This is a genomic window from Thiomonas bhubaneswarensis (assembly GCF_001418255.1).
Taxonomy (GTDB): domain Bacteria; phylum Pseudomonadota; class Gammaproteobacteria; order Burkholderiales; family Burkholderiaceae_C; genus Thiomonas; species Thiomonas bhubaneswarensis.
Map to the genome: position 1 here is coordinate 333027 of NZ_LIPV01000001.1, position 56966 is coordinate 389992.

Below are 56966 nucleotides of genomic sequence, written 5' to 3' on the forward strand. Positions count from 1 at the left end.
ACGGACGCATGCTGGCGCATCTGCGCGACACCCGCGGCTGCACTGGCCTCGGGGTGGAGATCGACCCGGAAAAGTTGATTGCCGCTGCCGAGAAAGGTGTGGACGTGTTGCAGTACGACCTCGAACAGGGCCTGTCGATGTTCGGTGACGCCAGCTTCGACGTGGTGCTGCAGATCGACAGCCTGCCCAACATCCGCCACACCGAAAACGCACTGCGCGAGACTGCACGCGTGGGGAGGCTGGGCATTCTGAGCTTCGCCAACTTCGCCCATTGGAGCATCCGGCTGCAGATTCTCACCGGCCGCCTGCCGGTGACGCCCGAACTGCCCTACGAGTGGTACAACACTCCTAACCTGCGCGTGGCCACCTATGCCGACTTCGAACGTCTGGCGGCGCATTGCGGCCTGCGCGTGCGCGAGGCCTTTGGCGTGCGCAACGGCCGCCGCACGTCCTTCGCCCCCGGGCTGCTGGCCACGGAGGCGGTGTTCTGCGTGCAGCGCGGCTGAGGCACCCGCGCCTTAGCCTTGCGTTCAGGCCTTGTAGCTGGGCAGTTCGATGACGTAGGTGTCCACCGCAGCGTTGCCGTCGAGCACGGGGTTGCTCGGGTCGCCGCAGCCCCAGTCGCTCTGGAACAGGATGCGCGTGCCGCTGGTGCTCAGGGTGACGTTGGTCTGCGCCCAGTAGTTGCTCTGCGGCGCGTTGCTGTAGTTGCCGGTGCTGCGGTGGTGGGCGAAACGGTAGCTGATACCGGTGGTCAGGCTGGTGAGCATGATCTCCTGATCCAGCAACGTCTTGGGGTTGGGCGTCGGGCCGCTGTTGCCGGTGCCGTAGATGTTGCCGGTCATGCCGGTGACGATCCACATCGGGTTCATCCAGGCGGTCGAGCCGGTGAGGCTGCCGGTGGCGGGATAGCCGAATACCGGCGAGCTGGATTCGCCCACCAGGTTCTGCACCTGCCCGGTGAGCAGATCGGCGGCGATGACGTTGCCGTTGCCGCCCGTGGCGCGGTTGAACTGCGAGCCCACCAGCACGTCGTGGCCCGCCGCGTTCATCGCCGTGTCGCAATGTTCGTAGGCGTCGAAGTTGACGGTGCGGACATACTTGCCGTTGATGTCGAGGATGAACACCCGACCGTTCTGGGTGTTCTGCGAGGCCGGGTCTGGCGCCACCCAGCCCTGGCCCGACAACAGCGGAAACGGCGTCGTGCCTCGGGCCTGCGCCTGCGCCACATAGCTGGTGTCGTAAAACACCATCTGCTTGGTCGTCTGGTTGAAGCCGAACACATTCAGCCCCAGTTGGCCGTTCACATTCGGAATGCCACCGGCCCCCAGGCCCCAGATGCGCTCGCCCCTGGCGTTGATGCCCAGCGCAAACGGATAGCCGCAGCGCACCGGCCCGTCTTTCGGCCAGCCCGCGGGCAGATTGGGAATGAAGTTGTATTCCACCGTCTTGACCCCGGTCTCGACGTTGAGCGCGGTGAGGTTGGCAACAATCGTGCTGCCCTCCGAATGGTTGTCGATGTAATAGAGCGTGGCCGGATCCTGATGATCCCAGTAGAACTGTTCGACGTCGCCAGGGTTGATGTCAATGAACTTGATGAAGGCGTAGGTGGTGCCGTCATACATGGCCCAGCCCTGCTTACCGCCAGACTGCATGGTCGATCCGGGCACGTACAGCACGAAGCGGGTTTCATTGCTGTTCCAGGCCATGGCCGTGGGATAGGCCGGTGCGGCGCAGACATTGTTGAAATCGGCCACGCAGTCGGTGATGCGGGTGATGCGCGTGCCGAAGTCAGGATCGGTCACCGTCTGCCCCTTGGCCGGCTTGGCCAGCTTGCTGTAGGAGATAAGCTGGGTGCCGTAGTTCTGCAGGCCAGCCGACAAATCCTTGCCTGCGGTCACGGGCACAGGCGACAGTACTCCGTCAGGCACGGCCATTGAGGCTGCACCGCCACCGCCGCCGCAAGCCGACAGTGCGCCGACCGCAGGCAGGGACAGCAGGGACTTCTTGATGAAACGACGTCTGGAAGGAATCATGACTCAGTCTCTACAAAATGAGGTGCGTTCGGGCCTGATTCAGGGGGCTTCGCGCACGGGTTGATCGACGGCGGCGGAGGCGGAGCGTCTGCCCGCCGCCCAGGACAAAAGGGCATTCTTGGCCGGAACTTCCCACAATCGGTAAACGGCCAGGGAAGCCAGAATCATGGCCACAGCCAATAACGGCGCCAGCAGGGCCGAAGCCGCACTGCTCTCCGTCCCGAAGTGCTGCCGCACCATATCGAGAATGGCCACGCCGATGGATTGGTGCAGCAGATAAAGGCTGTAACTGGCCACACCCACCGCAGCAAGGGGGCGATACCCCAGCCACGCCACCCAGCGCGGCCGAAACAGAAAAGCCAGAAAAACGGCGTAGGACAGACCGATGACGATCAGCGGCCATACCGTCCCGGCGCGCAAGCCGAGTTGCAGCGTGGCCAGCGCCACCACGGCCTCGACCAGCAACACCCTACCGATGCGGCTGTCGGCGTCGGCATAAAGGGCATAAAACCCGATGCCCGCCACGAACCACGGCAGGGAGCTGAGCGCAAAAACGAAGTCGATCCCCCAGAGATGCGGAAAGTCCAGCGCGCGCATACCGAGATAGGCCAGCACCAGCGCGCCGAACAGCCAGGCGAAGGCCCGAAAGAACCTCTGTGCGCCAAAAGTGAAATAGATGATGCTCACCCACAGATAAAACTTCACCTCGACGAACAGCGACCAGTACGCACCATCGACGGCCTTGAACGGTGTGCCGAACGCTTTGCTCCACAACAGCGGGTCGGTGAAGGTCAGACTGGGGAGAAAGTCGCGCCACTGCGGCGAAAACGCATTCTGTGGCAACGCATGCAACACGGCAAACGTCAGCAGCGAACAAATCAGCATGGTGGGAAACAGGCGTGAAAACCGCTTCCAGAAAAAATGCCCGATGCTCCGACACCGGAACAGCGTCATGCTGATCACAAAGCCAGAAATGATGAAAAACAGCTCGACACCAAAATCGCCATATTCGAACAGCCAGAAATGCGCACCCAGATCGCCATAGGGGTAGAGATTGGCCTCAGACAGAGGCGGCGTCCAGCGGACGAAATAGTGGTAGCCGATGACCAGCAGGATCGCGACAGCGCGAAGGCCGTCGAGGACTCTGAGGCGATGTTGTTCTTCCATGGTCTGGCGAGGGAGTGGGATCGCATGCCTGCGTTGCCGCTTGACGCGCGGAACTTAGGTCAGGAAACCGATATTGAACACCCCCCGTTCTAGCCACGGGCGACTCGGCCGTGGTGCATCGGGAATCCGCCCCGCTGCTGCGGGGCGGACAAAACGCATCAGTTGGGCTTGTAGGACGGCAGCTCGATGACGTAGGTGTCCACCGAAGCATTCGGGTTGATCACCGGCGCCTTCGGGTTGGCGTTGCCCCAATCGCTCTGCACCAGAATGCGTGTGCCGCTGGGGCTAGGCGTCACGTTGGTCTGCGCCCAATAGTTGTTCACCGGGGCGTTGCTGTAATGACCGGTGGAGCGGTGATGCGCAACACGGAACACGGCGCCAGTATCCACGTTGGCCACGCTGACCTCCTGGTCGATATAGGTCTGCGGGTTTGCCACCGGCGCGTTGTTGCTGCCATTGTCCGCCGTGCTGCCATAGGGGCTGCCGGTCACGCCCATGGTCACCCAGCCCGGTTGCTTCCATGCGCCCGAGCTGATGAGGGTGCTGGTGCGGGGATAGCCGTCGCCCTTGCTCACGCCGATGACGGTGCTGACAGCGCCGGTGGAGAGGTTCGCCACCATGAGGTTGCCGCTGCCCGACGGGCCATCGTATTGCGTGCCCACCAGCAGGTCTTCGCCCTTCGCGTTGATCGAGCTGTCGAGGTGCTCGATAGCGTCGAACTGCACGGTGCGCACGATATTGCCGTTCAGGTCGAACACGACGGTGGTGTGGTTCGCCCAATCGGGCCAGGCCCATCCCTTGCCGGATTTCAGCGGAAACGGCGTGGTGCCCCTCGCCTGCGCCAGGGGGATGCCGTTGTAGCGGGTCATCTTGCCGGTCTTGGCGTTGAAGCCGAAGGCGTTGAGGCCGAGCTGCCCGCTCACGTTCGGGATGCCGCCCGCGCCCAAGCCCCACAATTCCAGATCGCCGCCGCTGTAGAACGGATAACCTGCGCGCACCGGCCCGGTGGTGGGCCAGCCTTGTGCCTTGATGAGCGGGGCGAAGTCGAACACTTGCGTTTGCACGCCGGTTTCGACGTTGATCTCCATCATTTTCATGATGATGGTGCCGCCGGATTCACGGTTGTCGATGTAGACCAGCTTGGTCGGGTCGGAATGGCTCCAGTAAAACTGCTCGATGTCGGGCGGGTTGATGGGCAGGAACTTGATGAAGGCGTAGGTCTTGCCGTCGAACATGGCCCAGCCTTGCTTGCCACCGGTCTTGGCACCAGTGACGTAGAGCACGAAGCGGCTTTCGTCGCAGTTCCAGGCTTGCGTCGTGGGATACGCGGGAATGGTGACGTTGGCGTTGAAGTCGGCCAGGGTATCGGTGATGCGCACGATCTTGGTGCCGGGGAAGTCGGGATCATCCACGCGCTGCAGCTTGGCGGGCTTGGCCAGCGGGGAGAACGGGCGCAGAGCCTTGCCGTAGTCGGTCAAACCACTGGCGATATTGACGGTCGTGGGCGCGCAGGTCGTCGACACTGGAGTGATCGGTGCGGGCGTGGTCGAGACGGGCGTTGTGGGTGCCGTAGCAGTTGTAGGCGTCTGGCTCGTCGTGGGAGCAGCGCCTAGCGTGGGCGATGCCGTGCCGCCGGTGACGGTCGGTTGCGGGCTGGCGATGGCCGCAGTCCCAGTCGACGAGGTGTCAGCAGAGGCGACGCCGGTGGTCCCGCCTCCGCCACAGGCCGTCAGGTAGATGGCCGCGAAAAGTGCGGCGCCTGCGACCTTGATCCTGGAAATATTCATGGCAACTCCCTCAAATGGGCACTACACCGGCATGGCTCGTTTGCTCCACACTGGCGCTTGGCCGTCAAAATGGACGGATCTACAAGCGGGGTCTCCGCCATCGCCGCAAAAAAACGAAATCTAATAGACGTTTTGTTACACATCAACGACACAATGGCGTTGTTTTGAAGCTTCGACTTGTTTATGGGGCCGCCTTGATGCAACCCAAGTTCAAGAGGATGTCAACAAAAAATACCCGGACGCTGGAGCGAATTGTCGATTTTTTCCGACATCATGGCGATCGGCGCACCCTGACAGGGTGCATCGGAAATTGCTGATTCTACTGTCAGAAATTTCTGATAGTCTCTGCGTGTAGCATGCATGAAAGTCGGATGCACAGGCGCCACGCCCACTGCACATCACAAAATGACCCCTTCGAAGCAAAACCATGCTGAAGATTCATCGGCTCGAGTGGCGCCACGGCCGATTGCGGCGGTCGATCCGCGCGATCTGATCGAACAGCTGCCGGGCTTCGTCTTCCGTCTGCGCCATGAGGGGGCACAGCTGCATTTCGATTTCGCCAGTGCGAGCTGCGAGGCCGTGCTGGGCCTTCCTGCGGGCGCCTTGTTGGCTTCGGCGAAAAGCGTTCTGGACCTGATCGACGCTCGGGATCTGCCCGCTTTCCATGCCGGGCTGCAGGCGAGTGTCGGCTCGGGGCAGTGGAACTGGGAGGGTCGAATGCACACTCCGCACGGCCTGAAGTGGGTGAACCTTCGCGCCCGCACCCGCGCGACGGGCGCGCTGGCGGCCGAGTCGGTCGGCATCATGCTCAACGTGACGCAAAGCCACTTGCGTGAATCGCAGTTGCTCGATCAGTCCACCGATTTGCGGCAGACGGCCTCGCATCTGGAGTCGGTACGGGAGGCCGAGCGGGCGCGAATGGCGCGCGATCTGCATGACGATCTCGGGCAGGTGCTCACCGCGCTGCAAATGGACATGGCCTTGCTGCGTCGCAGGTTTGGCGCCCCTGAATCGGCGGTGCTGTTCGACAACGTCGACAAGCTCATCCGCGCCGCTGCCGATGCCGGTCGTCGGGTGGCGGCGGAACTGCGGCCGAGCGTGCTCGATCTGGGGCTGGAGGCCGCATTGCGCTGGATGGCCGAGCAATACGCCAAGCGCTACGACTTGCGCGTGATCACCCAGATGAAGGTCAGCCGTGAGGTGGACGATCTGATCGCCACAGAGCTTTTCCGCGTCGCGCAAGAGGGCCTGACGAACGTGGCGCGACACGCCAAGGCACGGAAGGCGTGGGTGCGCTGCTTCGAGGCCGACGACGGGCGGGTGTGCATTTCGGTCGAGGACGACGGCGTGGGTTACAGCCCCGCGACGGTGGCGGGTGCGCCGCCGTCGCGGGGCCTTCGCGGCATGCGTGAACGTGCGGCGGTTTTCGACGGCAACTTCCAGCTCGATCAGTCGCCCCACGGCGGCGTGCGGGTGAGGGTCTGCCTGCCCGTGGCCGGGGAGACCGCTCGTGGATGAACTGCGCGTGCTCATCATCGACGACCATGCCTTGCTGGGCGAGAGTCTGGCGCGCTTTCTCGACTCCAACGGCATGCAGGCGCAGTGGTGCAGCGATGTCACCCTGGCCATGCAGACCATCCGCGACCAGCCCTGGAGCGCGGTGCTGCTCGATCTGTCGATGCCGCAGGGCAGCGGGCTCGATCTGCTCAAGCGCATCAAGCTCGCGCATCCCGAGTTGCCGGTCCTCATTCTGAGCATGCATCCCGAGCAGCAGTTCGCGCTGCGTGCGCTGCGCGGCGGCGCGGCCGGTTATCTGACCAAGGGCTGCAGCCCCGATGTGCTGGTCGAGGCCATTCACAAAGTCGTTCAGGGCGGGCGCTATCTCACCCCGGGCGTGGCCGAGCAGCTGGCCAATTACATGAACGAAGGCGCCGCCTCCGAGGCGCCTCATGCCCGGCTCTCCGATCGCGAAATGCAGGTGTTCATGCGCCTGGTCGAAGGCAAGTCGGTCAATCAGGTCGCGGATGAACTGCACATCAGTTGCAAGACGGTGAGCACGCACAAGACCCGGCTGATGCACAAACTCGCCCTCGACAACGACGCCGACCTGGTGCGTTACGCCATGCACCAGGGCATCGTGAGCTGAGAGCTTGTGAACATTTCAGCCATGCCCGCCTTGCACGCCAAAGCGCCCCTGCTCTTCGTTGCAAATGCTCGCCATAGCTCGGGCTATGGCTGTGCTTTGCGCCTCGAGCGGGGGCGTTTTGACGCGCCTTTCGGCCACGGCCGAAAAATACACAAGCTCTGACCACTGCCCAGACACGAAGCGCCGCGGTTTTTATACTGCCGCTGATGCAAGCTCCCTTCTCGCCTGACCGCGCGGTGCAACTCGCGCGAGACACCCTGGATATCGAAACCCGCGCCCTGGTGGCCCTGCGCGAGCGCCTGGCCAGCCCGCCTTTGTCGCGTGCCCTGGCGCAGGCGGTGCAGTGCATTCTGCAGAGCAGCGGGCGGGTGGTGGTTTCGGGCATGGGCAAATCGGGCCATGTGGGTCGCAAGATTGCGGCCACCTTCGCCTCCACCGGCACACCGGCCTATTTCGTCCACCCGGCCGAGGCCAGTCACGGCGATCTGGGCATGGTCACACGTCAAGATGTGTTCCTGGCGCTGTCCAACTCGGGCGAGACCGAGGAGCTCACCCGCATCGTGCCGCAGGTCAAGCGCCTGGGCGCCACCCTCATCAGCATGACGGGTCGCACCGACTCGACCCTCGCGCGGCATGCCGACATCCTGCTCGATTGCGCGGTGGAGCAGGAAGCCTGCCCGCTCAATCTGGCCCCCACCGCGAGCACGACCGCCCAGCTCGCGCTGGGTGACGCCCTGGCCGTCGCCCTGCTCGACGCCCGCGGCTTCGGTCCGGATGATTTCGCCCGCACCCACCCCGGCGGCAGCCTGGGGCGCAAGCTGCTCACCCATGTTCGCGACGTGATGCGCAGTGGCGATGCCGTGCCCACGGTGACGGGCGACGCGCCCTTCACCGCTGCGTTGATGGAAATCACCGCCAAGGGTCTGGGCATGACCGCCGTGGTCGATGTCCAGGGCGTGCTGGCGGGCATCATCACCGACGGCGATCTGCGGCGGCTCATCGAAAAGGGTGCCAACCTCAACACGCTGCAGGCGCAGCAGGCCATGCATCCGCAGCCACGCACCATCGGCCCGGACGCGCTGGCGGTCGAGGCGGTGCAGCTCATGGAGCAATATCGCATCAACCAGTTGCTCGTGGCCGACCCGCAGGGCCGCCCCGTCGGCGCGCTCAACATGCACGATCTTTTCGCCGCCAAGGTCATCTGACCCGAACCTCGCCTTGCCATGGACGCCACGCCCCGCCTCGCCTTCGACCCCGAACTCATTCTCGCTGCGCTCGACGTGCGCCTGCTGCTGCTCGATGTCGACGGCGTGCTCACCCCCGGCGATCTGCTCTACGGCGCCCAGGGCGAGGAGCTCAAGCGCTTTTCCACCCTCGACGGCCACGGCCTCAAGCTGCTGATGAGCACGGGCATCGAGCCGGTTGTCATCTCCGGGCGCGACAGTCCGCCGCTGCGCGCGCGCATTGCCGAACTGGGTCTGCGGCACAGCGTGCTGGGAAGCAGCGCCAAGCTGCCCGCCGCGCAGAGCCTGATCGAGCAGCTCCAGTTGAACTGGACACAGGTCGCCATCATCGGTGACGACTGGCCCGACCTGGCCCTCATCGCGCGCGCCGGGTTCAGCGCAGCGCCGCCGCAAAGCCACCCGGAGGTGCTGGCGCGCGTAAGGCATATCACCCGCGCCCCGGCCGGGCTGGGCGCGGTGCGCGAGGTCTGCGACCTGCTGCTGACGGCGCGTGGCGCCTACGCCGCGCTGCTGCAGGACGCCCTCGACGGCGCACCCCATACACCGCCGAGGCCAGCCATCGACCCCGTCACCGGCACCCTGGCCGCGCCCGGTGCGGTATGGCCCAGCGCGCGTTGACAGGCAACCGGCAATGCATATGAACATGCGACAGCTCTGGCTGCGTCTGAGCGCCTGGAGCCCCATTGTGCTGCTGGCCCTGGCGGCTGCGTTCAGCTGGTGGGTGGCGCAAGTGGTGATGCGCGCCGAGCAAGGGCCGAAGATCGGCCCGGCGCACTCCGCCCTGCCCGATTACATGCTGCACGAGTTCTCGGCGGCCAGCTACAACGCCCAGGGCCAGCTTGGTGCGGTGCTGCAAGGCACGCAGATGGATCACCGACCCGACACCGATACCTTCGAGATCACCGCGCCGCAACTGCGGGCTGTCAGCCCGCAGGGCATCGTGACCACGGCCAGCGCCCAGCGCGGCCTGGCCAACAAGGACGGCAGCAATATTCAGTTGTTCGGTCACGCCGTGGTGGAGCGCAGCGGCACAGGGGGGCAGCCGCCACTGATCGTGCGCGGCGATTTTCTCAACATCTTTCCGCAGCAGCAGATCATTCAGTCCAACCAGCCCACGGTGGTGCAACAGGGGCAAACCGTGTTCTCCGCCAACACGGTGGACTTCAACGCCATCGCCGGCACCGCCTCGATGCAGGGGCGGGTGAAGGCCGTCATCGTCCCCGGCGCTTCCACGCAGGCCAACTCACCATGACGATCGCGCCCCATGCCCCGATCGTCCTGCTCACCGGCGCGTCGAGCGGCATCGGCGCGGCGCTGGCCTCGGCCTACGCCTCGCGCGGCTGGCGGCTGGTGTTGATCGCGCGTCGCGCCGAGCGCCTGGAAGAAGTCGTCCGCGCGGCCGGGCTCGACCCGACCGACGCCAAGCGCGTGCGCCTCATCGCCGCCGATGTGCGCGACGCAGGCCGTCTCCGCACCGAAGCCGATACGCTGCTGCGCGAATGGGGCTGCCCGCAGGTGGTCATTGCCAACGCCGGCATCAGCCACGGGGTCGATCTGTCGCAGGCGGACGATCTGGACGTGGCCGCCAACATCATGGAAGTCAACTGGACCGCAGCGCTGGCAACCCTGGCTCCCTTCATCGCGCCGATGCGCGCGCGCGGCAGCGGGGCGCTGGTGGGTATCGCCAGCGTGGCCGGGGTGCGCGGCCTGCCCTGCCACTCGGCCTACTGCGCCAGCAAGGCCGCCCTGATCCGCTCACTCGAAAGCCTGCGGGTGGAACTGCGGCCCAGCGGCGTGAAGGTGGTGACCATCAGCCCCGGCTATGTCGCCACCGCCATGACCGCGGGCAACCGCTTCCGCATGCCCTTTCTCATCAGTCCCGTGGTGTTCGCCCACCGCGCCCTGCGCGCGATCGACGCCGGACGCGCCTACGCCACCATACCCTGGCAGATGGCCGTGCTCAGCAAGTTTTTGCACGTCGTGCCGCGGGCGATTTTCGACCGCTACGCCGGACGCTACGGCCGCAAGCCGCGCAAGGACGAATGCGATCCATGCCATGCCATGACCCGGCGCAACCGCATCCGCCGCAAATAGCCCTGCATCAAACGACCGCGCGGCGACGGCTGTAGACCCAGTTGGCCGCAGCCAGCAGCAGCCCCCCCAGGAAAATTAAGGTGCTGAGTACGAACACCTGCGGCGGGATGCCGATCTTCACCGCCCCATACACCCACAGTGGAAAGGTGAGCTTGGGTCCTGCGACAAAGTTGGTGATGATCACATCGTCGATCGACAGCCCGAAGGCCAGTGCCCCCGCAGCCACGACACCTGGCAGGATCAGCGGGAAAGTGACATGGCGGAAGATCTGCCACGGCGTGGCGCCCAGGTCGGCTGCGGCGCGGTCGATTAGGCGATCCAAACCCGACACCCTCGCACGCACCACCGCCACGACGAAGGCCAACTCAAAGGCCACATGCGCAATCAGGATGGTGAGCAGCCCCTGCGGCACGTTCAGCGCAATGAAAAACGACAGCAGCGACGCCCCCACCACCACCGAGGGTGCGGCGATGTCGATGAAGACCAGTAGGTCGGACATCGCCTTGCCGCGAAAGCGCCATCGGCCCATCGCCAGCGCCATCGGCGTGCCCAGCAGCAGCGCGATGGCGGTGCTGGCGAAGCCGATCTCCAGCGAATGAAGCAGCGCCGAGGTCAGGTCGGCGATGCCAAAAGCGTGCGCATACCAGAACAACGTGAAACCATGCCAGAACAGCGTGACGCGGCCATTGGGCGTATGGTTGAAGCTGTACACCACCATCACCGCAATCGGCACCAGCACCAGGGCGATGAGCAGCCAGGTGTAGGCCTGAAGAAGCGCCTGTCCCCAGGCCCGACTCGGCCGGTGCACGGGCGGCGAGAAGCGCTCAGGAGGCGGCATAGTCCTGGATGCTCTCGGTGCCGAAGGCGCGCGCATACAGCGCGATGATCAACAACATGGCCAGCAGCAGCAGCGTCGACAGCGCCGCAGCCATGGGATAATCCTGATCGACGAAAAAGTTGTTGTTGATGATGTTGCCCACCATCAGCGTGCCCGGACCACCGAGGATTTCGGCATTCACATAGTCACCGGTATTGGTGATGAAGACCAGCAGGAAACCGGCGAAAATGCCCGGCATGGACAGCGGCAGCACCACGCGCAGAAAGCCTTGCAGCGGGCTGGCGTACAGGTCTTCAGCGGCGCGCAGCAGACGGCGATCGATTTTCTCCAGCGCGACGAACAGCGGCATCACGTAATACGGCAGGCGGTTGTAGACCAGGCCCCCGATCACCGCTGGCGCGGTGGACAGCACATGCGCGCTTTGCGGCAGCAGACCCCAGTGTTTGAGCGTGCCCAACACGATGCCCTGATCGGACAGGATGAACTGCCACGCCAGGGTGCGAATGACGAAGGTGACGAAGAACGGTAACAGCAGCAGGAACAGATAACCGGCCTTGTGGCGTCCGCCGTGAAACGCGATCCAGTACGCCGCCGGATACGCCACGGCAAAGGTGATGGCGGTGGACAGACCGCCGTACTCAAAGGCGCGCACGAACTGGCGGTGGTAGCGGTGCAGTGCGTGCCAGAACTCGATGTAATGCCCGCTGTAGGTGTAGCCCGAGATCGGGTCGCCGCTGGCCGCCGAGAGCATGAGCATGGCCCCCAGCGGCACCACGAAGAACAGCAGCAGGTAGGCCCAGGCCGGCAGGCTGAGCAGGTAAGGCGCGGCGGCGCGAGTGAAGCGCCAGCGCCGCTTGGTGCGCCGCTCTCGGCGGCTTGGGCGTTCACCGCCTCACTCCACCACCGGATTAAAGATGCGCAGGTATTCCTGGAACTCGGCGTAGTCCTTGAACACGAAGTAGTTGCGCGCCTTGGCCATCATCGCCTTGTCGGGGAACACCAGCGGGCTGTCGGCCACCGCCGGGTCTTTGATGACGTCGCGGATATAGGCCTGCGCCGCGGGAACGGGGCAGATGTAGTTGACGTAGTCTTCCACCAGACCGGCGATCTCCGGGGTGTAGTAGAAGTTCATCCATTCGAGGGCCGATAGCGGGTTCTTCGCCCCCTGCGGGATGAACATGTTGTCGTGCCAGTACATAGCCCCTTCCTTGGGGATGATGAACTTCAGGTCTTTGTAGCCCTGGGTGTTGGCCTGGTAGATATCGCCCGACCAGGCCATCGAAATCCAGGTGTCGCCGCTTTCCAGCGCCTTGATATAGCTCTGGTCGTAATACTGCCGCACCAGCCCGTCCTTGCGCTGCTGCATCAGTTCCTTGGCGGCTTTCTTCCAGTCGTCCACCGTGGCCTTGGCAGGGTCGATGCCGAGCTTGAGCAGGCCGAAGTCGCCGTACTGCGTGGGGTTCTTGAACATGCCCACATGCCCCTTGAAGGCAGGGTCCCAGAGGTCGGCCACCGAGGTGATCTCGCGCTTGGTCAGCTTGGGGTTGTAGCCTATGCCGGTGAAGCCCGACTGCCACACCGTGGTGTAGGTGTTGTGTGGGTCATAGACCGGGTTGAGGATGCTCGGGTCGGCGTTCTTCCAGACGTTGGGCAGCTTCTCCTTCCACAGCGGAATCGCCCAGCCCTGCTGCAGCAGTTCGGTGAACTGGTAGCTGTCGTTGGTCATCACCGCGATGTCGTAGCCGATGGGCTCGCCGGCCTTGAGCAGCGGGGCGATCTTGGCGAAAAACTCGGGGTTGGACTGGATGGGCTCCAGGTACTTCACCGCGATGCCGGTCTGTTTGCTGAACATCTCCAGCGTGGGGTGCTTGCCCGCCTTGGTCACGTCGATGTAGAGCGGCCAGTTGGCAAACACCAGCTCTTTGGTGGGCTTCTGTGCCTTCCACCAGGCTTCCCACTGCGCCGGGCTGCGCTTGGTCCATGCGGCCTGCGCCACGCCGGGCAGGCCCAGAGCGCCCGCGCCCAGCAGGCCCGCTGCGGCGAGCAGAAAGTTGCGCCGGCTCTGCATCGCCGGGCTCTGCGACAGTCGCGGCTGGGTGAGGCCGCGCAGCAAGGCCGCGGGCAGGCCACGCAGGTCGGGAGGATCGTCGTCAGGATGGTGCGTCATGTTCTGGCTCCAGGAGTGTGAGGCTGGGGGGGTTCGACCATGAACGTGTGGTGTGGCTGCCAGCCCAGCCGCACCGCATCGCCGCATCGCGGGTACAAGCCCGCGCCGAGGTTCTGCGCCACCACGGTGAAGCGCGCGCCGCCTTCCACCGCGATGCTGTATTGATGGCTCACGCCGATATAGGTCACCAGCTCGACTTGACCACGCAGACCGTTCCAGCCGGAGGGCAGCTCGGCGTCGGGCGAGTGCAGCACAATCTTCTCCGGCCTCACCCCGACCTGCACCGCCGCATCGGCCCGATCTTCGCCAGCCGCGCAGGGCCGCGCCAGTAGCTCGGTGCCGTCGTGTAGACGCACCCGCAGCAGGCCGCCTTCGCTGCCCACGAGTCGACCGTCGAGCAGATTGGAGGCGCCAAGGAAGGTGGCGACGAAGGCGTTGTCCGGCTGATCGTACACCGCGTGCGGTTCGCCCACCTGCATCACCCGCCCACCGGACATCACCGCCAACCGGTCGGACATCACCATCGCCTCCTCCTGGTCGTGGGTCACGAACAGAAACGTGATGCCGACCTCGGACTGGATGCGCTTGAGCTCGATCTGCATCTGTTTGCGCAGCTTCATGTCCAGCGCTCCGAGCGGCTCGTCGAGCAGCAACAGGCGCGGGCGGTTGACCAGTGCCCGCGCCAGCGCCACCCGCTGCTGCTGGCCGCCGGAGAGCTGCGCCGGGCGGCGCTTTTCGTGGCCCGTGAGCGCCACGAGTTCGAGCATTTCGGCCACACGGCGGCGTATCTCCGCGGCGTCCGCGCCGCGACGGCGCAGACCGAAGGCCACGTTCTCGAACACGTCCAGATGCGGGAACAGCGCGTACGACTGGAACACCGTGTTGATCGGGCGGCGATGCGCGGGAAGTTGGGTGATGTCGGTGCCGCCCAGCACGATGCGCCCGGCCTCGGGCAGATCGAAGCCGCCCACCATGTTCAGCGTGGTGGTCTTGCCTCCGCCCGAAGGGCCGAGCAGGCTGAAGAACTCACCCGCGCCGATATGCAGCGAGACGTCATCGACCACGCGGTTGCCACCATAGGTCTTGCTCACCCGCTCGATGCGCAGATCGCCTTCGGGCACGCCCACGGCGCCAGGATCCGCCCCAAGGGCACTGCCTTGCGCGGAGATGGATGCGTCGGTCAACAGCACCGAGCGCGGAGCCAGTGTGTGCAACATGCGGTCGATCATAGGGCGGCCCCGGGTCGCCGTGATGTAAGAAAGATGCTGATCCGTAACACTTTGCGGCGCCGCACCACAATGGCCGGAAGCACAAGGCAAAGCCCTGCGATGGTGCAGCGTCAAGCTTCGTGTTGGGGCACGGTTCTGCGGCTTGCCGCGTATTCCGCCAGTTGCAGTGCGGCCAGTTGCTCGGCGGCGGTGTCACCCAACGCCGCGCACAGCACTGGATCGGCCAGCAACGCCTGTGCCGCGGCCCTGAGATCGGAGGGTAATGGGGGCGCGCTGGCCGCGGCCAGCGCGTTCTCGGCAAGATCGGCGGCGCAGGCTGGAGGAGGTTCGAGCGCGCGGTCGATGCCGTCCAGCCCGGCCGCGATCAGCCCAGCCAGCGCCAGATACGGATTGGCCGCGGCATCGGGCAAGCGCCACTCGAAGCGGCCCATCAGGGTGCGCACGAGCGCGGTGCGGTTGTTCGGGCCATGCGCCGCCACGCTGGGTGCCCAGGTGCTGCCCGATTGGCTGTGCGTGGCGCCCAGCCGCACATAGCTGGCGGCAATAGGCGCGGCCAGGGCGCAAAGCCCGGGCGTGTGCGCCAGCACCCCGGCGACGAAGTGCCGACCCAGCGCGGACAGTTCACCCTCACTCGGCACCGCATCGAACACCGGCTGCTCGCCTTGCCACAGTGAAACGTGGAAATGCAGGCCGCTGCCGGGCTGATCAGCGAGAGGCTTGGGATGGGTAGAGAACACCGCGCCATGGCGCTCGGCCGCTGCATGTGCGGCGAGCTTGAACAGCATCAGCCGGTCGGCACTGACCAGCGCCTCGGCGTGAAGAAAATTGATTTCGTATTGGCCGTTGGCGTCTTCGTGGTCGATCTGCAGCACCGTCAGGCCACAGGCTTCGAGCCATTCACGCAGGGTGTGCAGCAGCGGCCACTGGCGCAGCAGGCTGTGCAAGTCATACGAAGGTTTGGCGAGGCGGTCGCGCTCGTCGAATGGAACGAGACCCTCCATACCCGGTTGGAGCAGAAAGAACTCGGGCTCGATGCCGACCTGCAGCGTCCAGCCGCGGTCGGCCAGGCGCGCCGTGGCGCGGCGCAGTATCTGTCGGGGGCAAGCGTCGAAGGGCTCCGCATCGACGAAGCCGTCACCGACGATGCGCGCCACTCCCGCAAGCCAGGGCAACGGTTGCAAGGTCGTGGCGTCGCCGCGGGCGTAGTACTCGCTGCGCGGCCCTGTGCGGGGCAGCCCGGTGCCGACGATGGACGGCCCGGCGAAGCCCGCGCCGTTGCGCAGCACGGTGCCCAACTGGTGCAGCGGCACCAGCTTGCCCTTGGCCTCGCCCATCAGGTCGGTGAACTGCACCAGCAGGGTGTGGATGCCCTGCTCGGCCAGCGACTCGGCGATGGACGAGACGGCGGGTTGACCCTCCATCGCGATACCGTCAGAGCTTGGCCGCAAGCAGCGAGGCGTCGAGGATGTCCAACGCCTCGGCGAACACGGCCTCGGTGATGGTCAGCGGAAACAGGAAGCGCACCACGTTGTAGTCCACGCCGCAGGTCAGCAGGATGAGGTGGCGTTTGAGCGCCTCGGCCTGCACGCGCTTGGTGAAGTCGGCGTCGGGCTTGCCCGTGGCCGGGTCGTTGAACTGCACCGCCACCATGGCGCCCAGACCGCGCACGTCGGCGATCTGCTTGACGTCGCCACGGCGCGCGTTCAGCCGGGCCTTGAGCTTGTCGCCGAGCTTCTGCCCGCGCGCTGGCAACTGCTCGTCTCGCATGACCTCGATTACCGCATGCGCGGCGGCGACGGCCAGCGGGTTGCCGGCATAGGTGCCGCCCAGACCGCCGGGGGCGGGTGCGTCCATGATCTCGGCCCGGCCGGTCACCGCCGACAGCGGCGTGCCCGCGGCCAGCGATTTGGCGATGGTCATGAGGTCGGGCAGCACGCCGGTCTGCTCGAAGAAGTGCTCCATGGCAAAGAGCTTGCCGGTACGGCCGAATCCGGTCTGCACCTCATCGGCGATGAGCACGATGCCGTGCTGGTCGCACAGCTCGCGCAGCCACTTCACCGCCTCCGCGGAAATGACGTTGAAACCGCCTTCGCCCTGGATGGGTTCGAAGATGATGGCGGCCACGCGCGCGGGTTCGATGTCGGCCTTGAAGATGTGCTCCACGGCCTTCTTCACCTCGGCCAGCGGCACGCCTTCTGCGGGGAAGGGCGCATGGTAGATCTCGGGCGGGAAGGGGCCGAAGTCGGCCTTGTACGGCTGCACCTTGCCGGTCAGCGACACGGCGAACAGGCTGCGGCCGTGAAACGCGCCGCCAAAAGCGATCACGCCGCCGCGCTTGGTATGGGCGCGGGCGATCTTCACCGCGTTTTCCACGGCTTCTGCGCCAGTGGAGAACAGCGCGGTCTTCTTGGCATGGGTGCCGGGCGTGAGGGTGTTGAGCTGCTCGGCCAGGGCCACGTAGCTTTCATACGGCACGACCTGATAGCAGGTGTGGGTGAAGCGTTGTAACTGCGTCTCGATGGCGGCGACGATCCTGGGATGGCGATGGCCGACGTTGAGCACGGCGATGCCCCCAGCGAAGTCGATGTAGCGCTGGCCTTCGACATCCCAGAGCTCTGCGCCCTCGGCGCGGTCGGCATAGAAGCCGGCCATCACGCCCACGCCGCGCGGGGTGGCAGCGGCGCGGCGGGCTTGCAGTTGTTCATTGAGTGAGTGGTTCATGGTGGGTTCTCCGTAGGCCGGAATCATTTCGCGTCGATGCGAATCCAGGTGGTCTTGAGTTCGGTGTATTTGTCGAAGGCGTGCAGCGACTTGTCGCGGCCGTTGCCCGACTGCTTCACGCCGCCGAAGGGCACGGTGATGTCGTCCTCGTCATACTGGTTGACGTGCACCGTGCCTGCCTGCAGCGCCCGCGACACGCGCACCGCGCGGTCGATATTGCGCGACCATACGCCCGCGTGCAGGCCATAGGCGCTGTCGTTGGCCAGGGCAATGGCTTCCTCTTCCGTCTTGAAGCGGATGACCGAAAGCACCGGGCCGAAGATCTCCTCACGGGCGATTTTCATGCTGTTCTTCACCCCGTCGAACACGGTGGGCGCCACGTACTGGCCGCCGGTCTCCTGCAGCGCGCGGCAGCCTCCGGCCACGCACTTCGCCCCTTCGTCGATGCCGGCCTGGATGTAGCCCAGCACGGTCTGCGTCTGGGTTTCGTCCACCAGCGCGCCGAGCACGGTCGAAGCATCGAGCGGGTCGGCCGGGTGGTATTGCGGGGTGAGCGCGGCGAGTTTCTCGACAAACGCATCGGCGATGCTCTCTTGCACCAGCAGGCGCGAAGGCGCGTTGCAGCTCTCGCCCTGGTTGTAGAACATGCTGCCGATGGCCGTGCTGGCGGCGCGATCGAGATCGTCGAAATCGGCGAACACGATGTTGGCCGACTTGCCGCCAAGTTCGTTGTACACGCGCTTGAGGTTGCTGCGGCTGGCGTACTCCAGCATGCGCCGCCCGGTTCGGGTGGAGCCGGTGAAGCCGATCGCATCGACATCCATGTGCAGCGCCAGCGCTTCGCCAGCCTCGTGGCCGAAGCCGGGCACCACGTTGAACACGCCTTCGGGCAGACCGGCTTCGAGCGCCAGCTCGGCCAGGCGCAGCGCGGTGAGCGGCGATTTTTCCGAGGGTTTGAGCACCACGCTGTTGCCCGCGGCAAGTGCCGGGCCCAGCTTCCACGAGGCCATGAGCATCGGGTAATTCCAGGGCACGATGGCGCCGACCACGCCCATGGCTTCGCGGGTGACCAGGGCAAGGGCGCTGCTGCCGGTGGGGGCGATCTCGTCGTAGATCTTGTCCACCGCCTCGCCATACCACTGGATGCAACGGGCGGCGGCCACCACATCGGTGGACAGGCTGTTCTTGATGGGCTTGCCCATGTCGAGGGTTTCGAGCAGGGCGAGTTCGTCACGCGCGTCGCGCATGGCCTCGGCAAAGGCCACCAGCACCTTCTTGCGCGCCGCAGGCGGCTGGCCGGCCCAGCGGCGATCGGCGAAGGCGGCGCGGGCGCTGGCCACGGCACGGTTGATGTCGGCCGCCTTGCCTCGGGCGACGCGCGCGATCACCTTGCCGTCGATGGGAGAAATGCAGTCGAACAGACTGCCGTCGGCGGCGTTCCAGCGGCGGCCGTCGATCACCATGCGACCATCGATGCCACGCTGGATCAGGTCGGCCGCGTGTTGATGCCAGATGCGGTTGAAGTTCTCGGTCATGCGAATCTCCTGGGTGAGGGATTTAGGTCTCGTTCTTTTTCTGTAGCGCCATGATGGCGTAGTGCTTGCGCACCCGGGTGTGGTTTTCCCAGACGCCGCTGAATCCACCGGGCACGACGAAGGCGTCTCCGGCGTGAAAAGACTGCGCTGTGCCGTCGTCTGCGGTGAGGGTCATGCGCCCTTCGAGCAGCACGCAGAACTCTTCTTCATGCGGGTCGTAAAGCACCCGCCAGGCGCCGGGTTCGCCCTGCCAGATGCCTGCGGAGAACTGGCCGGTGGGGTCGGTGTAGTGATTCCAGGCCTGTTGCTGCGGGTTGCCGCGAAGGATGCGGCCTTCGGTCGGCGAGAAGGCTTCGGGCGCCACCCCGGTCGTTGTGAAGGCGATGGGGTGGGGCATGATGGGTTCGAGGGGGAAACGAATCGGCGGCAGGCAAGGCGCCCGCCGCCGCAAAACACAGATCAGAAGCTCACGACCACGGAAGCGGCGAGCAGGTTGTTGCTCTTCTTGTATGTGCCGTCAGACACGTTGTAGAAGGTGGCGAGGTTGGCACGGTCGTAGCGGTACTCCATCTTCAGCGTGGTCGATTCGGTGAGCAGGTAATTCCAGCCCAGCGACAGGGCAAAGCGATTGGCGCCCTTGTTCGGGTCGGTGATGGTCCAGGCACCGGCCACCGGGTCGTACGTGTAACCCGGGCCAAAGCCATTGATGCCGTTGAAGGCGCTACCGCCGAGAGCGTCGACAGAGCTTGACGCGTTCATATACCCGCCTGGCAGGCCGCCGCCGTTGCTGCTGTTGTTGAGGTAATCGGCGCGTGCGAAGCCGAGGAAGCGCGGGGTGAAGTTGTAGGTCAGCATGCCCGAGGCGCCCCACCACTTGGCCTTGCCGCCGTTGTAGGCCGCACCGGTCTGCTGGCCGTAGCCCAACTGGCCGTAATAGCCCCAGTCGCCCTGGGTCAGGTAGCCGTCCACCTCGAACATCTGCGCGGTGGAAGTGCCGGTGGGGAACAGCGGGGTGGTGCCGTCGGCAGCCACGTTGCTGTTAGGCAGCTTGCCCACCATGCCCCAGAAGCCGATGTCGGCATTGTCGTAGCCCGGCGGGGTGTAGTCGGCGCGGAACACCACGGCGGGGGCGCGGCCACCGTCTCCGCCGTAGTAGTAGCGGGGCGAGTTCATGTTCGCCACCATGGCCTTCCATTCCCAGTTGCCCACGGACTGATCCAGGCCAACGCCGGTATAAGTCAGCAATTCGGTGAAATCGAACAGCAGGTTGTGGGTGATTGGCTTGGTCTGGTTATCCCAAACGGATTCGTAGCCCTCCCAGTCGGGAATCTGACCGGCGATCAGCTTGGTGTCGTTGTTCAGCGGAATCGCCACCGAGGCCTCGTTCACGATGGAGTTGCCGTTCATGTTCACCCCGTTGCCACGGTCGGGCGCCAGAGTCAGGTTCCACATCACACCGCCAGCGGTCTCTTTCTGGAACTGGATGTAGGCGCCGCCGAAGTAGGAATTGTCGTAGTTGTAGAGCGAATAGGCGCCGGGGTCCCCGTTCGAACGATTCAGAAAGACGAAGGAACTGGCCTGCTGATCCTGGTTGTAGACGTAGGCCGGAGCGATCATGCCGCTGACCTTCAGGCCTTTGAAGCCGGAGGATTCGGTCTCTTGCTTGATGCCCGACACTTGCACATCGGCATGGTTGGCGGTTTGGGTGGCCTCGTCGGTGGCCTTCTGGTTGTCGGTGATCTGCGTCTGCTGCGCCTTGACCTGCGCTTCGAGCTGCTGCACCTTGGCCTTGAGGGCCTGCAGCTCGTTGAGGATGTCGGCGTTGGTGTCGGCATGCGCCAGCGGAGCCAGCCCCATGCTGGCCGCCAGCACGGTGAGTTTGAACTTGTTCATCATGGTGAGCCTCCAGGTTTTGTTGATTTGACAGGTTGAGGGTGTTGCACTTGCTCAGGGAAAAAAGCGTTCATCCGGCGCGGCTCATCGCCCCTCCGCGGTCATGAAGCCGACACCGAATTCCTTGGGCTGTTGCGGCTCGGCATCCAGCCGCAGAGCCTGCGCCGCCTGCTTCGCCCGCAGCCGTTCACGCCGCGCCATCAGCAGACTGCTCACCGCCACGGCGATGATGACCAGATACACGGTGATGGCCCCGACCACATTGATGGTGGGGCTCAGCCCCAGGCGGGCGCGCGAGAAGATGACGACCGGCAGCGTGGTGCTGCCCGGACCGGAGAGAAAGGCCGAAATCACCACCTCGTCGAGCGAGAGCGAGAACGCCAGCAGCCAGGCGGAAATGAGCGCCTGCGAAATGGATGGCAGGGTGACGAGCATGAACACCTGGAAGGGGCGCGCGCCCAGGTCCATCGCCGCCTCCTCGATGGAGCGATCCATTTCCTTGAGGCGCGACTGGATGACCACCGCGGCATAGGAAATGGCCATGACGGTGTGGCCGATGTAGATGGTGAAAAAACCCTTCTGCGGAAAGCCCAGCGCCTTCTGCACGGTGACGAAGAACAGCAGCAGCGCCAGGGCGATGACCACGGTGGGCATGACCAGCGGAATGTTGATCATGAAGTTCAGCAGACCCTTGCCCGCGAAGTGCCGATAGCGCACCAGCGCGAACGCCGCCAGCGTGCCCAGCAGCACCGACGTGGTGGCCGTGGCCAGCGCCACCTTGAGCGACAGGATCAGGCCGCTGATGACCTCCTGATCGTGCACCACGGCGCCATACCACTTCAGCGTCCACCCGCCCCAGATGGTGACCATGCGCGAGTCGTTGAACGAGTACACCACCAGCACCACGATGGGCAGGTAGAGGAACAGGTAGACCAGGATCATCCAGGTCAGTGGCAGCACGGCGTTCTTTTTCATCGCGTGCCCTCCAGGCTCTTGGTCTGGTACTTGTTGAACACCGCGATGGGAAGCAGGATGAGCACGATCATCACGATGGCCACGGCCGAGGCGCGCTGCCAGTCGAGGTTGAGGAAGAACTCGTTCCACATCACCCGGCCGATGTTGAGCTGCGACGGCCCGGCCAGCAGTTCAGGAATGACGTACTCACCCACCGCCGGAATGAACACCAGCAGGCTGCCGGCGATGATGCCCGACTTGGACAGCGGCACGGTGACCAGCCAGAAGGTTTTCAGCGGCGTGGAGCCCAGATCGGCCGCAGCCTCCACCAGCCGGTGATCCATCTTCACCAGCGTGGCATAAAGCGGCAGGATCATGAAGGGGATGTAGCCGTACACCATGCCGATCATGAAGGAGAACTCGGTGAACATCATGCGCAGCGGGGTGTGGATGATGCCGACCCACATCAGCGCCTGGTTGACCAGGCCGTTGACGTCGAGCAGGTTCTTCCAGGCGTAGATGCGGATGAGGAAGGATGTCCAGAACGGCAGCATCACCAGCATCAGCAGCGCCGGGCGCACCGTGGGCTTGGCTCGGGCAATGAAGTAGGAAAACGGATAGCCGATCACCAGACACAGCACGGTGGTGAGCAGTGCGTACCACAGCGACGACAGGTAGGTGACGATGTAGAGGCTGTCTCGCACCAGCGCCAGATACGGCGCGAAGCGGATGTGCACCTGCAGCGCGTCGTTCACATAGCTGACCAGCGGATCGAAGCCGATGCCCAGCGCGTCGGTCTCCGACACACTGATCTTGAGCAGAATGAAGAACGGCGCCAGCAGGAAGGCCAGCAGCCAGATCTGCGGAATGCCGATGACCGCCTTGCGGCCCCAGTTGATCGGTTTGCGCGGTTTGGGCCTTGCGGCGGTGTCGAGGCTGTTGGGCATGATCGGGCGCTTTTCTCAGTCGACGATGACCACGGGCGCGTTGGGAGCCCAGTGCGCCGTGACCTCGGCGCCGATGTCGAACGGGTCGGCATGGCGATCGGCGTTGGACACCGTCACGCGGATGCGCCGCTGGCTAGGCAGCAGCAGTTCGTAGGCGGTGTAACTGCCCATGTAGGAGCGCCCCGACACCTTGGCCCAGAGCGCGTTGTGCGGCAGGCTCTGACGACCCTCGGAGAGAATGATTTTTTCCGGACGCAAAGCCACGCCCAGCGGCATGTTGAGGGTGCCGCTGATGCCGTGGCCGATGTGAAACAGCGCGTCGTCGGTCTGCACCTCGCAGTGGTCCGGCTCGTCGGTGACGAGCTTGCCGTCGAACAGGTTGACGTTGCCGATGAAGTCGGCGATGAATCGGGTCTGCGGATGTTCGTAGATTTCGATGGGCGTGCCCAGTTGCAGGAACTGACCGTCTTTCATCACGGCGATGCGGTCGGCCATGGTCATGGCTTCTTCCTGGTCGTGGGTGACCATCACGCAAGTCACGCCGACCTTGCGCAGAATGTTGACGAGTTCGAGCTGGGTGCGCTCGCGCAGCTTTTTGTCGAGCGCGGCCAGCGGCTCGTCGAGCAGCAGCAGCTTGGGGCGCTTGGCCAGGCTGCGCGCCAGGGCCACGCGCTGCTGCTGACCGCCGGAGAGCTGGTGCGGTTTGCGCTTGCCGTAGGGCTTGAGCTGCACGAGTTCGAGCATCTGCTCCACGCGCGTGGCAATGTCGGCCTTGGGCATGCCGTCGCGCTTGAGGCCGAAGGCGATGTTGTCGAACACGGTGAGGTGCGGAAACAGCGCGTAGGACTGGAACATCATGTTGATCGGCCGCTCGTAGGGGGGCAGGTCGGTGATGTCCTGACCTTCGAGCAGGATGCGGCCGGCGGTGGGCGTCTCGAAGCCGCCGAGCATGCGCAGCAGCGTGGATTTGCCGCAGCCCGATGAGCCGAGCAGGGCGAAGATTTCACCCTTGTGGATGTCGAGATGGATGTCGTTGACCGCGACGACTTCGTCGAAGCGGCGGGTGATGCCGTCGATGCGCAGGAACGGCTGGTCATTCGGGGAAGGGGGCGTCACGACGCAGACTCCATCGGCGGGAAAACGGGTGTTGGGTCATAGAACCGCCGCGGCACCCCATGCCATAAGGGCCGCGGCGGAGGCTTACATCACAGTCCGGTCTTGAACTTGGTGTACAGACGCGTCACCAGACGGCGCTGTTCCGGGGTGTAGACCTTGGGCGGAATCAGCTTGGCCACCATGTCGGGCTTGAGGAACACGAAGTCGTTGTCCTTGATCTTGGCATCGACATAAGGCAGCGACGACGGCACCGGGTTGGCGTAGGTCACGGTGTTGGTGTCGGCCGCGGCCACCTTGGGTTCGAGCACGTAGTTCATCCACTTGTAGGCGTTGTCCACGTTCTTGGCGTCCGCCGGGATGGCCATGGTGTCGATGAACACCACGGCGCCGTGGGTGGGCGGGAACACTTCGATGTTCACCCCGTTCTTCGCCGCCTTGGCGCGCGCCGCGGCGATGCCCATGTCACCCGACCAGCCCAGCGACATGCAGATGGAGCCGCCGGCCAGGTCGTTGATGTAGCCCGAAGAGGAAAAGATGCTCACGTCCTTGCGCACCTTCTGCACCATGGCGTAGGCCTTCTCGAAGTCGGACGGTTTTTGCGTGTCCTGCGGAATGCCCAGGTAGTTGAAGGCAGCTTCCATGATGTCGCCGCCCGAATCGAGCATGGAGATGCCGCAGGACTTGATCTTGTCGGCGTAGGCCGGATCGAAGATGAGTTGCCAGGGGTTGGCCGGCAGCGGCGTGGAGCCCAGCGCCTTTTTCACCTTGTCGACATTGATGCCCACCGTGGTGTAGCCCCACATCCAGGGAATGAGATATTTGTTGCCCGGATCGACCGCAGCGAGCTGTTTCATCAGCCCGGGATCGAGGTTCTTGTAGTTGGGAATCTTGGACTTGTCGATCGGGTGCAGCAGCCCGCCCTTGATGTCGATGGCCGCCCAGTTCGACGACGGCACGACGATGTCATAGCCGGTGTCGCCCGCCACCATTTTGGCGAAGAGGGTTTCGTTGGAATCGAAGGTGTCGTAGCGCACCTTGATGCCCGTGGCCTTCTCGAAGCCGGGCACCGTGGTGGGCGCGATGTAGTCGGACCAGTTGTAGATGTTGAGCACCTCGGCCGCCTGCGCCGGGGCGGTGGCCGCACCGAAGGTCAGCGCGGCAGCGCCGGCCAGGACGGCCGACAGCAGTTTGCGGCGCGTGGAAGTTTTCTGCATAGGTTGTGACATAGATGACCTCTCAAGTGTGTGTAAAACCGTTAGGGATGACAACAGGTGAAGCGAGGTGCTGCTTTGCAATTCCCGTACCAATCGGCGTAGACGATTGAAACAAGAATGACGATTTATACCAATCCCTTCAGCCGCAGATCGGAAAGCGTGTCATCCAGGCTACGGCGGATGCGGCGGATCATCTCGTCGATCTCCGCATGCGTGATGACCAGCGGCGGGGCGATGATCATGCGCTCTTCCACTGCGCGCATCACCACGCCATTCTTGAAGCAGTGGTCGCGGCACGTGTAGCCCACGCCCAGATCGGCCGGAAACAGCGTCCGGCTGGCCTTGTCCTTGTAGAGCACCAGCCCCGCGACCATGCCCAGGGCGTCAACGTCGCCCACCAGGGGATGATCGGACAAGGTTGCGAATTGTTGTTGCAGGTAAGGCGCCGTGTCGGCAGCCACGCGCTCGACCACCCCTTCCGCGCGCAGCGCGCTGACGTTGGCGATGGCCACGGCGCAGCAGGTCGGATGGCCCGAGTAGGTGAAGCCATGGTTGAAGTCGCCGCCCTGCTCGATCAGCACCTTGGCCACGCGGTCGCCCACCAGCACCCCGCCCAGCGGTAAGTAGCCCGAGGTGACGCCCTTGGCGAAGGTGATGAGGTCAGGCCGGAAATTGATGTGCGGATGCTGGCAGCCGAACCAGGTGCCCAGCCGACCGAAACCGCAGATGACTTCATCGGAGATCAGCAAGATGCCGTACTTGTCGCAGATGCGCTGGATTTCGGGCCAGTAGCTCGCCGGGGGAATGATGACGCCGCCCGCGCCCTGCACCGGCTCGCCGATGAAGGCGGCCACCTTATCGGCGCCCAGCTCGAGAATCTTGGCTTCGAGCCAGCCCGCGGCGCGCAGGCCGAAGTCGTGCGCGCTCTCGCCCGGCTTGCCATGCTGCAGTTGATAGGGCTGGTCGATGTGGGTGATGCCCGGCAGCGGCAGGTCGCCCTGTTCGTGCATGCCGCTCATGCCGCCGAGCGAGGCACCGCCCAGGGTGCTGCCGTGGTAGGCGTTGTGGCGGCTGATGAGGGTTTTGCGCTGCGGCTGGCCCATCAAGTCCCAGTAGCGACGCACCAGACGGATGATGGTGTCGTTGCCCTCGGAGCCCGAGTTGGTGAAGAACACGTGGTTGAAGCCGGGCGGCGCCACCTGCGGCAGCAGCGCCGCCAGTTCGGCGGCAGGAGCCGTGGTGGTCTTGAAGAAGGCGTTGTAGAACGGCAGGGTCTGCATCTGCCGAGTGGCGGCATCGACCAGGTCTTGCCGTCCGTAGCCGAGGTTGACGCACCACAGCCCGGACATGCCGTCAATGATCTCGTTGCCTTCCGAGTCCCAGATGCGCACGCCCTCGCCGCGCACGATGACGCGGCTGCCCGCGGCGTTCAGGCTCTTGGTATCGGTGAAGGGATGCAGATGGTGCGCGGCGTCCTTGGCGCGCAGCGCGGCGGTGTCGAAGTGGGGAAGGTCGTTGGGTTTCATGCGAATCTCCGTTATGGGGGTGTGTCTGGTTTTGACGGTGCGCTGCGTTCAGACATGCAGCAGCAGGTGCTCGCGCTCCCAGGGGCTGATGACTTTCATGAACTCGGCGTACTCGCTCATCTTCACCGCCTTGTAGATGCCGCAGAAGCGCTTGCCCAGAATGGCTTCGAGCTCGGGCACATCGTCGAGCGCGCGCACCGATTCCGACAGGCTCTGCGGCAGCGGAATGGCATTGGGTGCGGCGTAGGCGTTGCTCTTCATCTCGGGCAGCGGGCTGATCTTGTTGACCATGCCCAGATAGCCGCAGGCCAGACTGGCCGCCAGCGCGACGTAAGGGTTGGCGTCGGCGCCGATGACGCGGTTTTCCATCCGGCGGTTTTCTGCATTGGAGAACGGCACGCGGATGCCCACGGTGCGGTTGTCCGCGCCCCATTCCACATTGGTCGGCGCCGCGGTATTGGCCACCAGACGGCGATACGAGTTCACATACGGCGCGAACAGCGCCATGACGTGGGGGATGTATTTCTGCAGCCCGCCGATGTAGTTGTAGAACAGCTCGGAGGCGCTGCCGTCGGGGTTGCTGAACACATTCATGCCGGTCTTGCGATCGACGATGCTCTGGTGCACATGCATGGCGCTGCCGGGCTCGCCGGCCATGGGCTTGGCCATGAAGGTGGCGAACATGTTGTGGCGCAGCGCCGCTTCGCGCAGGGTGCGCTTGAAGAAGAACACCTTGTCGGCCAGATCGAGCGGGTCGCCGTGCAGGAAGTTGATTTCCATCTGCCCGGCGCCGATTTCGTGAATCAGGGTGTCGACATCGAGGTCCATGGCCTCGCAATAGTCGTAGATGTCCTCGAACAACGGATCGAACTCGTTGACCGCGTCGATGCTGTAGTGCTGGCGCGAGGTCTCGGAGCGGCCCGAACGCCCTACAGGCGGGCGCAGCGGCTGGTCGGGGTCGGTGTTCTTGTCCACCAGATAGAACTCCAGCTCGGGCGCCATCACCGGCGCCCACCCCTTGTCGGCGTAGAGCTTGAGCACGTTCTTCAGCACGGTGCGCGGGGCGTAATCGACCGGCTCGCCATCCTTGAAATAGCAGTCGTGAATGACCTGCGCCGTCGGGTCGGTGGCCCAGGGCACGACGCGCGCGGTGCTCGGGTCGGGCACCAGATTCATGTCGCGGTCGGTATCGGCGATCAGGGTGTCGATACGTTCGTCCTCGGGCCAGTTGCCGGTCACGGTCAGGCCGATGATGCTTTCCGGCAGGCGCATGCCGCGGTCTTCGGTGAACTTGCTGCGGGGCAGGATCTTGCCGCGGGCCACCCCGGTCAGGTCGGGCACGAGGCACTCGATTTCGGTGATGCGTTGGGCGTTGAGCCAGCCTTCAAGGTCGTTGAAGGTCCATTGTTTGCGGTTGTCGCTGCTACTCATGATGGGATTCCAGTTTGCGTTTCTTGGATGATTCCAATGGACACGTCCACTTTGAACGCCAAAGGCGGACGCGGGGTTTGCTCAGGCAGCGTGCGCCAGCTCGTCCTCGCGCTTGCGCGCGGCGAACTGCCGACAGGCGTTGCCGAAAGCGGCATAGAGCGCGCGCGACACGGGGTTTTGCGCGGCCTGCCATTCGGGATGCCACTGCACCGCCAGCAGAAACCCCGGCTCGGGGCTGTTGGCGGCACGGTGGGCGGGTTGGTAGATGTAGGCCTCGACCAGACCGTCGGGCGCATGCGCCTGCGCCAGCAGATCGGGCGCGAGGGTCTGGATGCCCTGGCCATGCAGGCTGTTGACCTCCCAGGAGTCGACGCCGACGATGGCCGCAAGCGGGCCGCCGGGCACGGCGTGCACGCGATGCGCCGGGCCGTATTGCCCGGCCGCGTCGAGCGCTTCGTCTTCGCGGTGGTCATCGAAGCCCGGCGTGTTGTGCACCTCCTGCAGCAGGCTGCCACCCAGCGCCACATTGATCTCCTGAAAGCCGCGGCAGATGCCGAACACCGGAATGCCGCGGGCGATGGCGGCGCGGATCAGCGGCAGGGTGGTGGCGTCGCGCGCCGGGTCGGCCGGCGACTCGGGGTTGCTCAGCGTCTGGCCGTAATGATGCGGCTCGATGTTCGACGGCGAGCCGGTAAACACCAGGCCATCGACAGCATCGAGCACCGCGTCGATCGGCAGATCGGCCCCCATCGACGGCAACAGCAGCGGCAACACGCCAGCCAGTGGCAGCAGGGGATCGACATACTTCTGCGCCACGGCGTAGGTCGGGTGCCCGCCCAGCGGCTTCAGATCGGTGGTGACGGCAACGCGGGGATACGAAACGGGGGAAGGCGGCATGATGAACAACGAAGAATTCAAGGGTCAGGCCAGTGGAACGCGATCGCCGCTGCGGTCAACACCCGATGCAGCGGCATTACAAAGATGGTGCATTGTCGCGCTCTTTTTTGGTGCGCCGCAATAAACCTGCGCACCACTTCAGAAACGAAAAATACTAGGGTTTTCCTTAGGTTAGCGGGATTCGATAGCCTCAATTTACCTGCCAACTGGTACTCTCGGAAGTGCCACTCGCCGCTTTTATCATGGAGCCAGTTGCAGCCTCTTCCTGGCAACTCATGCCGCATCATGCGCCCCCTTGCACTCTCCGAACTCCTGCTCACCGAACTCCAGCGCGTCGAGACCGATGGCGCGGCGCTGCCGCCGCTAAACCGCAGACTCTACCTCTCGCTGCGCGGCGCCATTCTGGCCGGGCGCATCACCGCCGGAGTGCAGTTGCCGTCCACCCGCGACCTGGCGCGCGACCTCGAACTTTCGCGCAACACGGTGATGTCGGCCATCAACCAGCTCACCGCCGAAGGCTATCTCACCGCACGCCAGGGCAGCGGCACCTTCGTTTCCGAGACTCTGCCCGAACTCGGCCCGCTGAGCCCGGCGCGCGGGCGCAAGGCGGCGCAGACCGCCGCCCAGGACGGCTCGCCGCGTGAACTCTCGCAGCGCGGCCATCTGCTGACGGCGCAGTCGGGCTCGGCGGATTACGAGGTGCAGCCGTTCGCACCCGGCGAGATCGATTTTGCCGAGTTCCCCATTCAGCTCTGGCAAAAGCTGCAGGCCAAGTATTGGCGCAGCCTAGACCGCGATCTGCTCGACTATGGCCAGGAAGGCGGCTACATGCCGCTGCGCGCGGCCATCGCCGCTTACCTCAGCCTGTCGCGGTCGGTGCGCGTCACCCTCGAGCAGGTGCTCATCACCTCGGGCACGCAGCAGTCGCTCGACCTGGCCGCGCGCCTGCTCACCGATCACGGCGACGAGGCCTGGGTGGAAAACCCCTGCTACTGGGGCGCGCGCAAGGCGCTGCAAGCCGCAGGTCTCAAGCTCAAACCCATCGACGTGGATGGGGAGGGCATGGCGCCCTCGGCCACGGACTGGCAGCAAGGCAGGCCGCGGCTGATCTATGTCACGCCCTCCCATCAATACCCGCTCGGGCATGTGATGAGCCTGCAGCGCCGCCGCGCCCTGCTGCAGTTCGCCGCGCAGCAGCGCTGCTGGATTTTCGAGGACGACTACGACAGCGAGTTCCGCTTCGGCGGCCGCCCCTTCGCCAGCCTGCAGGGGCTGGACGACCATGCCCAGGTGCTTTACTCGGGCACGTTTTCCAAGGTGATGTACCCCGGCATCCGTCTGGGCTATCTGGTGGTGCCGACCGATCTGCTGCCCGCCTTCAACACCGGGCTCTACGACCTGTACCGCCCGGGTCAGCTTATGCTGCAGGCCGCCTTGACCGACTTCATCACCGAGGGCCACCTCAACACCCTCATCCGCCGCCTGCGAGTGGCCTATCAGGCCCGGCGCGACGAACTGGCGCGGCGCATCCAGCGCTGCCTGGGCGAGCGGGTGCAGATTTCGGGACAGGAATCGGGGCTGCACCTGTGCCTGCTGTTTCGCGACGAAGACCGGGTCGATGACGAAGCCATCGCCCGAGCCGCCGACGCGCAAGGCATGACCGTGCGGCCGCTGTCGCGCTATTACCTCGGCACACCCCAGCAGCGCGGGCTGATTCTCGGCTATGCCTATGTGCCCACCGAGCGGGTACCGCCCTGGGCGCAGAAGCTGTGTCAGCTCATTCGCGGGCAGTTGCCTGATTGAACCCGGCTCAGGCCGCGTGCGCCACCCCGGCGAGCTGCTCCATGCGGGCGGTATCCTCGCGCAGCGCGGCAGCGTCTCCAGCGAAAACGATTTCGCCTTCCGACAGCACATAGGCGCGATCGGCCAGTTGCAGCGCGAGGAAGGCGTTCTGCTCGACCAACAGCACCGAAATGCCCTCCTCCTTCATGCGGCCCACGGTGCGCATGACCTCCTGCACGATGACGGGCGCCAGTCCCTGCGAAGGCTCGTCGAGGATCAGCAGCTTGGGGTTGAGCAGCAGGGCGCGGGCGATGGCCAGCATCTCCTGCTCGCCTCCAGACAGCCGCCCGCCTTTGCTGGTGCGGCGCTCGTGCAGCCGCGGAAAGAGCTTGTACACCGCATCGATGTTCCAGCGGCCGGGCGTTTCGTGCACCACCAGCAGGTTTTCGTGCACCGTGAGGTGGCCGAAAATCTTGCGACCCTCGGGCACATAGCCCACGCCCAGCGCGGCGATGCGATGCGGCGAGGCGCCGGTCATGTCCTTGCCGAAGAATTTGATCTTGCCCTGGCGCGGCGGGGTCAGCCCCATGACCGAGCGCATGGTGGTGGTCTTGCCGGCGCCGTTGCGGCCGAGCAGGGCGACCAGCTCCCCCTCGCCCACGGTCATCGAGACGCCTTTGAGGATGTGGCTTTTGTCGTAATAGGTGTGAATCGCGTCGAGTTCGAGAACGGCAGTCATGGCTGGGCTCCGGTCAGGCCGCCTGGCCGAGGTAGGCGGCCTGGACCTTGGGATTGCTGGAGATCTGTTCGGCGGTGCCTTCGGCCAGCATGGTGCCGTTGTCGAGCACGGTGATGCGGTCGGCGATGCCGAACACGATCTCCATGTCGTGCTCGACGAACAGGGTGGTGATGCCGCGGTTCTTGTTGAGGTCGCGGATCAGGGAGGTCATGTGGTGGGTTTCCTCTTCGCCCATGCCGGCCGTGGGCTCGTCGAGCAGCAGCAGCTTGGGACTGCGCGACAGCGCGATGCCCACTTCGACCACGCGCTGGTCGCCGTGCGACATCTCGCCGGTGATGCGCCCGGCTTTGCCATCGAGCCGCACCATGTGCATCAGTTCCTCCACGCGGTCGTCGATGCGCTGGCGCAGCGTCCGCCCCATCCACGGCCGCAGGTTCACGCCCTGCGCCACCTCCACGGCAATGCGCAGGTTTTCATAGACGGTGAGCGAGCGGAAGATTTCAGTGATCTGGAAGGTGCGGATGATGCCGCGCTTGACCAGCTCGCCCGGGTTGACGGTCTGGATCTCGCGGCCGTCGAACACGATACGGCCGTCGCTTGGTGGAAAGAAGCCGCTGATCAGATTGAACAACGTGGTCTTGCCCGCGCCATTGGGGCCGATGACCGCGCGCAGCTCGCCCGGCTGCACATCGAGCGAAATATCGGTCAGCGCCTTGAGCGCGCCGAAGCGGCGTGACACGCCATGCAGTTGCAGCAGGCTCATCGCGCATCCCTCCGGCGTTGCAGGAAGCCCATGATGCCCAACGGGAAGAACAGCACCGACAGCACGAAGATCAGGCCGATGACGCTCATCCAGTTGTCGGTGACAGTGCTGGCATAGTCGCGCACCAGCACGAAGATCGCCGCGCCCACCAGCGGTCCCCAGAAGTTGCGCATGCCGCCCAGCACCGCGATCACCACCAGGTCGCCCGAGAAGGTGTAGTTCAGCGTGTTGGGCGAGGTGAAGTTGTCGAGCAAGGCGTTGAGCCCCCCGGCCAGTGCCACGATGAAGCCCGACAGCGCGAACGAGATGGCCGCATAGCGCTGCACCGGCAGACCGAGAAAGGTGAGGCGCTTCTGGTTCTCGCGGATGGCCACGAAGGTGTGGCCCAGCGGCGAGTTCAGCACGATCCACAGCACCAGCGCGCCCAACGCGAAACAGGCCACCACCAGGTAATAAAAACCCAGCGAGCCCAGCGTCCAGTCGAAGCCGGGGAAGTGCAGGGTGTGGCGCGAAAAACCGGTCAGGCCGTCGTAGCCGCCCGTCACAGCCTGCCAGCGAATGGCGATGAAATAGAACATCTGACCGATGGCGATGGTGATCATGGCGAAGTAGATGCCGCGCCGCCGTACCGCAATGGGTGCCAGCACCGCAGCCACCAAGCCGCCCAGCAGCGTGCCGCCCAGCAGCGCCAGCAGCACGTTATGCGTCAGGTACTTGAGAATCAGCCCGACGCCGTAGGCGCCGAGGCCGAAATAGGCCGCATGGCCGAAGGACAGACCGCCGGTGTGGCCGAGCAGCAGGTTCAGGCCCATCGCGGCCAGGCCATAGATCAACACACGCGAGGCGATGTCGTTGTAGCTACCGACGTAGTGCAGCCAGGCCGGGGCGCTGAGCAGCACCAGCGCGAGCACGATCGTGCCCAGGTGGCGTTTGATGGAAGAAGGTCGCATGGCGGAACCGTATGAGGCTGCGGATTTGGGGGCAGTGGGAGCAGGCGCGTTCATTCGAACAATCCTTCCTGTCCCATCAGACCGCGCGGGCGCACCACCAGCATCAGCCCCATGATGAGGTAGATCACCGCCTCGCTCGCGGCAGGAAAGTAGGCGGTGGTGATACCCGAGGCCACGCCGATCAGCAGGCCGCCGAGCAGCGAGCCCAGCAGCGAGCCCACGCCGCCCACCACGATGGCGACGAAGGCCGGCATCAGCAGGCCGTCGCCCATGGTCGGGTCGAGGCCGAGCTGACCCGCGGCAAGGATGCCCGCGACCCCGGCGAAGACGATGCCGATGACAAAGTTGGCGCTGCGCAGCAGGTAGATGTTCACCCCCAGCGCCGATACCGTTTCCAGATCGGCATTGCCGGCGCGGATGCGAATGCCCAGCCGCGTGTAGCGCAGCACCGCGAACAGCACCGCCGTACCCACCAGCGCCACCGCCACGACGAACAGGCGGTAGCCGGTGAGGAAGAAGTAGGTGTTGCTCAGGGGATGCCCGAGCGATTCGGGAATGGCCAGCGGCACGCCGGTGGCTCCCCAGATGGTGCGGATCACGTCCTGCATGATGAGTGCCAGGCCGAAGGTCAGCAGCAGCGAATACAACGGGTCACGCTTGTACAGACGCCGCACCAGAAACACTTCGACCAGCAGGCCCAGCATGCCGGCCAGCAACGGCGCCACCGCCAGCGCTCCCCAGAATCCCAGATGCGGCTCCAGGGTGTAGGCGAAGTAGGCCGAAAGCGCCATGAACGCGCCTTGTGCGAAATTGATGGTGTTGTTGAGCCCGAGGATCAGCGCCAGGCCCAGCGCCAGCAGGGCATAGAACGCGCCGGTGATCAGGCCATTGAAAGTGTTGAAGACGAGAACGAGGTTCAAGGCTAGGCCTCCGCAGCAGCAGAATGACAGGCTGCGGACTCGCCGTCGGGCGAATCCGCGCGGGCGCTCGCGGCAGTATCAGGCGCGCGGCAGCACGCAGCCGGTTTGCGAGGGCGGCAGCGCGATCGTCTCGCCGGGCACGATGGCAGAGACGTCGAACAGGTTGGGGTACTTGCCCGTCTGGATGACGTGTCCGGGGAACATGCCGAGCATCAACTGGTGATCCTGCGGCCGGTAGAACACATTGCCCGGCTGCAAAGCGATTTCCGGCGGCAGCACCAGCCCCTCCATCGCCTTCACCACCTTGGCGGTGTCGGTGGACTTGGCCTTTTCCACGGCCAGCTTGATGGCGTGCGTCGTGGCATAGCCGAACCACACCCGCGCCGTCGGGTATTCGCCTTTGTTGGCGGCCTTGAAACGATTGACGAAATCGGCCACATGCGGCGTCTTGGGCTGATTCCAGTACCACTCCATGGTCCACCAGCCATAGCGCGCCGCTTCGGGCAACGCCTGCGCCTGCTCCAGTTCGAACAGCGCACCGCCCACGGCGATGTCCTTGTTGATGCCGAACTGGGCGATCTGCTTCATGGCATTGACCTGGTCATTGCCCGCCAGCAACAGGCACAGCACGTCAGGCGACTTGGCCTTCACATCGATCAGGTAGGACGAGAAGTCGGTCGTGCCCACCGGGGCCAGCGCCCCGCCCACCACGGTGCCGCCGACCTTCTTCAATTGGGTGGTGTAGTCGGCCTGCTCGGACTGACCGAAGGCATAGTCGGTAGTCAGGAAATACCACTTCTTGCCGAATTTCTTGTAGAGCGTCTCGAAGTCACCGGCGGTCAGCATCCAGGTGGTCGAGCAGGTGCGGAAGGTGGTGGTCTTGCATTCCTTGCCGGTCAGGCTGTCGACGTGGCCCCCGGTGCAGACGAACAGCTTGTCGTGGCGGTTGGCGAACTGCGACACCGCCAGCGACGCCGCCGAGTTCACCGTACCCATGAGAAAGTCCACCTTGTTCTGGCTGAGCAGGCGCGAAGCCTTGTCCACCGCGGTGCCTGGGTTGCCCGCGCTGTCTTCGACGAAGATCTGCAGGGGCCGCCCCATCACGCCACCGGCCTTGTTGATCTCGGCTTCGGCAAACTGCGCGCCCTTGATTTCGCTCTGCCCCAGCGCGGCGAAGGTGCTGGTGATCGGATCGATCATGCCGATCTTCACCGGGTTCTCGCCCGCGCCCCAGCTCTGCGGCTGCGTGCCCAACAGGGCTGCCAGACCTGCCGCGCCGCCAGCCTTGATCAGGGTGCGACGGTCCATGCTGACGTGGTCGAGATCGCGCTTGTCTTCCTTGTTCATGCCTGTCTCCTTGGTTGTCGTCAAAATGACGCTTTTTGTGAACCGGGACGACTATAGGCAGCGGCACTGTAAAGCGGTAGAGGGCAAAGCAGACGAAGTTGCAACCTCGTGTAACCAACGTGTCGGCATGTCATGACCCGCTTCAAATCGGGGCCAAACGCTGCGGGTCTACCCGTAGAAGCCGCCTGGCGGTTGTGACTGTTTTGACCTGCGGTGCTGGAATGATGAGCCGGGATGGGGACGATCTCGCCAGCTCACAGCAGATCGCGCAGCCGGTACCAGAGCATGCCCAGCACCAGCGCGGGGGTGCGCAGCAGGTCGCCGCCCGGGAAGGGCTGATGGTGCAGTCGGGTGAACAGATCGAAACGCTCGGCCTGGCCGGCGATGGCCTCGGCGGCCAGCTGGCCGGCCATGCCGGTCAAGGCCAGGCCGTGTCCTGAAAAGCCTTGCAGGTAGAGCACATCGGGCGCGATGCGGCCGAAGTCTGGCGCGCGGTTCATGGTGATGTCGACGAAGCCGCCCCAGGCATGGGTGATCTTCACATCGCTGAGTTGCGGATAGACCGCCAGCATGCTGCGGCGCATGGTGCCGGCCAGATCGCGCGGCGTGGCGGTGGAGTAGCTCACCCGGCCGCCGAACAGCAGCCTGTCGTCACCCGTGAGGCGGTAGTAGTCGAGCACGAACTGGGTGTCGCAAACGCAGGCGCGATTGCGCACCAGCGAATTCGCCCGCTGCTTGCCCAACGATTCGGTGGCGATGATGTAGGTGCCCACGGGCATGATGCGCCGGGCCAGCCGAGGCGACACGGCACCGAGCTGCACGTTGCCCGCGAGCAGCACATGGCGGGCGCGCACGCTGCCCCGGGCGGTCTGCACCAGCGCCTTGCCGCCCCCCGCCTGCGCGGCGGGTTTGACGCTCAGCACCGGCGATTGCTCGTGCATCACCGCCCCGGCTGCCGCGGCAGCGCGACCGAGCCCAAGGGTGTAGTTGAGCGGGTGCAAATGCCCGCCGAAATCGTCGAGCACCCCGGCGCAGTAACGTTTGCTGGCGATGAGGCTGCGGGTCTGTTCGGTGTCGAAGCTCTGCAGATGGGTGTAGCCGTATTCGCGCTGCATGTGCTCGGCCCAGGCGTGCAGCGCGCGGGCCTTCTTCGGGGTAACGGCCACGCTCATCGCGCCGGGCGTCCAGTCGCAGTCGATGGCGTATTCCTCGATGCGGCTGCGCATCAGGCGGATGGCGTCGAGCGACATCTCCCAGGCGAAGTGCGCGCTCTTGGCCCCGAGCTGGCGCTCGAACGGCTCCATCTCGCTCGCATAGCCTGCCAGCGCCTGCCCGCCGTTGCGACCCGAAGCGCCCCAGCCGATGTGCCGCCCTTCGAGCAGCACGACCTGCATGCCGCGCTTGCGCAGCTCCAGCGCGGCCGACAGCCCGGCCAGGCCGCCGCCGACGATGCACACATCCGCCTGCACCTCGCCTTCGAGCGGCGCGTGGCGCGGCGCGGCATGCGCCGAATCGACGTAATACGAGTTTTCGATCAGGCGCTGGGCCTGCTCTTCCAGCCGCATCATGCGCGGGGTCCTCCGGGATCAGTTTGAAACGATAGCGTCGGCCGAGAGCCGCGCACACAGATAGGTCCAGACGCAGACCGCGGCGATGTTGGCGGTGAGTTCGGCGTGGTCGTAGGGCGGTGACACCTCCACGCAATCCATGCCGACAAAGGGAAGCTGCATGGCGCAAAGCTCCTCGAGCAGCGACAGCACCTGGGCGCTCCTCAGCCCCCCGGGTTCGGGCGTGCCCGTGCCCGGAGCGAACGCCGGGTCGAGGCAGTCGATGTCGAGCGTGACGTACACCGGCGCCTGTGCCGCCGCCAGCCGAGCGCGGATATCGGCCGTCACCGGGGCCAGCTGCGACGGGCTCTCCAGGCCGCGCAGCTCGCGCGCGGTGATCACACGTCCGCCAATGGCGTTGACATACTCGCGCGCGGCGCGCTCCGCTGCCGAACGTATGCCCACCTGCACCACGCCCTGCGGCGCTACCAGCCCTTCCTGCACCGCCTCGTAAACCCAGGTGCCATGCCCCGAAGGCTCGCCGAAATGGTCGGTCCAGGTGTCGCAATGCGCGTCGAAATGCAGCACCGCCAGCGGCTGCCCGTGCACCGCGCGCAACGCCCGCAGCAGAGACAGGGTGATGGAATGATCGCCGCCCAGCCACACCATGTGCTGACGCGCGAGGAGCGTTCGCGCCTGAGCTTCCAGCGCGGCGCGCATCGTCTCCAGGCTGGTGTTGGGTAGATAGAGGTCGCCGTAATCGCAGACTTCGGCCGTCGGCGACAGGTCGAACAGCGGATGCGTGGCATCGCACAGCATCTGGCTGGCCTGGCGGATGGCGTTGGGCCCGAATCGGGCACCGGGGCGGTTGGTCACCGCCCCATCCCAGGCCACGCCCGCCACCCCGAAACGGGCGGAGGGCGCTTCCCCGGCGCAGACCGCCGCGCCGAGGAACCTTTGCTGCGACAGATAGGCAAAAGCGTGCTGAACCATGATGTGTTGACTATGTGAACGGACTGCGAAGTTCAGCGAGCAGCGGACGAACCGCCGCCCCAACGCCAATGAAGCCTTGCAAGCGGTCTGAACCATATCGCCAATTTTTCACGAACGATAGAACCACTTTGCCCACCGCGCGCGGGGCCATTTCAGCGCTTGCCATGCCCCCGCAGGCTTCGCGATACTGCGCGTCAGCCGTTTTCCACAGCGTCTTCCGACGCCCATCGTCATGCGTTCCACAACCCTCCCCGCCGAGCGCGTCGCCCGCTTTCACGCGATCGAGACCGCCCGCTTCCTGGCCGATCATCCGCGCTGCGTCGCGCTGCACCAGCAGGCCCAGCGCCACTTTCTGTTCGGCGTGCCCTTGCACTGGATGGCCGATGCGCCTTCGCCCGTGCCGCTCTATGTGGACAAGGCGCAGGGTGCGCGCCTGTTCGATGTGGACGGTCACGCCATCATCGACTTCTGCCTGGGCGACACCGGCGCCATGTTCGGCCACAGCCCCGCGGCCATCGCCCGCACGCTCGCCGAACACGGCGCCGACGGCGCCACCACCATGCTGCCCTCGACCGTGGCCCTCGACGTGGCCAACCTGCTGGAGCAGCGCTTCGGCCTGCCGATGTGGCAGTTCACCGCCACGGCCAGCGATGCCAACCGCTTCGTGCTGCGCTGGGCGCGCGCGATCACCGGGCGCAAACACATCGTGGTGTTCAACGGCTGCTATCACGGCACGGTCGACGATGTGTTCGTCGACCTCGACACGCAGGGCCGCACCCACACCCGCCCCAGCCTGCTGGGCCAGGTCGTCGATCTCACCACCTACACCCGGGTGGTCGAGTTCAACGACCTCGACGGCCTGCGCGCCGCGCTGGCCGCGGGCGACGTCGCCTGCGTGCTGACCGAGCCGGTGCTCACCAATATCGGCATGGTCCTGCCCGAGCCCGGCTTTCTCGACGCCGTGCGCCAGCTCACCCAAGAGCACGGCGCACTCCTGGTGATGGACGAGACCCACACCCTCTCGTGCGGCCCCGGCGGCTACTGCCGCGCCAGCGGTCTGCAACCCGACGTGCTCATCCTCGGCAAACCCATGGCCGGCGGCACGCCCGGCGCCGCCTACGGCTTCACCCCTGAGGTCGGCGCACGCATGCAGGCCGTCAAGGCCGCCGCCGCGCCTGGACACTCGGGCATCGGCACCACCCTGTCGGCCGGCCTGCTCACCCTGCGACTCATGCGCACCATGCTGGCCGAAGTCATGACCGACGCCGCCTATGCCCACATGTTCGCCATCGCCGAGCAGGTGGCCTGCGGCCTGGAGCGCGTCATCGAGGGCCACGGATTGCGGTGGACGGTCACACGCATCGGCGCGCGCTGTGAAGTGCAGTTCGCAGCACAACGCCCGCGCAACGGCAGCGAAGCCAGAGCCGCGTTCGACGACGCGCTGGAACCCGCACTGCAACTCGCCCTGATCAACCGCGGCGTGCTGCTCACCCCCTTCCACAACATGCTGCTGGCCAGCCCGGCGCACACCGAGACTGACGCCGCCGTCCTGATCGCCGCGTTCGACGACGCCTTGACCGCCCTGGCCGCCGCCTGAACTCGGCCTGATGCCGGGCAGAACACTCCTCTCGCTCAACCTGACGCTTGACACTCTGTTTTTCAGAGTCATAAACTCTGCAAAACAGAGTTATTCAGGAGGCCCCATGCCATCCCTTGCAGCGCAGCAGATCGACAGCATTCACGCCATGCTTGCCTCGGGCCAACGCAGCCTGAGGCTGGAACGGCACAGCCTGGTGCTGTGGGGGGTGTGCTTTGGCGGCCTCATCGCCCTGAGCAACCACATCATCACCGCGCAGCAGATTCCAGACCCGACGCAGCGCGCGCTGGCCTGGCTGGGGCTGATGTCGGTGGTGCTGGGAACGGTGAGCCTGCTCGACTGGGCGCTCACACGCCGCGCCAAGCACGCCCGCGACGAGTTCTGGTCCTTCATCCACCGCCAGGTGCTCAAGGTGTGGTGGCTGCTGCTGGCCGCGGGCGTGCTGGCCACCTTCGCCACTTTCTTTTACGGCGGCGGCTATCTCGTCTATCCGCTGTGGCTGGTGCTCGTCGGCCTGGGGCTGTATGTGCACGGGCTGTTTTCCGAACAGGCGGTGGAATGGGCCGGAGGCCTGCTCATCGCCTTCGGCGTGTGCGCGGCGCTGTTCCGGCTGGACGTGAACACCCTGCAATGCCTCGCCGCTTCGGCCTTCGGTCTTGGCCTGCCTCTGCTTGCCGCGCTGTTGGAGCGCGGCGAGGTACGACCGGTCTGGTTGCGTGCCGCGAATCTGCTGTTGTGGCTGGCCGTGGTGCTGGGTGCGCCGCTGCTGGCGCAACACCTGGCCGATGCGAGCCAGCCCGCGCCCGCGCCACTGCGCAGCCTGGAGCAATGGGAGCACGCACCGCTTCAGCGACAGGCGGTGCGGCTGCCCGCGGGCCTCACCGTGCCGGTGCGGTTCGATGTGTCCGGCGACCTGTTCGCGCCCAGCGCCGCCTCGGTGCTGCCGCTGGTGCTCAGGCGCCCGGTGGAAGTCCTGGCCGAAGACGGCCGCCTCACCGGTGCCTGGCGCTACCCCGATGGACGATGGCGCGGCGAGCCGCTGCCTGCCGCCATCCTGGTGTCCGATTTGCGCGCCGAGCTTCAGCCGAATGCAGGCGCGCAGGTTCATGCCCGCCTGCACGTGAGCATGACGGCGCGTGACGCGCCGTGACACACCCCCTGTCCTCCCTTTCCCCGTCTCACCCACCCCTCAAGGAACTTCCATGCAACGCCTCATCCTGCCCCTGCTGCTCGCGAGCAGCACCCTTGCCGCCTGCAGCAGTCTGCCCACCGGCCCCGCGCCCACGGCGGAGCAGACGGCCCAACTGCCCGTCGTCACCCTCGGCCAGCCGCTGCCACCGGGAGATGCTTATGTGCTGTACTTCCCGGCGGGTACGCCGCTGCCCATACGCACCGAGGTAGGCGGCAGCGCCTTCGCGAAGGGTGGCGAATCCACCCTTCACGTAACCCTCAAGCGCGGGATTTACGGCTACCGCCAGTACGCCAGCTTCGACCAGAAGACCTGGGTACCGTGGAACCAGATGCTCGACACCCAGTTGCATTTGCACATCCCCAGCAAGAACGGCAAGGACGCCGCGGTGCTCGACCTGCAGATGAACCTGCGCTGAGGCGGCCCGCCACCATGACCAGCGACACCCTCGACCCTCTGCTGCATCAGCCGCTGCGCACCCAGATCGCCGCCTATCTGGCGGGCGCCGGGGAAGCCACGTTTTCCGACCTCAAGCGCTTGCTCGGAGTGTCGGACGGCAATCTGGACGCGCATCTGAAGAAGCTGCTCGCTGCAGACTATGTGTCTGCGCGCAAGAGCGGCGACGGCCCGCGTCAGCAGACCGTCTATGCCCTGACGGCGAACGGTCGCGAGGCGCTGCGCGGCTATGTCGCCGCGCTGCAGGGCCTGATCGCCTTCGCCCAGCCCGACAACGCTGCGCCCGAACCGCCGGACGCGGTGCGAGCGGTCAAGGCTTGATGTAGGCGAAGCCAGCCTTCTCCAGCTGCATGATGCGCACCACCCCGGCGGGTACCACCACCGCGGAGGGCACCAACACGGGCAGGTGGCCGAGCTTTTTCGCCATGGCTTCCATGGTGTTGTGGCAGGCGTCGAACTCCACGCCTTCGGCATTCTGCGCGGCGATGCGGCCAGCCACCGGGCTGCCCTTGAGCAGCATTTTCAGCCCTGGGCCGAAAGCGACGATGACGATCCGAACCTTCTCCTGGCCGAAGTAGTCCAGCAGGTTCTGCGCATTGTTCAGCGCCAGATTCCAGGTGGCCGGATTGGCGCCATCCACCTGCATGACGACATGCGCCTCGGCGAACGGCAGCTTGTGAATGTAGGTCGGGGCGTCGAACTTGAAGTCGTTCAGCATCGACGGATTGGCCGCCTGCGCCAGGCCGGTGCCCAGCAGGCCAAGCGCCAGCGCAAGGGCCATGCCGCGCAGGCGAGTGATGAAGGGATGCAGGGATTTGCTGACCATGGTTGTCTCCTCGGTTTTGATTGGACTATAAGGTGTTTAGTGCATCCTCAGGCACAAGTGTGCTGCAAGATGTATCGCCCGGACCCGCCCCGCTTCGGGTCGGCGGGCCGGGGTCACCCTGCCGTGGGAGTGCTCAGAATGCCTCTACGGGCAGACCGCGCTGCTCCCATTCGTTCATGCCGCCGGGATATTCGCGCAGGCCCTTGACACCCATGATGCGATGAACGACGAACCAGGCCCCCGCGGCGTATTGGCCGGTATTGCAGTACACGATGCCCGGCGAGACGCGGTGCATGCCCGCGCCAGCCAGAACCTTGCGATACACCTGCGCCGAGAGAAAGCGCCACGAGCCGTCATCCGCATTGCGGTAGAGCAGCTCCGCCGGCAGCGGGCTGGCCCCGGCCAGACGGCCCGCCTTGGGCACCACGGGCGTGCGCTCAAGACCGGCAAACTGCGCCAGCGGTCGGGCATCGAGCAGCAGACCGTGCGTGCGCTGCGCGGCCTGCACCTGCTCTGTGGTCGCCAGCAGCGCTACATCCGGCGCCTTGGCTTGCCACTTGCTTGAGGTCATCGGCGCGATCGCATCGGTATCGACCGCATAACCCGCGGAAATCCAGGCGTGCATGCCGCCGTTCAGAATGGCGATCTGCTCGGCCGGCACGCCGAACACCTGCAACTCCCAGGCGAAGAACGCGGCTTCCTGCAGCGATGTGGCGTCGTCGCCCGTGGGAACGATGACGATGGGCTTGTTCGGCTCGAGCTGCACCGCCTGCATGCTCTCCTGGAACTCCTTGGCCGTGGGCAGCATGAAGTCGACGGTCTTGCCGTCGACCACATGCTTCTGCCGCAGCCCCCAGAAGTTGACCGACAGCGCGTCAGGAATATGCCCGCCCACTTCGTCGAGCACCTTCTGACCCTTGACGGTGCTGAACTTCGGATCGTTGGTCAACGAACCCAGACTGTCGCGGATGTCGACGATCTGGACTTCCTTGGCATGGTCGTTCAGCCAGGGCGGGTTCACCAGCGGACCCGGCAACACCGCGGCCTGCGCCACGCAGGCCCAGCCTGCCAGCGCCACCACCAAAGCCCAAGCCCAGCGCCTGGGCGTTTTCGTCCCGTATTGCATTTGCTCCTCCTGTTGTTACCCCAGATCGTTCGTGAGGCGGCGCATTGCGCCTGCACGAACCATCTGGGGTTATGTTGGGGAGCCGATTGTCACAGCAGAGCATATGCAACGAAAGGGAAATTTTTGTTTCAGCCTTATCGAAAACGGTGATGAAAGAGATCCTCAGCTCTGCACCAGCCGCTTGGACTTGGCGATGGAGAACAGCATGCCCGCGCCCAGCATCAGCGTGATGAGCGCCGTGCCGCCGTAGCTGACGAAGGGCAGCGGCACGCCGACCACCGGCAGAATGCCCGACACCATGCCCATGTTGACGAAGGCATAGATGAAAAAGATCAGCGTCACCGACGCCGCCAGCAGGCGCGAAAACAGCGTGGGCGCGTTGGCCGCGATCATCAACCCGCGCAGGATAAAGAAGGTGTAGGCGGCCAGCAGCACCAGATTGCCGGCCAACCCCCATTCCTCGGCCAGCACCGAAAACACGAAGTCGGTGTGCGATTCGGGCACGAAGTTCAGGTGCGCCTGGGTGCCGTGCAGATAGCCCTGGCCGAACACCCCGCCGGAGCCGATGGCGATCATGCTCTGGATGATGTTGAAGCCCTTGCCCAGAGGGTCGCTCTGCGGGTCGAGCAGCATCATCAAGCGCTGGCGCTGATAGTCGTGCATGAAGTGCCACAGCACCGGCGCACTCGCCGCGGCCAGTGCCACCAGCACGCCGATGACCCGCCATGACAGCCCGGCGAAGAAGATGACGAACGCCCCGGTGAACAGCACCAGCAGCGCGGTGCCGAGGTCGGGCTGCTTCATGATGAGCCCCACCGGAATGGCCAGCAGCACGGCCGCGATGAAAAAGTCCTTCACCCGGATCTGCCCCTCGCGCCGCTGGAAGTACCACGCCAGCATCAGCGGCACGGCGATCTTCATGATCTCCGAGGGCTGGACCACGGTCACGCCCAGATCGAGCCAGCGACGCGCGCCCTTGCGCACCAGGCCGAACATCGCCGTGGCCAGCAGCAGCGCCACCCCCACGGTGTAGACAGGCACGGCGATCTGCATGAGGCGCTGCGGTGGCACCTGCGCGGTGACGAACAGCACGACAAAGCCGATGGCGAGGTTGCGCAGATGGTCGTCGAACGGCACGTGGGCATCCTGCAGTGCGGAAAACAGCACGATGCAGCCGATGGCCACCAGCCACAGCAGGCCCGCGGCCAGCGGCGCGTCGAAGCCGGTGAGATACGGGCGCACGCGATGCCACAGCGGCGGACGTCCAAAGCTGGCGCTCATAGTCTCACTCCCTCCGATTCATCTGTGATGTCGGGACGCGCGCCGAAGCGGGTGAACAGCGGCGCACGCAGCCCTCCGGAACAGGCGGTGCGCTGGTAATGGCCTACCGCATCCGCGTCGAACGCGGTGGAGCTTGCCTTACCTGGGGGCGAGGCGGCAGGAACCTGGGGCGCAGAAGCGGCCTTGGTTGCCGCTGTGGACGCCGCGCCCGCCGCTGTGGACGCCGCACCCGCCGGAGCGGACGCCGCTGGCGCGGGCGGCGGTTTGGCGCCGGGCACATGGGGCACGCCCTCGCGCTCGCCGGCATAGACAAACGACACCGGCTGCGGCTTGGCCCCGCTGATCTTCTCGATCTCGTCGTCAGTGGGATAGAGGCCGAGCAGGTGATAGTCGAGCGCCTTGCGCGCGATCGGCGCAGCGGCCATGCCGCCGAAACCCGCGTTTTCCACGATCATGGCCAGGGCGATCACCGGATTCTCGGCGGGGGCATAGACCACATACAGGGCGTGGTCGCGCAGGTGATGCGCCACGTCCTTGGCGTCATAGGTCTGGTTTTGCGCTACGGTGAACACCTGGGCGGTGCCGGTCTTGCCGGCGCTGGTGTACTGCGCCCCCTTGAAGGCCTCCGCCGCCGTGCCGCCGGTCTGGTTCACCCCGATCATGCCGTCATGCACGACCTGCCAGTACGACGGATTCATGTCGATGCGCTCGGCCACCGGCGCCTGCACCGGGGTGAACCGCCTCGTGGCCATATCCTCCACCGCGCGCACCACGCGGGGCGCGTAGCGCGTGCCGCGGTTGGCCATGGTGGACAAGGCCGTGGCCATCTGCAAAGGGGTGAAGGTGTTGTAGCCCTGGCCTATCCCCAGGCTGATGGTGTCGCCCGGGTACCAGCGCTGCTGCGCCGGGCTGCGAAACGCCTTGCGCTTCCACGCCCTGCTCGGCAGCACGCCCTTGGCCTCGCCCAGCAGGTCGATGCCGGTGGCCTGGCCGAAACTGAACTTGCTGGTGTAGCCCGCCATGCCGTCCACGCCCCAATCGTGCGCCACCATGTAGAAATACACGTCGCACGACACCTGAATGGCCTTGCGCATGTCGACGATGCCATGCCCGCCGGGCACGTCGTCGCGGAATCGGTGCCCCGCAAACATGAAATACCCGGGATCGTGGAAACTCCACTGCGCCGTGCGTATGCCCTCGGTCAGCGCGCCCATCGCCAGATAGGGCTTGTAAGTCGAGCCGGGCGGGAAGGTGCCGCGCAGCACGCGGTTGAGCAGCGGACGGTCGGGCGAGGTGTTGAGCGCATCCCAGTTGGCCTGGTCGATGCCGTCGACGAACAGATTGGGATCGAAGGTCGGCATGGAGACGAAGGCCAGCACCTCGCCGTTGCGCGGGTCGATGGCCACGCATGCGCCGCGTCGTTTGCCATACAGGTCTTCGATGAGCTTCTGCAAGCGAATGTCCACCCCCAGCACCAGGTTCTGGCCGGGCGTGGCGGCCACGGTCTTGATCTTGCGCACCGGGCGCCCCATGGCGTTGACCTCGACTTCCTCATAGCCGGTGACGCCGTGCAGTTCTTTTTCGTAAGCCTGCTCCACGCCGAGCTTGCCGATGTGGTCGGTGCCGAGGTAGTTGCTGGCGTCGTCGCTGTCGTCGATGCGCTGCTGCTCGGCCTGGTTGATGCGGCCGATATAGCCCAGCAGATGACAGCCCAGCGCGCCCAGCGGATAGTTGCGGAACAGCCGCGCCCGCACATTCACCCCCGGAAAGCGAAAACGCTGCGCCACGAAGCGCGCCACCTGATCGTCGGTGAGCTTGTTGAGAATGGGCAGCGACTGAAATCGCCGCGACTGCCCCAGCAGATTGTTGAAGCGCCGCTCGTCGAAAGGCGTGATGGGCACGATGGCCTTGAGCGCGTCGATGGTGCCCTGCAGCGTGCCCTTGACCTTCGACGGCGTGATCTCCAGCGTGTAGGCCGCATAGTTGTTGGCCAGGATGATGCCGTTGCGGTCGAGAATCAGCCCGCGCTGCGGCGGAATCGGCACCAGCGCGATGCGGTTGTCCTGCGCCTGGGTGGAAAACTGCCGGTGCCGCAACACCTGCAGCCAGAGCCAGCGCCCGACGAGCAACGCAAAGCTCAGCACCACCACGCCCGCCGCCAGGATCAGGCGACGGCGAAAGCGAAAAAGCTCGCGTTCGATGTTGCGCAGTTCAGTCATTGCAAGGGCGGTTCAAACAGGGTTGGAGCGACCTCGGCGGGCGAGGTTCAGCACGGCATGTCACAACGGACGATTGCGGTCGGAATCCGGCGCGCGGCGTTGCGGTGCTAGCAACACCCACGACAGCGGCACCCACAGCGCGGCCTGCAGGAACGGCGTCAACAGAAACGTCCAGCCGGGAAAACTGCCGCCCGCCCACATGCCCACCGCGAGCAGCAGCACCTGCGTGGCGATGAGCAGCGGCAGCAGATGCAGGGCTTGCTGCAGCGGCGGAAACCACAGCAGGCGCCGATGCAGACTGATGGCGAAATAACTTAGCACGGTGTAGGCCAGCGCATGCTGCCCCAGCACCGAACCCTGCTGCACATCCACCGCCAGCCCCAGCACGAAAGCCACCGCCATGCCCACGCGGCGCGGCTGATGCACATTCCAGAACACCAGGGTGAGCGCCACCAGATCGGGCATCCACGCCACACGCCCGAGGGGGAGAAAGTCGATCAGAAGCGCCGCCAGCAAGCTCAGGGCGATGAACCAGGGCTTGACCGGCAGCAGCAGCACTTCGCGCGCACCGCCGGCGGGCGCCCGCGCTGCGGGCATGGCGGCCTGATCGGACCGGCGACGACGCGGGAGCAGGGTCACTTGCCCCCCACCTCACGCGAGGCCGACGCCGCAGGCATGGCCGAGGCTGCGGCGGCGGGCTTCGCCTGCGACTTGCCTTTGTCGGTCGCGGGTGCGGCCACCAGCGGGGTGAGCGGCTTGAGCACAAGCACATGCCGCCCGCCTTCCACATCGGCAATGGGGGCGCACATCACCCGGGCGAAGGCAGTGTCGCGCTGGCGCGTCACCGACGTGACCCGCGCCACCCGCAGGCCCGCCGGATAGATGCCGTCGACGCCGCTGGTCACCAGCAGATCGCCCACCCGCACGTCCGCGGCGGCGGGCATCCAGCGCAACTCCATGCCGCCCTGGCCCATGCCCGGCTCGCCGTAGAGCACGCCGCGCTCGCCGGTGCGCTGGTTCTGCACCGGCACCACGGCGTCACGGTCGGTGATGAGGGTGACTTCGGCGCTCCACGGATAGTCGCGCGTCACCTGGCCGAGCAGGCCGGTCTCGTCGATCACGGGCGAGCCCAGTTCCACGCCTTGCAGGCTGCCCCGGTTGATCTGCACCGCACGACTGAACGGATCGCTGGCCTGCGCGCTGATCTGCGCCGCCACCGACTGCGGGGGCTGGCTTTGCTGCAATCGAAGCAGGGCGCGCAAGCGGTTGTTTTCCAGACGCAACTGCGCTTCGAGCTGGGCCTGCAGCGACAGGGCCACGTTGGCGCGCTGCAGGCGGCCGATCTCTGCCTGCGCCTTGGCCGGTGCTTCGAGATAGTCGCTCAGTTGCCGCACCCCGTTCACCGGGGTCTGGGCGATGCGCTGCAGGGGATAGATGACCACCGACAGCCCTTGCCGCAGCATGGGCGTGACCTTGAACCGCACGTCCAGCGCCATCAGCAGCACGGCCAGCGCGGCAAACAGCAGCAACCGCGTGAGCGCAGAAGGTCCCTGCCGGAAAAACGGCGGAGGAGAGCGCTCGAGAGTGCCGTAGGCCATGGGGTTGAGAGAAAACGCAGCGCCAGATCGGCTTGCAACAGAGCCCAAAACGGGGCCGCGCCGCAAGGCGTGCCCCGGAAAAGCCGTCGATTACTCCGACGTGAAAATGGTGCCCAGGCGATCCATGCGCTCCAGCGCCATGCCGCTGCCGCGGGCCACGCAGGTCAGCGGGTCTTCGGCCACCAGCACCGGCAGGCCGGTTTCCTCGGCCAGCAGGCGGTCGAGGTCGCGCAGCAGCGCGCCGCCGCCGGTGAGCATCATGCCGCGCTCGGCGATGTCGGCGCCGAGTTCGGGCGGGGTCTGCTCCAGCGCGTTCTTGACGGCCGAGACGATCTGGTTGAGCGGATCGGTCAGGGCTTCGAGAATTTCGTTGCTCGAAATGGTGAAGCTGCGCGGCACGCCTTCGCTGAGGTTGCGGCCCTTGACTTCCATTTCCTTGACTTCCGACCCGGGGAAGGCCGAGCCGATCTGCTTCTTGATCTGCTCGGCGGTGGGTTCGCCGATCAGCATGCCGTAATTGCGGCGGATGTAGTTGATGATGGCCTCGTCGAACTTGTCGCCACCCACGCGCACGCTGCCCTTGTAGACCGTGCCGCCCAGCGAGATGACGCCGACTTCGGTGGTGCCGCCGCCGATGTCCACGATCATCGACCCGGTGGCTTCGCTGACAGGCAGGCCGGCGCCGATGGCTGCGGCCATGGGCTCCTCGATGAGATAGACCTCGCTGGCGCCCGCGCCCAGGGCCGACTCGCGAATGGCGCGGCGCTCGACCTGGGTGGAGCCGCAGGGCACGCAGATGATGATGCGCGGACTCGGCCGAAACATCCGGGTGTCATGCGCCATCTTGATGAACTGCTTGAGCATCTGCTCGGTCACGGTGAAGTCGGCGATCACGCCGTCCTTCATCGGGCGGATGGCCTCGATATTGCCCGGCACCTTGCCGAGCATCTGCTTGGCTTCCTTGCCGACGGCCTGAATGGTCTTCTTGCCGCTGGGGCCACCCTCATGGCGGATGGCCACGACGGACGGCTCATCGAGCACGATGCCCTTGCCCCGCACATAGATCAGGGTGTTGGCAGTGCCGAGGTCGATGGCCAGGTCCGTCGAAAAATACTGACGAAAGGTTCGGAACATGGAATTTATGGACGCCTAGTGCGCGCCAGGCTTTCTGGTGGTGTGTGAATTAAGCAACAAACGGGCTTGATTTTTCTGTCAAATCCCGCGCGCCAAATCGGGGCATCATAACCCATGCATGCGCATAAAATGCCGTTTTCCGCATGCTTTCGCGGGGGAACTCCCCTGTTTTGCCCGCTTGCCGGGTGGCCTGTCATGCGCCCTCCGTGACCGCAGCCCCACCATGTCCCTCACCCTTCCCGATATCGACCGCCTGGCGCAACTCGCCCGGCTGGACCTGTCCGCCAGCGAACGCGAACACATGCTGACCGACCTGAATGCGTTTTTCGCCGTGGTCGAGCAGATGCGCGCCGTCGACACCGCAGGCGTCACCCCGCTGGCCCACCCGCTGTCAGCCGTGCAGGACATGCCCCTGCGCTTGCGCGACGACGTCGTGACCGAGGGCGACATCCGCGAACTGGCGCTGCGCAATGCGCCCGACGCGCAGGACGGCCTGTTTCTCGTGCCGAGGGTGGTCGAATGAGCGCCGCAGATCTCTCCTGCGCCGACCTGCGCACCCAGTCGGCAGCACTGGCCGCCCGCCAGGTCTCCAGCGTCGAACTCACCCGCGCGGCCTTGGCCCGCATCGAAGCCCATGCCGATCTGGGCGCCTTCCTGCACGTCGATGCCGAGGGCGCGCTGCAGGCTGCACAAGCCGCCGACGCCGCCCGCGCCGCGGGCGACACCCGGCCGCTGCTGGGCGTGCCCGTGGCGCACAAAGACGTGTTCGTCACCCGCAACATGCCTTCCACCGCCGGGTCGCGCATGCTCGCCGGTTATGTCAGCCCGTTCGATGCCACCGTGGTGGCGCGGCTGGGCGCAGGGGCCGACGACTTTGCGGGGGCCGACATGGTCACCCTGGGCAAGACCAATATGGACGAATTCGCCATGGGCTCGTCCAACGAGAACTCGGCCTACAAGCCGGTGCGCAACCCCTGGGACTCTGCGGCCATCCCCGGCGGCTCGTCGGGCGGCTCGGCCGCGGCGGTGGCCGCGCGGCTGGTGGCCGCTGCCACCGGCACCGACACCGGTGGCTCGATCCGCCAGCCTGCGGCCATGTGCGGCATCACGGGCATCAAGCCGACCTACGGCCTGTGCTCACGCTTTGGGATGATCGCCTTCGCTTCCAGCCTCGACCAGGCCGGGCCGATGGCGCAGACTGCATGGGACTGCGCCGCCCTGCTCACGGCGATGACCGGCTTCGATCCGCGCGACGCCACCAGCGTGCAGCGCCCCGTGCCCGACTATGTCGCCGCACTGGGTGAACCCCTGCCCGGCGCCACCGCCGCGAAGCCGCTCGCGGGGCTGCGCATCGGCCTGCCGAGCGAGTATTTCGGCGAAGGTCTGGCCGCCGAGGTCGAAGCCACCGTGCGCGCCGCTTTGCGGGAACTCGAACGCCTGGGCGCCAAGCTGGTGGATGTCTCGCTGCCGCTGACCCAGCTTTCCATTCCGGCCTACTACATCATCGCCCCGGCCGAGGCCAGTTCCAACCTGAGCCGCTTCGACGGCGTGCGCTTCGGCCATCGCGCGGCGCAGTACAAAGACCTGGCCGAGATGTACGGCAGGAGCCGCGCCGAGGGCTTCGGCCCCGAGGTCAAGCGCCGCATCATGATCGGCGCCTATGTGCTGTCGCACGGCTATTACGACGCCTACTACCTGCAGGCGCAAAAAATCCGCCGCCTCATCGCCGACGACTTCGCCCGCGCCTTCACCCAGTGCGACGTGATCGCGGGGCCGGTGTCGCCGACCGTGGCGTGGAACCTGGGCGACAAGGCCGACCCGCTGGCCAATTACCTGGCCGACATCTACACCCTCTCTGCAAGTCTGGCCGGCCTCCCCGGCATGAGCGTGCCCGCGGGCTTCGGCGCGGGCATCAACGCGCGCCGCCCCGTCGGCCTGCAACTCATCGGCCCGCATTTCGCCGAAGAGCGCCTGCTGCAGGTGGCGCATCAGTACCAGCAGGTCACCGACTGGCACCAGCGCAGCCCGGTCTGAGCACGGCCATGGATCTGCACACCTGGCTGACCTTCTTCGCGGCGAGCTGGCTCATCAGCCTCTCGCCGGGCGCGGGTGCGATTTCGTGCATGACCGCGGGCCTGCGCTTCGGCTGGCGTCTGGGGGTTTGGAACATCCTCGGCCTGCAGCTGGGCATCGCCGCCATTCTGGTGGTGGTCGCTGCCGGGCTGGGCGCGGTTCTGGCTGCGAGCGAAACCGCGTTCAGCATCATCAAGTGGTTCGGCGTGGCGTATCTGCTGTGGCTGGGCATCCAGCAATGGCGCGCCCCGGCGCACGGAATGGCTGAGGCCGATGGTCATGCCAAGAACACGGAACCGCCCACCCGCACCCAACTCGTGCTGCGCGGCTTTCTCATCAACGCCAGCAACCCCAAGGGGCTGGTGTTCATGCTCGCCGTGCTGCCGCAGTTCATCAACCCGGCCGAGCCGCAGTTGCATCAATACCTGCTGTGCGGGCTGTCGCTGTTCATCACCGATATCGTGGTGATGAACGCCTACACCCTGCTGGCCGCGCGCCTGCTCGTGACGCTGCGCTCGCCGCAGCACCAGCTCTGGCTGCAGCGCAGTTTCGGCACCCTCTTCATCGGCGCCGCGCTACTGCTCTCGGCGTTTCGCCGTTCAACGTAAGGAATCACACCATGTCATGGGAAGTGGTCATCGGGCTGGAAACCCACGTTCAGCTCTCCACCCAGTCCAAGATGTTTTCTAGCGCGTCCACCGCGTTCGGCGCCGCGCCCAACACCCAGGCCTGCGCCGTCGATCTGGCGCTGCCCGGCGTGCTGCCGGTGGCCAACCGCGCCGCGGTTGAGCGCGCCATTCGTCTGGGTCTGGCCTTGGGCGCCACCATCGCGCCGCGCTCGGTCTTCGCCCGCAAGAACTATTTCTACCCTGATCTGCCCAAGGGCTACCAGATCAGCCAGTATGAAATTCCCGTGGTGCAGGGCGGGGTGGTCGAGTTTCTGGTGGACGGCAAGCCGCACCGCCTGCGGCTCACCCGCGCCCACCTCGAAGAAGACGCGGGCAAGTCGCTGCACGAAGCCGGTCTGTTCGACCGCGCAGGCAACGCCGCCAGCGGCATCGACCTCAACCGCGCGGGCACGCCGCTGCTCGAAGTCGTCACCGAGCCCGACATGCGCAGCGCCCGCGAAGCCGCCGAATACGCCCGCGCGCTGCACGCGCTGGTGGTGTGGCTGGACATCTGCGATGGCAACCTGCAGGAAGGCTCGTTCCGCTGCGACGCCAACGTCTCGGTGCGCCGCCCAGGCGAGCCGCTGGGCACGCGCTGCGAGATCAAGAACCTCAACAGCTTTCGCTTTCTCGAAAAGGCCATCGAATTTGAAGTGCGCCGCCAGATCGAGCTCATCGAAGACGGCGGCAAGGTGGTGCAGGAAACCCGGCTGTTCGACCCTGACAAGGGCGAAACCCGCACCATGCGCACCAAGGAAGACGCGCACGACTACCGCTACTTCCCCGACCCCGACCTGCCGCCGCTGGTCATCTCGCCCGAGTGGATCGAGCGGGTGCGCGCCACCATGCCCGAGCTTCCCGGCCAGATGGCTGCGCGCTTCGTCGCGGCGCACGGTCTGAGCCTGGATGCCGCCGCGCAGATGACCCAGACCCGCGCCCACGCCGCTTACTTCGAGGCCTGCGTGGCCGCGTGCGCCGCGCCCAAACTCGCCGCCAACTGGATCATGGGCGAACTCGCCGCCCAGCTCAACCGCGACCAGTGCGACATCGGCGCCAGCCCCGTGAGCGCCGCGCAACTCGCCGCGCTCACCCGCAAGATCGACGACGGCACCCTGTCGAGCAAGACCGCCAAGGAAGTCTTCGGCGCGCTGTGGGCCGGTGAACAAGGCGGCGATGTCGAGGCCATCATCGACGCGCGCGGCCTGGCCCAGGTCAATGACAGCGCAGCCCTCCAGGCCGCGGTGGACGCCGTGCTGGCCGCCAACCCGAAGAACGTCGAGGAATACCGCGCCGGCAAGGACAAGGCGCTCAACGCCCTGGTCGGCCAGGTGATGAAGGCCACGGGCGGCCGCGCCAATCCGCAGCAGGTGGGCGACATGCTGCGACGGGCACTCGGCTGATTGAGGCGGGCCTGCCATGCGTTCGCGCGAGTTGCTCGACCAGCTGATGGCAGCCATCAATGGCGCGCACGATCTGGAATCGCTTGCCCGCCCACTTCTCTCGATGCTGCAACAGCAAAGCGGGGCCGAAAGTGTGTATGTGACGCTGATCGACCAGGAAAGCGGGGTGCAGCGCGTGCTGTTCTCGCACAACGGACGCGACACACTCATCCCCGAAGACATCGAGGTACCGTGGGATCAGACACTGTGCAAACGCGCGCTGGAGGAGGGCTTGAATCGCCCGGTCGAGGTCGACACCCATTGGCCCGATGCCACGCTGGCGCGGTCGATCGGCATCAAGACCTATTTTTCCCAACCCATCTACCGGGGTGACCGCAGCCCCGTGGGCACTCTATGCGCGGCGGACCGGCGCGTGATCGACCTCCCCGAGGCCACGCAGCGACTGATGCGCATGGCGGCTCTGCTGCTCACGCGCGAGTGGGAACACGAGCGGCTGCTGATCCAACTGCAACGCGAAAACGCCCTGCTGCAAAACGCAGCTCTGCTCGACCCGCTCACCCTCATCAGCAACCGCCGCGCCTTGATGGACGACCTGACCCGCGTTCTCGACAACGCCAGGCGCCTGGGTGCCGTGGTGCAACTGGCCTTCATCGACTTGGACGGTTTCAAAGACGTGAATGACCGCCACGGTCATGCCGCCGGCGACGAATTTCTGCGACTGGTCGCGCAGCGGCTTCAGCAGGGTTTGCGCAAGGGAGACGGCGTCGCACGGTATGGCGGCGACGAGTTCGTCGTGTACGGCATGTGCGGCGGCGAACACCAAGACGGCGCACGGCAGGCCTGGCAGCAAAGGCTGGAGCAGCTCACCCGCGGCACCTACGCGCTGGGCGAGGTCAGCATCGACTACCCAGGGGCCAGCGTAGGCGTGTCATGCTCGAAGCCGGACGATACCGCGCTCACCTTGCTCAAGCGCGCCGACGCGCATATGTACTTTGTGAAGACGTCGCGGCGAAACCGATCCGCGGCAGGTTGACTCGAGCCACGAGGCGCTTGCGGTTGCAGATCGCGCCGAACTCCTTCCTGAGTTTGACATCGTGCCGTGCACTCAACTCGATTGCATCTGCGCAGTCGAGTCGAGCCACTGCGCCGCCGCCTGGGTCAGGATGGCATTCACGCCGCCCTCGACGGTTACGGCGCGGTCGCGCAGGCGTTGCGCCAGATCGGCGGGCAACTTGCAGGTGAGTTGCACCAGCTTGGGTACGGCGTCTTTGGGTTTGGCCTCGGCCTTCGCGGCCATGGCTTTGGCGCCCTGGCCGAAGCGCTGCGGGATGCTGCCGGACTTCAGCTTGCCGTCGAGTTTCTTGGCAAGGTGTTTTTCAAGATCGGTCTTTTTCATGCTCATGGGGCGCCCCCGGTGGTCTGGACGCGCATTGTCCACCACCGCAGCCGAGGTGCGCGCTCAATGCAGCTTGATGCGCGGCTCGGTGGTGCGCGAGATCATGCGCGCCAGGGTCAGGAAGGCGGTCTTCCAGAAACCGTGCAGGGCGTGCAGATGCATGCGGTAGAGAAGCCAGTAGATGAAGCGGGCGAAATGTCCTTCGATGAACATGCTGCCCTTCGATAGACCACCCATGAGACTGCCGACAGTGCTGTGCTCGCCCAGCGACACCAACGAGCCGAAGTCGCGGTAGTGAAAGGTCAGCAACGGCTTGCCCTGCAATTGCCGCGCAATCTGGCGGGCGATGAGACTGGCCTGCTGGTGCGCGGCCTGGGCGCGCGGCGGCACATTGCCGTCATGTCCCTCCCAGACGCATGCGGCGCAGTCGCCCAGCGCGTAGATCGAGTCGTCGCGGCTGGTCTGCAGCGTGGGGCGCACGACGAGCTGGTTGATGCGGTTGGTCTCCAGACCGTCGATATCGCGCAGGAAATCCGGCGCCTTCACACCAGCTGCCCAGACCACCAGTTCAGCGGGAAGGAAGTCGCCATCGGCCGTGCGTACGCCCGTTGCGGTGACTTCGGTCACGCGCTTGCCGGTATGCATCTGCACGCCGAGCTTGGCGAGTTCACCCGCTGCCGCGGCCGACAGCCGCTCGGGCAGCGCAGGCAGGATGCGGGGCGCGGCCTCGACCAGGCTCAGGCGCACGTCGCGTTCGGGGTCGATGCGGTCGAGGCCATAGGCGGCCAGCACCCGGGTGGAGTTGTGCAGCTCGGCCACCAGTTCCACCCCGGTCGCCCCGGCGCCGATGGCCACGACCTTGAGCTGCTCCGGCCGCAGCGGGCCGCTCTGGGTGTTGGCGGCGATGCAGGCATTCACCAGGCGGCGGTGAAAGCGCCGGGCGTCTTCGGGCGTGTCGAGGGCAATGGCATGTTCGGCCGCGCCGGGCGTGCCGAAGTCGTTGTTCTGACTGCCCACAGCGATCACCAGCATGTCGTAGCCGATGCGGCGGCGGGGCACGATCTCGCGCCCGTCCTCGTCGAGCGTGGGGGCGACGAGCACTTCGCGGCGCTCGCGGTCGAGACCGTCCATCGCGCCGAGCCGGTACTTGAAATGGTGCCAGGTGGACTGGGCGAGGTAGTTCAGCTCGTTGTCGTCGATGCCCAGCGTGCCTGCGGCCGCCTGGTGCAGCAGCGGCTTCCAGAGATGACTGCGGCCCCTCTCGATCAGAGTGATGTCGGCCTGCCGCTGCCGTCCCAGCGTATCGCCCAGCCGGGTGGCCAGTTCCAATCCACCGGCGCCACCGCCGACGATGACGATGCGTGGCAGAGCAGAATCGGTGGACATCGGGGGCATGGCGATGGATCGTGAGTGCAATGGCCTTATTGGAGACCGCCCGGCGCCCGCGCGCAAGTGCGGACGCGACCACTAACATGCAGCCTCACGCCGCAGCCCGCAAGACCTAGCGCCCGCGCGGCCTCAACCTCCAAGCCTCACGATGAACGAGAAGTATGACGCCAGCGCGGTGGAAGCCGCCGCGCAAGCCCACTGGCAAGCCACCGACGCCTACCGCGTGCGCGAAGACAAACCGGGCGAGAAGTTCTACGCCTGCTCCATGCTGCCCTACCCCTCGGGCAAGCTGCACATGGGCCATGTGCGCAACTACACCATCAACGACATGCTCACCCGCCATCTGCGGATGAAGGGCATGAACGTGCTCATGCCCATGGGCTGGGACGCCTTCGGTCTGCCCGCCGAAAACGCGGCGATGAAAAACAGGGTGCCGCCGGCGAAGTGGACCTACGACAACATCGCTTATATGAAGCGGCAGATGCAGGCCATGGGCCTGGCCATCGACTGGAGCCGCGAGGTGGCGACCTGCTCACCCGACTACTACAAGTGGAACCAGTGGCTGTTTCTCAAGATGCTCGAAAAGGGCATCGCCGAGCGCCGCACCCAGGTGGTGAACTGGGACCCGGTC

53 protein-coding genes (2 of these 53 cut by a window edge) are annotated in these 56966 nt (G+C 65.5%); 18 read left to right on the plus strand and 35 right to left on the minus strand.

Annotated features, from left to right (window positions below):
* A protein-coding gene (gene metW / locus ASC45_RS01635) for a methionine biosynthesis protein MetW (protein WP_055449275.1) crosses the window boundary here: on the plus strand, window positions 1-506 show its 3' portion. It extends 73 nt beyond the left edge of the window; only the last 506 of its 579 coding nucleotides appear in the window; its start codon lies off the left edge, out of view; it ends in the stop codon at window positions 504-506.
* Between the two features lie 24 nt (window positions 507-530).
* On the opposite strand, the gene ASC45_RS01640 is transcribed toward metW, so the two are convergent.
* From ASC45_RS01640 to ASC45_RS01650, 3 genes are all read right to left on the minus strand, one after another.
* The gene (locus ASC45_RS01640; protein WP_055449276.1) at window positions 531-2036 is read right to left on the minus strand and encodes a hypothetical protein; all 1506 of its coding nucleotides are present in this window, start codon (window positions 2034-2036) and stop codon (window positions 531-533) included.
* A gap of 39 nt (window positions 2037-2075) precedes the next feature.
* Window positions 2076-3203, minus strand: a complete 1128-nt coding sequence (locus ASC45_RS01645; RefSeq protein WP_082454182.1) for an acyltransferase family protein — start codon at window positions 3201-3203, stop codon at window positions 2076-2078.
* 158 nt (window positions 3204-3361) lie between these two features.
* Window positions 3362-4990, minus strand: coding sequence for a hypothetical protein (locus ASC45_RS01650; protein WP_245609908.1), 1629 nt, complete (start codon window positions 4988-4990; stop codon window positions 3362-3364).
* Window positions 4991-5395: 405 nt separating this feature from the next.
* Here ASC45_RS01650 and ASC45_RS01655 point away from each other — a divergent pair, with 405 nt between their 5' ends.
* The 6 genes from ASC45_RS01655 to ASC45_RS01680 all read left to right on the plus strand — a co-directional run bounded on the left by ASC45_RS01655 (window position 5396) and on the right by ASC45_RS01680 (window position 10474).
* A complete protein-coding gene (locus tag ASC45_RS01655; RefSeq protein WP_082454184.1) occupies window positions 5396-6508 on the plus strand; it encodes a PAS domain-containing sensor histidine kinase in 1113 nt (370 codons plus the stop codon).
* Window positions 6501-7136: a response regulator gene (locus tag ASC45_RS01660; protein WP_055449278.1), complete on the plus strand. Its 636-nt coding sequence runs from the start codon at window positions 6501-6503 to the stop codon at window positions 7134-7136. The genes ASC45_RS01655 and ASC45_RS01660 overlap by 8 nt, the downstream gene beginning before the upstream one ends.
* Window positions 7137-7342: 206 nt before the next feature.
* Window positions 7343-8341: a KpsF/GutQ family sugar-phosphate isomerase gene (locus tag ASC45_RS01665; protein ID WP_055449279.1), complete on the plus strand. Its 999-nt coding sequence runs from the start codon at window positions 7343-7345 to the stop codon at window positions 8339-8341.
* 18 nt (window positions 8342-8359) lie between these two features.
* Window positions 8360-8998, plus strand: a complete 639-nt coding sequence (locus ASC45_RS01670) for a KdsC family phosphatase (RefSeq protein WP_055449280.1) — start codon at window positions 8360-8362, stop codon at window positions 8996-8998.
* A 25-nt stretch (window positions 8999-9023) separates the two neighbouring features.
* Window positions 9024-9632, plus strand: coding sequence for an LPS export ABC transporter periplasmic protein LptC (gene lptC / locus ASC45_RS01675; protein WP_245609909.1), 609 nt, complete (start codon window positions 9024-9026; stop codon window positions 9630-9632).
* A complete protein-coding gene (locus tag ASC45_RS01680) occupies window positions 9629-10474 on the plus strand; it encodes an SDR family oxidoreductase (protein WP_055449282.1) in 846 nt (281 codons plus the stop codon). Before lptC ends, ASC45_RS01680 begins: the two co-directional genes overlap by 4 nt.
* Before the next feature lie 7 nt (window positions 10475-10481).
* On the opposite strand, the gene ASC45_RS01685 is transcribed toward ASC45_RS01680, so the two are convergent.
* From ASC45_RS01685 to ASC45_RS01760, 16 genes are all read right to left on the minus strand, one after another.
* Window positions 10482-11312, minus strand: a complete 831-nt coding sequence (locus tag ASC45_RS01685) for an ABC transporter permease (RefSeq protein ID WP_055449283.1) — start codon at window positions 11310-11312, stop codon at window positions 10482-10484.
* Window positions 11299-12069: an ABC transporter permease gene (locus ASC45_RS01690; RefSeq protein ID WP_245609910.1), complete on the minus strand. Its 771-nt coding sequence runs from the start codon at window positions 12067-12069 to the stop codon at window positions 11299-11301. The genes ASC45_RS01685 and ASC45_RS01690 overlap by 14 nt, the downstream gene beginning before the upstream one ends.
* A gap of 135 nt (window positions 12070-12204) precedes the next feature.
* On the minus strand, window positions 12205-13479 hold the full coding sequence (locus tag ASC45_RS01695; RefSeq protein ID WP_055449285.1) for a polyamine ABC transporter substrate-binding protein: 1275 nt from the start codon (window positions 13477-13479) through the stop codon (window positions 12205-12207).
* A complete protein-coding gene (locus tag ASC45_RS01700; protein WP_082454200.1) occupies window positions 13476-14696 on the minus strand; it encodes an ABC transporter ATP-binding protein in 1221 nt (406 codons plus the stop codon). The genes ASC45_RS01695 and ASC45_RS01700 overlap by 4 nt, the downstream gene beginning before the upstream one ends.
* A 122-nt stretch (window positions 14697-14818) precedes the next feature.
* Complete coding sequence (locus tag ASC45_RS01705; protein WP_055449286.1) at window positions 14819-16129, minus strand: glutamine synthetase; 1311 nt, start codon at window positions 16127-16129, stop codon at window positions 14819-14821.
* Between the two features lie 10 nt (window positions 16130-16139).
* Window positions 16140-17429, minus strand: a complete 1290-nt coding sequence (gabT, locus tag ASC45_RS01710; RefSeq protein WP_055449287.1) for a 4-aminobutyrate--2-oxoglutarate transaminase — start codon at window positions 17427-17429, stop codon at window positions 16140-16142.
* A gap of 23 nt (window positions 17430-17452) precedes the next feature.
* A complete protein-coding gene (locus ASC45_RS01715; RefSeq protein ID WP_055449288.1) occupies window positions 17453-18964 on the minus strand; it encodes an aldehyde dehydrogenase in 1512 nt (503 codons plus the stop codon).
* 22 nt (window positions 18965-18986) lie between these two features.
* Window positions 18987-19361 carry a cupin domain-containing protein gene (locus ASC45_RS01720; RefSeq protein WP_055449289.1) on the minus strand — a complete coding sequence of 125 codons (375 nt, stop codon included), beginning with the start codon at window positions 19359-19361 and terminating at the stop codon, window positions 18987-18989.
* 62 nt (window positions 19362-19423) lie between these two features.
* A complete protein-coding gene (locus tag ASC45_RS01725) occupies window positions 19424-20860 on the minus strand; it encodes a DUF3138 family protein (RefSeq protein WP_245609911.1) in 1437 nt (478 codons plus the stop codon).
* A gap of 81 nt (window positions 20861-20941) precedes the next feature.
* Window positions 20942-21832 (minus strand): ABC transporter permease, encoded by an 891-nt coding sequence (locus ASC45_RS01730; RefSeq protein WP_055449290.1) that lies wholly within the window; start codon window positions 21830-21832, stop codon window positions 20942-20944.
* Entirely contained in the window at window positions 21829-22758 is a 930-nt protein-coding gene (locus tag ASC45_RS01735) for an ABC transporter permease subunit (RefSeq protein ID WP_055449291.1), read from the minus strand. Before ASC45_RS01735 ends, ASC45_RS01730 begins: the two co-directional genes overlap by 4 nt.
* A gap of 15 nt (window positions 22759-22773) precedes the next feature.
* Window positions 22774-23874, minus strand: a complete 1101-nt coding sequence (locus ASC45_RS01740) for an ABC transporter ATP-binding protein (RefSeq protein WP_055449292.1) — start codon at window positions 23872-23874, stop codon at window positions 22774-22776.
* Window positions 23875-23963: 89 nt separating this feature from the next.
* Window positions 23964-25088: an extracellular solute-binding protein gene (locus ASC45_RS01745; RefSeq protein ID WP_425427591.1), complete on the minus strand. Its 1125-nt coding sequence runs from the start codon at window positions 25086-25088 to the stop codon at window positions 23964-23966.
* 125 nt (window positions 25089-25213) lie between these two features.
* Entirely contained in the window at window positions 25214-26614 is a 1401-nt protein-coding gene (locus ASC45_RS01750) for an aspartate aminotransferase family protein (RefSeq protein WP_055449294.1), read from the minus strand.
* A gap of 48 nt (window positions 26615-26662) precedes the next feature.
* Window positions 26663-28045 carry a glutamine synthetase family protein gene (locus ASC45_RS01755; protein ID WP_055449295.1) on the minus strand — a complete coding sequence of 461 codons (1383 nt, stop codon included), beginning with the start codon at window positions 28043-28045 and terminating at the stop codon, window positions 26663-26665.
* An 81-nt stretch (window positions 28046-28126) separates the two neighbouring features.
* On the minus strand, window positions 28127-28942 hold the full coding sequence (locus ASC45_RS01760) for a gamma-glutamyl-gamma-aminobutyrate hydrolase family protein (RefSeq protein WP_055449482.1): 816 nt from the start codon (window positions 28940-28942) through the stop codon (window positions 28127-28129).
* Between the two features lie 285 nt (window positions 28943-29227).
* On the opposite strand from ASC45_RS01760, the gene pdxR reads away from it, so the two are divergent.
* A complete protein-coding gene (pdxR, locus tag ASC45_RS01765) occupies window positions 29228-30745 on the plus strand; it encodes a MocR-like pyridoxine biosynthesis transcription factor PdxR (protein WP_055449296.1) in 1518 nt (505 codons plus the stop codon).
* Window positions 30746-30752: 7 nt separating this feature from the next.
* On the opposite strand, the gene ASC45_RS01770 is transcribed toward pdxR, so the two are convergent.
* The 7 genes from ASC45_RS01770 to speB all read right to left on the minus strand — a co-directional run bounded on the left by ASC45_RS01770 (window position 30753) and on the right by speB (window position 37983).
* Window positions 30753-31463, minus strand: a complete 711-nt coding sequence (locus ASC45_RS01770) for an ABC transporter ATP-binding protein (RefSeq protein WP_055449297.1) — start codon at window positions 31461-31463, stop codon at window positions 30753-30755.
* A 13-nt stretch (window positions 31464-31476) separates the two neighbouring features.
* Window positions 31477-32226, minus strand: coding sequence for an ABC transporter ATP-binding protein (locus ASC45_RS01775; RefSeq protein WP_055449298.1), 750 nt, complete (start codon window positions 32224-32226; stop codon window positions 31477-31479).
* Window positions 32223-33230: a branched-chain amino acid ABC transporter permease gene (locus ASC45_RS01780; RefSeq protein ID WP_055449299.1), complete on the minus strand. Its 1008-nt coding sequence runs from the start codon at window positions 33228-33230 to the stop codon at window positions 32223-32225. The genes ASC45_RS01775 and ASC45_RS01780 overlap by 4 nt, the downstream gene beginning before the upstream one ends.
* A complete protein-coding gene (locus ASC45_RS01785) occupies window positions 33227-34096 on the minus strand; it encodes a branched-chain amino acid ABC transporter permease (RefSeq protein WP_055449300.1) in 870 nt (289 codons plus the stop codon). The genes ASC45_RS01780 and ASC45_RS01785 overlap by 4 nt, the downstream gene beginning before the upstream one ends.
* 78 nt (window positions 34097-34174) lie before the next feature.
* Window positions 34175-35443, minus strand: a complete 1269-nt coding sequence (locus ASC45_RS01790; protein ID WP_055449301.1) for an ABC transporter substrate-binding protein — start codon at window positions 35441-35443, stop codon at window positions 34175-34177.
* Between the two features lie 254 nt (window positions 35444-35697).
* A complete protein-coding gene (locus ASC45_RS01795; protein ID WP_055449302.1) occupies window positions 35698-37011 on the minus strand; it encodes an NAD(P)/FAD-dependent oxidoreductase in 1314 nt (437 codons plus the stop codon).
* An 18-nt stretch (window positions 37012-37029) separates the two neighbouring features.
* Complete coding sequence (gene speB / locus ASC45_RS01800) at window positions 37030-37983, minus strand: agmatinase (RefSeq protein ID WP_055449303.1); 954 nt, start codon at window positions 37981-37983, stop codon at window positions 37030-37032.
* A 232-nt stretch (window positions 37984-38215) separates the two neighbouring features.
* On the opposite strand from speB, the gene ASC45_RS01805 reads away from it, so the two are divergent.
* The 4 genes from ASC45_RS01805 (at window position 38216) to ASC45_RS01820 (ending at window position 41546) form a co-directional block, all read left to right on the plus strand.
* The gene (locus tag ASC45_RS01805; protein ID WP_055449304.1) at window positions 38216-39580 is read left to right on the plus strand and encodes an aspartate aminotransferase family protein; all 1365 of its coding nucleotides are present in this window, start codon (window positions 38216-38218) and stop codon (window positions 39578-39580) included.
* Between the two features lie 106 nt (window positions 39581-39686).
* On the plus strand, window positions 39687-40730 hold the full coding sequence (locus ASC45_RS01810; protein ID WP_055449305.1) for a hypothetical protein: 1044 nt from the start codon (window positions 39687-39689) through the stop codon (window positions 40728-40730).
* A gap of 52 nt (window positions 40731-40782) precedes the next feature.
* Complete coding sequence (locus ASC45_RS01815) at window positions 40783-41187, plus strand: hypothetical protein (RefSeq protein WP_055449306.1); 405 nt, start codon at window positions 40783-40785, stop codon at window positions 41185-41187.
* Window positions 41188-41201: 14 nt separating this feature from the next.
* Complete coding sequence (locus tag ASC45_RS01820; protein ID WP_055449307.1) at window positions 41202-41546, plus strand: transcriptional regulator; 345 nt, start codon at window positions 41202-41204, stop codon at window positions 41544-41546.
* Here the strand turns inward: ASC45_RS01820 and ASC45_RS01825 are convergent.
* The 7 genes from ASC45_RS01825 to ASC45_RS01855 form a co-directional block, all read right to left on the minus strand.
* On the minus strand, window positions 41536-42051 hold the full coding sequence (locus ASC45_RS01825) for a DsrE family protein (protein ID WP_055449308.1): 516 nt from the start codon (window positions 42049-42051) through the stop codon (window positions 41536-41538). The two genes, ASC45_RS01820 and ASC45_RS01825, sit on opposite strands and share 11 nt — an antisense overlap.
* A gap of 133 nt (window positions 42052-42184) precedes the next feature.
* Window positions 42185-43177: a sulfurtransferase gene (locus ASC45_RS01830; RefSeq protein ID WP_055449309.1), complete on the minus strand. Its 993-nt coding sequence runs from the start codon at window positions 43175-43177 to the stop codon at window positions 42185-42187.
* A 162-nt stretch (window positions 43178-43339) separates the two neighbouring features.
* Window positions 43340-44458, minus strand: coding sequence for a rod shape-determining protein RodA (gene rodA, locus ASC45_RS01835; RefSeq protein WP_055449310.1), 1119 nt, complete (start codon window positions 44456-44458; stop codon window positions 43340-43342).
* Complete coding sequence (gene mrdA, locus ASC45_RS01840; protein WP_055449311.1) at window positions 44455-46677, minus strand: penicillin-binding protein 2; 2223 nt, start codon at window positions 46675-46677, stop codon at window positions 44455-44457. The genes rodA and mrdA overlap by 4 nt, the downstream gene beginning before the upstream one ends.
* Before the next feature lie 60 nt (window positions 46678-46737).
* Window positions 46738-47274 (minus strand): rod shape-determining protein MreD, encoded by a 537-nt coding sequence (mreD, locus tag ASC45_RS01845; RefSeq protein ID WP_055449312.1) that lies wholly within the window; start codon window positions 47272-47274, stop codon window positions 46738-46740.
* Between the two features lie 38 nt (window positions 47275-47312).
* Window positions 47313-48275 carry a rod shape-determining protein MreC gene (gene mreC / locus ASC45_RS01850; protein ID WP_055449313.1) on the minus strand — a complete coding sequence of 321 codons (963 nt, stop codon included), beginning with the start codon at window positions 48273-48275 and terminating at the stop codon, window positions 47313-47315.
* Between the two features lie 90 nt (window positions 48276-48365).
* On the minus strand, window positions 48366-49409 hold the full coding sequence (locus tag ASC45_RS01855; protein ID WP_055449314.1) for a rod shape-determining protein: 1044 nt from the start codon (window positions 49407-49409) through the stop codon (window positions 48366-48368).
* A gap of 223 nt (window positions 49410-49632) precedes the next feature.
* On the opposite strand from ASC45_RS01855, the gene gatC reads away from it, so the two are divergent.
* Genes gatC through ASC45_RS16125 form a run of 5 tightly spaced genes read left to right on the plus strand, consistent with a single transcriptional unit; the run spans window position 49633 to window position 54583 of the window.
* Window positions 49633-49932, plus strand: a complete 300-nt coding sequence (gene gatC / locus ASC45_RS01860) for an Asp-tRNA(Asn)/Glu-tRNA(Gln) amidotransferase subunit GatC (protein WP_055449315.1) — start codon at window positions 49633-49635, stop codon at window positions 49930-49932.
* Entirely contained in the window at window positions 49929-51443 is a 1515-nt protein-coding gene (gatA, locus tag ASC45_RS01865; protein WP_055449316.1) for an Asp-tRNA(Asn)/Glu-tRNA(Gln) amidotransferase subunit GatA, read from the plus strand. Before gatC ends, gatA begins: the two co-directional genes overlap by 4 nt.
* A gap of 8 nt (window positions 51444-51451) precedes the next feature.
* Entirely contained in the window at window positions 51452-52090 is a 639-nt protein-coding gene (locus ASC45_RS01870; RefSeq protein ID WP_055449317.1) for a LysE family transporter, read from the plus strand.
* A gap of 11 nt (window positions 52091-52101) precedes the next feature.
* A complete protein-coding gene (gene gatB / locus ASC45_RS01875; RefSeq protein WP_055449318.1) occupies window positions 52102-53550 on the plus strand; it encodes an Asp-tRNA(Asn)/Glu-tRNA(Gln) amidotransferase subunit GatB in 1449 nt (482 codons plus the stop codon).
* A gap of 16 nt (window positions 53551-53566) precedes the next feature.
* The gene (locus tag ASC45_RS16125) at window positions 53567-54583 is read left to right on the plus strand and encodes a GGDEF domain-containing protein (RefSeq protein ID WP_055449319.1); all 1017 of its coding nucleotides are present in this window, start codon (window positions 53567-53569) and stop codon (window positions 54581-54583) included.
* Window positions 54584-54655: 72 nt separating this feature from the next.
* Here ASC45_RS16125 and ASC45_RS01885 read toward each other — a convergent pair whose 3' ends face one another.
* Window positions 54656-54952, minus strand: a complete 297-nt coding sequence (locus ASC45_RS01885; RefSeq protein ID WP_055449320.1) for a hypothetical protein — start codon at window positions 54950-54952, stop codon at window positions 54656-54658.
* 57 nt (window positions 54953-55009) lie between these two features.
* Complete coding sequence (locus ASC45_RS01890; RefSeq protein ID WP_141655707.1) at window positions 55010-56332, minus strand: NAD(P)/FAD-dependent oxidoreductase; 1323 nt, start codon at window positions 56330-56332, stop codon at window positions 55010-55012.
* A gap of 151 nt (window positions 56333-56483) precedes the next feature.
* On the opposite strand from ASC45_RS01890, the gene leuS reads away from it, so the two are divergent.
* Window positions 56484-56966, plus strand: the start of a protein-coding gene (gene leuS, locus ASC45_RS01895; RefSeq protein ID WP_055449322.1) for a leucine--tRNA ligase. 2148 nt of this gene lie beyond the right edge of the window; 483 of the gene's 2631 nt are visible here — the first part of the coding sequence; its start codon is at window positions 56484-56486; its stop codon lies off the right edge, out of view.

Bases quoted from the DNA above. Each gene is read 5' to 3' on its own strand.
- ASC45_RS01725 (WP_245609911.1), bottom strand. From the start codon at position 20,860: ATGATGAACAAGTTCAAACTCACCGTGCTGGCGGCCAGCATGGGGCTG.
- gatC (WP_055449315.1), top strand. From the start codon at position 49,633: ATGTCCCTCACCCTTCCCGATATCGACCGCCTGGCGCAACTCGCCCGG.
- ASC45_RS01815 (WP_055449306.1), top strand. From the start codon at position 40,783: ATGCAACGCCTCATCCTGCCCCTGCTGCTCGCGAGCAGCACCCTTGCC.
- ASC45_RS01705 (WP_055449286.1), bottom strand. From the start codon at position 16,129: ATGGAGGGTCAACCCGCCGTCTCGTCCATCGCCGAGTCGCTGGCCGAG.
- gatA (WP_055449316.1), top strand. From the start codon at position 49,929: ATGAGCGCCGCAGATCTCTCCTGCGCCGACCTGCGCACCCAGTCGGCA.
- gabT (WP_055449287.1), bottom strand. From the start codon at position 17,429: ATGAACCACTCACTCAATGAACAACTGCAAGCCCGCCGCGCCGCTGCC.
- ASC45_RS01650 (WP_245609908.1), bottom strand. From the start codon at position 4,990: ATGAATATTTCCAGGATCAAGGTCGCAGGCGCCGCACTTTTCGCGGCC.
- ASC45_RS16125 (WP_055449319.1), top strand. From the start codon at position 53,567: ATGCGTTCGCGCGAGTTGCTCGACCAGCTGATGGCAGCCATCAATGGC.
- ASC45_RS01640 (WP_055449276.1), bottom strand. From the start codon at position 2,036: ATGATTCCTTCCAGACGTCGTTTCATCAAGAAGTCCCTGCTGTCCCTG.
- ASC45_RS01855 (WP_055449314.1), bottom strand. From the start codon at position 49,409: ATGTTCCGAACCTTTCGTCAGTATTTTTCGACGGACCTGGCCATCGAC.
- speB (WP_055449303.1), bottom strand. From the start codon at position 37,983: ATGGTTCAGCACGCTTTTGCCTATCTGTCGCAGCAAAGGTTCCTCGGC.
- ASC45_RS01715 (WP_055449288.1), bottom strand. From the start codon at position 18,964: ATGACCGAGAACTTCAACCGCATCTGGCATCAACACGCGGCCGACCTG.
- mreC (WP_055449313.1), bottom strand. From the start codon at position 48,275: ATGGCCTACGGCACTCTCGAGCGCTCTCCTCCGCCGTTTTTCCGGCAG.
- ASC45_RS01655 (WP_082454184.1), top strand. From the start codon at position 5,396: ATGACCCCTTCGAAGCAAAACCATGCTGAAGATTCATCGGCTCGAGTG.
- ASC45_RS01770 (WP_055449297.1), bottom strand. From the start codon at position 31,463: ATGACTGCCGTTCTCGAACTCGACGCGATTCACACCTATTACGACAAA.
- lptC (WP_245609909.1), top strand. From the start codon at position 9,024: ATGCGACAGCTCTGGCTGCGTCTGAGCGCCTGGAGCCCCATTGTGCTG.
- mrdA (WP_055449311.1), bottom strand. From the start codon at position 46,677: ATGACTGAACTGCGCAACATCGAACGCGAGCTTTTTCGCTTTCGCCGT.
- ASC45_RS01670 (WP_055449280.1), top strand. From the start codon at position 8,360: ATGGACGCCACGCCCCGCCTCGCCTTCGACCCCGAACTCATTCTCGCT.
- ASC45_RS01820 (WP_055449307.1), top strand. From the start codon at position 41,202: ATGACCAGCGACACCCTCGACCCTCTGCTGCATCAGCCGCTGCGCACC.
- ASC45_RS01685 (WP_055449283.1), bottom strand. From the start codon at position 11,312: ATGCCGCCTCCTGAGCGCTTCTCGCCGCCCGTGCACCGGCCGAGTCGG.
- ASC45_RS01750 (WP_055449294.1), bottom strand. From the start codon at position 26,614: ATGAAACCCAACGACCTTCCCCACTTCGACACCGCCGCGCTGCGCGCC.
- ASC45_RS01695 (WP_055449285.1), bottom strand. From the start codon at position 13,479: ATGACGCACCATCCTGACGACGATCCTCCCGACCTGCGTGGCCTGCCC.
- ASC45_RS01745 (WP_425427591.1), bottom strand. From the start codon at position 25,088: ATGCAGAAAACTTCCACGCGCCGCAAACTGCTGTCGGCCGTCCTGGCC.
- ASC45_RS01810 (WP_055449305.1), top strand. From the start codon at position 39,687: ATGCCATCCCTTGCAGCGCAGCAGATCGACAGCATTCACGCCATGCTT.
- ASC45_RS01790 (WP_055449301.1), bottom strand. From the start codon at position 35,443: ATGAACAAGGAAGACAAGCGCGATCTCGACCACGTCAGCATGGACCGT.
- rodA (WP_055449310.1), bottom strand. From the start codon at position 44,458: ATGAGCGCCAGCTTTGGACGTCCGCCGCTGTGGCATCGCGTGCGCCCG.
- mreD (WP_055449312.1), bottom strand. From the start codon at position 47,274: ATGCCCGCAGCGCGGGCGCCCGCCGGCGGTGCGCGCGAAGTGCTGCTG.
- ASC45_RS01780 (WP_055449299.1), bottom strand. From the start codon at position 33,230: ATGAACGCGCCTGCTCCCACTGCCCCCAAATCCGCAGCCTCATACGGT.
- ASC45_RS01805 (WP_055449304.1), top strand. From the start codon at position 38,216: ATGCGTTCCACAACCCTCCCCGCCGAGCGCGTCGCCCGCTTTCACGCG.
- ASC45_RS01890 (WP_141655707.1), bottom strand. From the start codon at position 56,332: ATGTCCACCGATTCTGCTCTGCCACGCATCGTCATCGTCGGCGGTGGC.
- ASC45_RS01830 (WP_055449309.1), bottom strand. From the start codon at position 43,177: ATGCAATACGGGACGAAAACGCCCAGGCGCTGGGCTTGGGCTTTGGTG.
- ASC45_RS01760 (WP_055449482.1), bottom strand. From the start codon at position 28,942: ATGCCGCCTTCCCCCGTTTCGTATCCCCGCGTTGCCGTCACCACCGAT.
- ASC45_RS01735 (WP_055449291.1), bottom strand. From the start codon at position 22,758: ATGCCCAACAGCCTCGACACCGCCGCAAGGCCCAAACCGCGCAAACCG.
- ASC45_RS01755 (WP_055449295.1), bottom strand. From the start codon at position 28,045: ATGAGTAGCAGCGACAACCGCAAACAATGGACCTTCAACGACCTTGAA.
- ASC45_RS01690 (WP_245609910.1), bottom strand. From the start codon at position 12,069: ATGCTCATGCTCTCGGCGGCCAGCGGCGACCCGATCTCGGGCTACACC.
- ASC45_RS01720 (WP_055449289.1), bottom strand. From the start codon at position 19,361: ATGCCCCACCCCATCGCCTTCACAACGACCGGGGTGGCGCCCGAAGCC.
- ASC45_RS01730 (WP_055449290.1), bottom strand. From the start codon at position 21,832: ATGAAAAAGAACGCCGTGCTGCCACTGACCTGGATGATCCTGGTCTAC.
- ASC45_RS01885 (WP_055449320.1), bottom strand. From the start codon at position 54,952: ATGAGCATGAAAAAGACCGATCTTGAAAAACACCTTGCCAAGAAACTC.
- gatB (WP_055449318.1), top strand. From the start codon at position 52,102: ATGTCATGGGAAGTGGTCATCGGGCTGGAAACCCACGTTCAGCTCTCC.
- ASC45_RS01645 (WP_082454182.1), bottom strand. From the start codon at position 3,203: ATGGAAGAACAACATCGCCTCAGAGTCCTCGACGGCCTTCGCGCTGTC.
- pdxR (WP_055449296.1), top strand. From the start codon at position 29,228: ATGCGCCCCCTTGCACTCTCCGAACTCCTGCTCACCGAACTCCAGCGC.
- ASC45_RS01680 (WP_055449282.1), top strand. From the start codon at position 9,629: ATGACGATCGCGCCCCATGCCCCGATCGTCCTGCTCACCGGCGCGTCG.
- ASC45_RS01700 (WP_082454200.1), bottom strand. From the start codon at position 14,696: ATGTTGCACACACTGGCTCCGCGCTCGGTGCTGTTGACCGACGCATCC.
- ASC45_RS01665 (WP_055449279.1), top strand. From the start codon at position 7,343: ATGCAAGCTCCCTTCTCGCCTGACCGCGCGGTGCAACTCGCGCGAGAC.
- ASC45_RS01775 (WP_055449298.1), bottom strand. From the start codon at position 32,226: ATGAGCCTGCTGCAACTGCATGGCGTGTCACGCCGCTTCGGCGCGCTC.
- ASC45_RS01825 (WP_055449308.1), bottom strand. From the start codon at position 42,051: ATGGTCAGCAAATCCCTGCATCCCTTCATCACTCGCCTGCGCGGCATG.
- ASC45_RS01870 (WP_055449317.1), top strand. From the start codon at position 51,452: ATGGATCTGCACACCTGGCTGACCTTCTTCGCGGCGAGCTGGCTCATC.
- ASC45_RS01795 (WP_055449302.1), bottom strand. From the start codon at position 37,011: ATGATGCGGCTGGAAGAGCAGGCCCAGCGCCTGATCGAAAACTCGTAT.